We start from the raw sequence: 57,465 nt of genomic DNA, 5'->3' as shown, positions 1-57,465 counted from the left end.
GACATCGGTATTCACCGCGCGGTGCAGGTCACGGGTGTTTTCGACGATTTGTCGACGCAGGGATTCGCGTTGCTGCTCGGTCTGGTCCAGCTGCGCATAGGATTGGCGCACCTGGGAATTGATCAGGCCACCGCTGTAGATCGGGATGTTCAGTTGCAGGCCAACCGAGGTCTGCTCGACGTCGCCCTTGTACGGTTGGCCGAAGGCGCTCGGGTTGCTGAAACCCAGTGCATCGTTGTCGCCTTTCTGGTATTGCGCCACGGCGTCGAGTGTCGGCGCATGGCCGGACTTGCGCTGCTTGACGGTTTGCTCGGCGGCGCTGACGGCGTAGTTGCTGGCCAGCAAATTGAGGTTCTGCCTGGCCGCCGTTTCGACCCAGGCCTTGGCGTCGTTCGGCGCGGGCGGCAGGATCGGCAGGTTGTGGCTGATGCCCTGGATCGAGTTGTACTGACGGTTGGTCAGGGTGACCAAGGCTTCGAAGGCATCATCCACCTGGCGCTGGGCAACGATGCGGTTGGCGCGTGCGGTGTCGTAGCTGGCTTGCGAGTTCAGTACGTCGGTCTTGTCCGAGAGACCGACATCGAAGCGTTCGTTGGACTGGTCGAGCTGACGCTTGAACGCGGCTTCCTCGGCCTTGGTCGAGGCCAGGTTGTCCTGGCTGCGCAACACGTTGAAGTAACTGTCGGCCGTCTGCAGGATCAGGTTCTGCTGGGTCGCGGAAAGCTGCAATGCGGCCTGTTCGTTGACGTCCTTGGCGGCCTGGAACTGGAACCAGCGATCGGCGCGAAACAGCGGTTGCGCCAGGGTCGCCTGGTACGAATGGGCATTACGGTTGGCCGTGGCCGACGGCTGATCGATCGCCGTGCGTACGTTGGCAACATCGGCACCGCCCGACAGATTGGGCAGCAGTCCGGCACGGGCCTGGGGCACGACTTCCTTCTGGGCGCCATATTGGGCGATGGCAGCGGCGAGGTCGGCGTTGTTGTTCACCGCTTCCTGGTAGACGCTGACCAGATCGGTCCTGGTCGATAAGGGCGCTTCTGCTGCCCAGGCCATTCCATTGGACGCACAAGACACGGCAAGGGCCAGTGAGAGTTTGCGCAGCATAGGCGTTCCCTAGTAAAAATATTACACAAGTAATTTGAGCGCCAAGGCTAAGGCGCTGCCTGTGCAACGTCAATGCGCAGCTTGGCGTAGCGAGTGTAGTTGTGCATTGGAGCGGCAACAATCCTGGCGATCGCGCTAATTGCGCCATTCATCACGGTGTTTGCAACGGAGTTGGCGTTCTCTGCCAGTTGTGTCTAGACTGGCCGGGTTCTTGTCGGGGTGCCTTGCTATGAGGCTGAGATCGAATAATTTCGGATCCCGTTGAACCTGATCAGGTTAGCGCCTGCGTAGGGAACAAGATTTCTCGTCACCCGGCGAGTCCTCTTGTGCTTCGTCCGGGATGTTGTTCGACAATCGAACACCCCTCGAGCACTGAGCACAGCACAGCTGGTTTTTCAGCGCCCGTGCGTCCATTCGTTTACAGGTTCGCTCCGACAAAATTCCACTGCCTGGATGCTGTCTGGAGAGCCCGTGATGACTACAAAAGCAAAAATCGCCACCAACCTGAGTGACTCGGCCAAGGTCGATCAACAATCGGTGCAGCCGTTTACCCGCTCGCAAAAAATCTATGTCCAGGGCACTCGCCCGGACATCCTCGTGCCGATGCGCGAAATCAGCCTCGACGTGACGCCAACCGACTTCGGTGGCGAGGTCAACGCGCCGGTCGTGGTCTATGACACATCCGGCCCGTACACCGACCCCAACGTCATCATCGACGTGCGCAAAGGCCTGGCCGATGTGCGCTCGCCCTGGATCGAATCCCGCGGCGACACCGAGCGCCTGAGCGGCCTGAGCTCCAACTTCGGCCAGGAACGCCTCGCCGACCCGGAGCTGACCAAGCTGCGTTTTGCCCACGTGAACAACCCGCGTCGCGCCAAGCCGGGTGCCAACGTCAGCCAGATGCACTACGCGCGCCAGGGCATCATCACCGCCGAGATGGAATACGTCGCCATCCGCGAAAACATGAAGCTGGAAGTGGCCCGCGCCGCCGGCCTGCTGGACCAGCAACACGCCGGCCACAGCTTCGGCGCCAGCGTGCCGAAAATCATCACCCCGGAATTCGTCCGTGACGAAATCGCCCGCGGCCGCGCGATCATTCCGGCCAACATCAACCACACCGAACTGGAACCGATGATCATCGGCCGTAACTTCCTGGTGAAGATCAACGGCAACATCGGCAACAGCGCCCTGGGTTCGTCCATCGAAGAAGAAGTGGCGAAACTGACCTGGGGCATTCGCTGGGGTTCGGACACGGTCATGGACCTGTCCACCGGCAAACACATTCACGAAACCCGCGAGTGGATCATCCGCAACTCGCCGGTGCCGATCGGTACCGTGCCGATCTACCAGGCCCTGGAAAAAGTCGGCGGCGTCGCCGAAGACCTGACCTGGGAGCTGTTCCGCGACACCCTGATCGAGCAGGCCGAGCAGGGCGTCGACTACTTCACCATCCACGCCGGCGTGTTGCTGCGCTACGTGCCAATGACCGCCAAGCGCGTGACCGGCATCGTCTCCCGTGGCGGTTCGATCATGGCCAAGTGGTGCCTGGCGCACCACAAGGAAAACTTCCTCTACACCCATTTCGAAGACATCTGCGAAATCATGAAGGCCTACGACGTCAGCTTCTCGCTGGGTGATGGCCTGCGTCCTGGCTCGATTGCCGATGCCAACGACGAAGCGCAGTTCGGCGAGCTGGAGACCCTCGGCGAGCTGACCAAGATCGCCTGGAAGCACGACGTGCAGTGCATGATCGAAGGCCCCGGCCACGTGCCGATGCAGTTGATCAAGGAGAACATGGACAAGCAGCTGGAATGCTGCGACGAGGCGCCGTTCTACACCCTCGGCCCGCTGACCACCGACATCGCGCCGGGCTACGACCACATCACCTCCGGTATCGGCGCGGCGATGATCGGCTGGTTCGGTTGCGCCATGCTCTGCTACGTCACGCCCAAGGAGCACCTGGGCCTGCCAAACAAGGATGACGTCAAGACCGGGATCATCACCTACAAGATCGCCGCGCATGCCGCCGATCTGGCGAAGGGGCATCCGGGCGCACAGATCCGCGACAATGCCTTGAGCAAGGCGCGTTTCGAATTCCGTTGGGAAGACCAGTTCAACCTGGGCCTTGATCCGGATACCGCCCGTTCGTATCACGATGAGACGCTGCCGAAGGATTCGGCCAAGGTCGCGCACTTCTGCTCCATGTGCGGGCCGAAATTCTGCTCGATGAAAATTACCCAGGAAGTCCGCGAGTATGCGGCCAACCAACGGATCGAGGCGGTCGACGTGGATGTTGCCCAGGGCATGGCCGAACAGGCTGAGCGCTTCAAGCAGGAAGGCAGTCAGCTGTATCAGAAAGTTTGATCTGACCTGAAAGGGTGGGGCCTGCACAGGCCCCATCGCCAGCAGGCTGGCTCCCACATTGGATCTGTGAGTTTCACAAGTCCCCTGTGGGAGCCAGCCTGCTGGCGATAGCGATCAACACAACAACAAATGTCCCTCTGAGATAACACCCTTGAGCATTCAACCGAGTACTTATTCCCCCGACATCGCGGTGCCGACCGACAAACGTGTGTTCGGCGGCCGCGATCTGTTTTCCCTGTGGTTCTCCCTCGGCATCGGCCTGATGGTCCTGCAGACCGGCGCACTGCTCGCGCCAGGCCTGGGCCTGTCCGGCTCGCTGCTGGCGATTTTCCTCGGCACGCTGGTCGGCGTTCTACTGCTGGCTGCCGTCGGCGTGATCGGCAGCGACACCGGCCTGTCATCCATGGCCGCGCTCAAACTCAGCCTCGGCAGCAAAGGCGCCAGCCTGCCGGCGGTGCTGAACCTGCTGCAACTGATCGGTTGGGGCTCGTTCGAGATCATCGTCATGCGCGATGCCGCCAGTCTGTTGGGCGCCAAGGCCTTCAGCGAGGGTAGCGTACTGTCCAATCCAGTGCTGTGGACCCTGTTCTTCGGCGCGCTGGCGACCCTGTTGGCCGTCAGCGGTCCGTTGACCTTCGTGCGCCAGATCCTGCGTAAATGGGGCATCTGGCTGTTGCTGGCAGCGTGCATCTGGCTGACCTGGAACCTGTTCGCCAAAGCCGACCTGGCCGCCTTGTGGGCGCTGGCCGGTGACGGTTCGATGCCGTTCGCGGTGGGCTTCGACATCGCTATCGCGATGCCGCTGTCGTGGCTGCCACTGATTGCCGACTATTCGCGTTTCGGCAAGCGTGCGAAGAATGTCTTCGGCGGGACGGCGATTGGCTTCTTCATCGGTAATTTCTGGCTGATGAGCCTGGGCGTGGCCTACACCCTGGCGTTCGCGCCGAGCGGTGAAGTCAATGCCTTGCTACTGGCATTGGCGGGTGCGGGCCTGGGCATTCCGCTGCTGCTGATCCTGCTCGATGAGTCGGAAAACGCCTTTGCCGACATTCACTCGGCAGCCGTTTCCAGCGGGATCCTGTTGCGCCTGAAAGTCGAGCACCTGGCCCTGGCCATTGGCGTGATCTGCACCCTGATCGCCCTGCTGGCGCCACTGGCCCAGTACCAGAACTTCCTGCTGTTGATCGGATCGGTGTTTGCGCCGCTGTTCGGCGTGGTGCTGGTGGATCACTTCATCCTGCGCAAACGCAGTGGCCAAGTGGCGTCAGCCGCATTGCGCTGGCCGGCGCTGCTCGCCTGGTTGGGCGGGGTGAGCACCTATCACTTGCTGGCCAATCTGTATCCGGACATCGGCGCAACCCTGCCGGCGTTGATCCTGGCAGGGCTGCTGCAACTGGTGCTGGGCCGGGCCTTCAGTTACGGCCGGGAAACAGCTCGGGCTTGATGATGCCATTCAGGCGAGGGTAGGGGATCTTCAGTTCGACATGGCCCAGCGCGTAAGGCGCGATGCTGCTTGTTTCGTACTTGAGGATCACCCCGCCGTAGGTCAGCGCCACGTTCTGGGTTTTCTGGAACGGCCAGCTCTTGACGAACTCCGGTTCCTGATCGAGCTTGGTGCTGATCAACCAGCTGTTATGCGCCACCTGCGCGGCTTTCCAGAACGCCTCTTCCTGCCCGGGCACCAGCATGTCCGACAGTGTCAGCACTTTATGCTGCTGACGCGAGTAGTTGATGAACCCCCGACCCGGCGTGCCATGGGCGCCGCCGGTGTCCAGGTAGCTGGACAACTCGATGATCACCAGTCCGTCATGCTGCTCACGTACCTTGGCCTGCAGGTAAATGCTGTTGCGCGGACCTGCGGTGCGCAAAAACTGTTCGCGATAGGCCGCCAGCGTCGGCGCCACCGGGGCGTCGGGTGAGGTGCGGGTCATTTGCAGCAGGCGTTTTTCGATGATGCCGTCCAGTTCAGGCTCGGCGGGGAAGTGCAGGGTATCGATGTTCACCAGCGGACAGTCCTGGTCCGTACAGCCTGGCTTGAGTTGCTCGGTGGCGTCGCGGGTAGTTTCCAGCGGCGCGCGATAGTTGGGCTGGAACAGGCTCTGGCAAGCGCCCAGGGTCAGGGCGAGAGCGGCCACGGAGGCAATTTTAAAAAGCGACATGGGCGTCCTTCATAAAACAGGGAAAGGCGAAAAGTTACCCGCTTCGACTGTCAACGGAGCAGTCAGTTCGCCACTAAGCTAATTAGAGTGGGTTTCGCCCTCACCGTCCATCTCGATGAAGGTAAAGGGGCTGCATCAAACCTCACGGGCGCGTTAGGATGGCGCGAAGTCGAGGTTGGAGCCTCGGTGTCAGATACGAGGATAGTCATGACTGATTTTGCCAAAGCCATTCCGACCGCCGTGGATATCGTTCGGCGCGAAAAGTGCTTCGAGGGTTTCTACAAGCTCGATCGCGTGCACTTGCGCCACGAACTGTTCGCCGGCGGCATGAGCCGCGAAATCAGCCGTGAACTGTTCGTGCGCCACGATGCGGTGTGCATGCTGCCCTACGACCCACAACGCGACGAAGTGGTGCTGATCGAGCAGTTTCGCGTCGGCGCCCTGGGCAAGATCGACAATCCATGGCTGATCGAACTGGTCGCTGGTCTGATCGACAAGGATGAGCAACCGGAAGAAGTTGCTCACCGCGAAGCGCAGGAGGAAGCTGGGCTTGTCATCGGGGCGCTGTGGCCGATGACCCAATATTTTCCATCGCCGGGCGGCAGCAACGAATTCGTGCATTTGTACCTGGGACGTTGCGATAGTAGTGGGGTAGGCGGCCTGCATGGGCTGGAGGAAGAGGCTGAAGATATCCGCGTCACGGTGTGGGCGTTCGAAGATGCCCTGCAAGCCGTACGCGACGGACGTATTGCCAACGCGGCCAGCATCATTGCCTTGCAATGGCTGGCACTGAACCGCGTTGAAGTGAGGGGGCTATGGTCGTAAACAAGCTGCGCGATCGCTATCGGGTGGACCTCGTGGGGCTACAGGCATCCTGCGAGGCGAACTACGCGCGCCTGATGCGATTGTTGCCGGACATGCGCAGCGAGCCGGCGGCGCGGCGGATCGCCGTGACCCATGGCGACCAGATGCTGGGCGTGCTGGCGCTGGAGGTGCTGCAGGTCTGTCCCTACACCACGACCCTGCAGGTGCGCCAGGAGCACAGTCTGCCCTGGCTGCCGGTGCCGCAACTGGAAGTGCAGGTCTATCACGACGCGTGCATGGCCGAAGTGGTCAGCGCCGAACATGCGCGGCGCTTTCGCGGCATCTATCCTTACCCGAACGCCTCGATGCATCAGCCCGACGAAAAGGCCCAGCTGAACATGTTTCTTGGCGAGTGGTTGAGTCATTGCCTGGCGTTGGGGCACGAGTACGAAGTGGTCCGTTGACGTTCTTGTGAACTGCGTCAGGTTCGCGGATTCCCCTTTTCGATCATCCCCCAGCATAATTGCGCCATCCTCCAACCCCGCGATCACGCCCTGGGAGAACGCCTTGCCGAGCGTATCCAACTTGACCACCGCCGATCCGGCGTTGCTGGTGCAACTCTCCGACAGTCACCTGTTCGCCGAAGCGGACGGGATGCTGCTGGGCATGAATACCCGTGACAGCCTGCAAAAAGTCATCGACTTGGTACGCGAGCAGCAGCCTCGGATCGATCTGATCCTGGCCACCGGCGATTTGTCACAGGACGGCACGCTCGAGTCATACCAGCAGTTTCGCGAGTTGACCCGACAGCTCGACGCGCCGGCGCGCTGGATTCCCGGCAATCACGACGAGCCGCGGATAATGGCCGAGGCCGCGGTGCAGAGCGCCTTGCTGGAGTCGGTGGTGGATGTTGGCAACTGGCGGGTCACCCTGCTCGATTCGGCCGTGCCGGGCTCGGTACCGGGGTATTTGCAGGATGAACAGTTGCAGTTGTTGGCCCGTTCCTTGAGCGAAGCGCCAGAGCGGCACCATCTGGTGTGCCTGCACCATCACCCGGTATCGATCGGCTGTGCGTGGATGGAGCCGATCGGTCTGCGCAATCCTGAAGCGTTTTTTGAAGTCCTGGATCGTTTTCCACAGGTGCGTGCCGTGCTGTGGGGGCATGTGCATCAGGAAATCGATCAATTGAGTAACGGCGTGCGTCTGATCGCCTCGCCATCGACCTGCATTCAGTTCGAACCGGGCAGCGAAGACTTCAAGGTGGGGGAGCAGGCGCCGGGGTATCGCTGGTTGCGGTTGTTGCCGGATGGGCGGCTGGAAACCGGTGTGGAACGCCTGACCGGGTTCGACTTTCAGGTCGATTACGGCTCCAACGGCTACTAACCCATCCCTTGTAGGAGCTGGCTTGCCAGCGAAGAGGCCGTCACGATCAACATCAATGTTGTTTGATAATCCGCTTTCGCTGGCAAGCAAGCTCCTACAGGCATCGCATTTCATCGGCACCCAACGTGCCAAAGTCCCTGTAAACTCCGCCTCTTTACCCGAAGCTCAGGGAGTTCAAATGTCCGGCTCGATCCTTTATATCCACGGTTTCAACAGCGCGCCTGCGTCGAAAAAGGCCACCCAGTTGAGCGAAGTGATGGAACGCCTGGGCTTGAGCGACCAATTGCGCGTGCCGGCCCTGCATCACCACCCCCGCGAGGCCATCGGTCAGCTGGAGCAGGCGATTGAAGCGCTCGGACGGCCACTGCTGGTCGGCAGCTCGCTCGGCGGCTACTATGCGACTCACCTGGCCGAGCGCCATGGCTTGAAAGCCCTGTTGATCAACCCTGCCGTCAGTCCGCACCGGATGTTCGACGGGTTCCTGGGTACACAGAAGAACCTGTATACCGACGAGGCCTGGGAAATGACCCACGACCATGTGACGGCCCTCGCCGAGCTGGAAGTGCCGGCACCCCAGGACCCGCAGCGCTATCAGGTATGGTTGCAGACCGGTGACGAAACACTGGACTATCGCCTCGCCCAACAGTATTACCGGGCCTGTGCCTTGCGCATCCAGGCCGGTGGCGACCATGGTTTCCAGGGTTTTGCCGAGCAGCTTCCGGCCATGCTGAGTTTTGCCGGCATTGGCGCAGATTTGTATCAGGCGATTGATTTCACCGCGCTGTGAAACCTTGCCCCTATTTTCAATGAAAGACTGACGACGAGACCCCATGGCCACTCCCAGCGCTAGCTCTTATAACGCCGACGCCATCGAAGTCCTCTCGGGCCTCGACCCGGTGCGCAAACGCCCCGGCATGTACACCGACACCAGTCGGCCGAACCACCTCGCCCAGGAAGTCATCGACAACAGTGTCGACGAAGCCTTGGCCGGGCATGCCAAATCGGTGCAGGTCATCCTCCACGCCGATCACTCGCTGGAAGTCAGCGATGACGGCCGTGGCATGCCAGTGGACATTCACCCCGAAGAAGGCGTTTCCGGGGTCGAACTGATCCTCACCAAGCTTCACGCGGGTGGCAAGTTTTCCAACAAGAACTACCAGTTCTCCGGCGGTCTGCACGGGGTGGGTATTTCGGTGGTCAACGCCTTGTCGACCGAAGTCCGGGTGCGTGTAAAACGTGACGGCAACGAATACCAGATGACCTTCGCCGACGGTTTCAAGAAAACCGAGCTGGAAATTCTCGGTACGGTCGGCAAACGCAATACCGGCACCAGCGTGTTCTTCGCGCCGGACCCGAAATACTTCGATTCACCGAAATTCTCCATCAGCCGCCTCAAGCACGTGCTCAAGGCCAAAGCCGTCCTGTGCCCGGGGCTGCTGGTCAGTTTTGAAGACAAGGCCAGCGGCGAGAAAGTCGAATGGCATTACGAAGACGGCCTGCGTTCCTATCTGGTCGACGCGGTCAGCGAATTCGAGCGCCTGCCGGACGAGCCGTTCTGCGGCAGCCTGGCCGGTAACAAGGAAGCCGTGGACTGGGCGCTGCTGTGGCTGCCGGAAGGTGGCGACGCGGTGCAGGAAAGCTACGTCAACCTGATCCCGACCGCCCAGGGCGGTACCCACGTCAACGGTTTGCGCCAAGGCCTGCTCGACGCCATGCGCGAGTTCTGCGAATTCCGCAGCCTGTTGCCACGCGGCGTGAAGCTGGCGCCGGAAGACGTCTGGGAACGCATCGCTTTTGTGCTGTCGATGAAAATGCAGGAGCCGCAGTTCTCCGGCCAGACCAAGGAACGCCTGTCTTCCCGTGAAGCGGCGGCGTTCGTCTCCGGTGTAGTCAAGGATGCGTTCAGCCTGTGGCTCAACGCGCACCCGGAAACCGGCCTGGCGCTGGCGGAACTGGCGATCAACAACGCTGGTCGTCGCCTCAAGGCCAGCAAGAAGGTCGAGCGCAAGCGCATCACCCAGGGGCCGGCGTTGCCGGGCAAGCTCGCCGACTGCGCCGGGCAGGACCCGATGCGTTCCGAGCTGTTCCTGGTGGAAGGTGATTCCGCCGGTGGTTCTGCCAAGCAGGCGCGGGACAAAGAGTTCCAGGCGATCCTGCCGTTGCGCGGCAAGATCCTCAATACCTGGGAAGTCGACGGCAGCGAAGTGCTGGCCAGCCAGGAAGTGCACAACATTGCCGTGGCCATCGGTGTCGATCCGGGTGCCGCGGACATGAGCCAGTTGCGCTACGGCAAGATCTGCATCCTCGCTGACGCCGACTCCGACGGCCTGCACATTGCGACCCTGCTCTGCGCGCTGTTCGTCCAGCATTTCCGCCCGCTGGTGGATGCCGGTCACGTCTACGTCGCCATGCCGCCGCTGTACCGCATCGACCTGGGCAAAGAGATCTACTACGCCCTCGACGAAGCCGAGCGCGACGGCATTCTCGATCGCCTGGTGGCCGAGAAGAAGCGCGGCAAGCCGCAGGTCACCCGATTCAAGGGCCTGGGTGAAATGAACCCGCCGCAGCTGCGCGAAACCACCATGGACCCGAACACCCGGCGCCTGGTGCAACTGACCCTGGGCGATAATTTCGACGCGACCTCGGAAATGATGGACATGCTGCTGGCGAAAAAACGCGCTGGCGACCGCAAGACCTGGCTGGAGTCCAAGGGCAACCTGGCGGAGGTGCTGGGCTGATGCGGCTGGGCTTTGCCCTGGCGTGTGCGTTGCTGCTGACCTCGATGACGGTGTCTGCCAAGCCGACACCGCAGCTGCGCCTGTTGTCCGAGCACGCCGTGGACGGCATGCGCGGCGGCAACCTGTCCGGGCTGGCCCAGTGCGGCACGGAGTTGTGGACGGTCTCCGACCGCGACGACGACCAGATCTACCGCCTCGAGACGGGCGCGGGTGTCTGGCGTGCGGAAGCGGTGGGCATCGGCGTGCCGCCCGTGCCGGAAAGCGGCTTGCCCTGGGGCCTGCGTTCGCGGGCCTGGGTGTCGTCGTTCGTGCGTGGCGGTGACCTGGATTTCGAAGGGATCACCTGCGACAGCGTCGGCAATCGCTACGTGGTCAGCGAGTCCCATGCGGCGGTGCTGCAAATTCCGCCAACCGGGCCAACCTTCTGGCTGAAGATTTCGCCGCTCATGGTTCGCGAGGCGCGGGCCAGCGGTCTGTTGCTGCGCTTTAATGCATTGTTCGAAGGCCTGGCGATCAATCCGCAAGGTGACCAGTTGTGGTTGTCCGCCGAGCGCGAGAGCCGCGGGTTGCTGCTGGTCAAGCGCAAGCAGACCGTCTGGGACTGCGATGGCGGCTGTGTGCTGCTGAGCGAAGGCGCAAAGGAGATGCAACCGGCACAATTTCCCAGCGCCAGGCCGATGCCCCGGGATTTTGCCGACCTGTCATGGTTCGACGGCAAGCTGTTTACCCTCGAGCGCAATGCGTACCAGATTTGCCGTCGTGATGCGGTGACAGCCAAGGTCGAGCGCTGCTGGTCGTTTGCCGATGAGGCGTTGCAGGAAAATCGTCGTTATCCCCAGGATTTTGCCCTGACGGAAGCCTTGATCGTGGACGCCGAGGGCGCCTGGATCGGCATCGACAACAACACCGGCGCCCGCGCCGATGGCGAGGTCCGTCCGATCGTCTGGCGCTTTGCTGTACCTGAAGGTGGCTGGAGTGCCAAGTCATGAGCCAGCAAACGCCGGGCAAACGTGCCGGTCGGGTATTGATGGTACTGGCCTGGTGCGCCGCTTTGTTTCTGGCGACGCGGTTTTTCGGCCAGTGGGAAGAGCGTCAGCAAAATCCGAATGTGGTCGTCAGCTCGGAACGCGGCGAGGGTTTCGTCGAGGTGAAACTGGTCAGCAATGGCCAGGGGCATTTCGTTGCCAGCGGCCATATCAATGGCCAGCCGGTGAATTTCATGCTCGATACCGGGGCGACCGATGTGGCGATCCCGGCGCAAATGGCCGAACGGCTGAAACTGGAACAAGGCTTCGGGGTGACCCTGAGCACCGCCAACGGTCGCACCGAGGGTTATCGAACCCGGGTCGACCGGCTGCAACTGGGCGACATTGTGTTGCGTGATGTGCGCGCCATCGTCGTGCCAGGCCTGGATGGCGAGCAAGTGCTGCTCGGTATGAGCGCGCTGAACAAACTTGAATTTACCCAGCGCGGTGGCACCATGCTGCTGCGCCAGACAACGAACCGATGAGGCCCGCATGAGCGACTCCCTTGATCTCAGCCTGGACGGTGTAGAACGCCGGTCACTGGCTGACTTCACCGAAAATGCCTACCTCAACTACTCCATGTACGTGATCATGGACCGTGCCTTGCCGCATATCGGCGACGGCCTGAAACCGGTACAGCGCCGCATCATTTATGCGATGAGCGAGTTGGGGCTGGACGCCGATTCCAAGCACAAGAAATCGGCGCGTACCGTCGGTGACGTGCTCGGTAAATTCCACCCCCACGGCGACTCGGCCTGTTACGAAGCCATGGTCCTGATGGCCCAGCCGTTCAGCTATCGCTATACGCTGGTGGATGGCCAGGGTAACTGGGGTGCGCCGGACGATCCCAAGTCCTTCGCCGCCATGCGTTACACCGAAGCACGGCTGTCGCGCTACTCCGAAGTGCTGCTCAGCGAACTGGGCCAGGGCACGGCGGACTGGGGCCCGAACTTCGACGGCACCCTCGACGAACCGCTGGTGTTGCCGGCACGTTTACCGAATATCCTCCTCAACGGCACCACCGGTATCGCCGTGGGCATGGCCACCGACGTGCCGCCGCACAACCTGCGCGAAGTCGCCAGCGCCTGCGTGCGTTTGCTCGACGAGCCCAAGGCCACGGTCGAACAGCTCTGTGAACACATCCAGGGTCCGGATTACCCGACCGAAGCGGAAATCATCACGCCGCGCGCCGACCTGCTGAAAATCTACGAGACCGGCCGCGGTTCGGTGCGCATGCGCGCCGTTTATCACATTGAAGACGGCGACATCATCGTCACCGCGCTGCCACATCAGGTTTCCGGCGCCAAGGTGTTGGAACAGATCGCGGCGATGATGCAGGCCAAACCCTCGAAAGCTCCGCAAATTGCCGATTTGCGCGACGAGTCGGACCACGAGAACCCGTGCCGGATCGTGATTATTCCGGGCGCCCGGAAAAACTTTGACCACGATGCGTTGATGCAGCACCTGTTCGCCAGCACCGAGCTGGAGTCGAGCTACCGGGTCAACATCAACATCATCGGCCTGGACGGCAAGCCGCAGCTGAAAAACCTGCGGGCCCTGCTGGTCGAGTGGCTGGAATTCCGGGTCCGGACCGTACGCCGCCGCCTGCAATTCCGCCTGGACAAGGTCGAGCGTCGCCTGCACCTGTTGGACGGTTTGTTGATCGCTTACCTCAACCTGGATGAAGTGATCCACATCATCCGTACCGAGGAGCAGCCTAAAGCCGCGCTGATCGAGCGTTTCGCCCTGAGCGAAATCCAGGCCGACTACATCCTCGACACGCGTTTGCGCCAATTGGCGCGGCTGGAAGAAATGAAGCTGCGTTCCGAGCAGGACGAACTGCTCAAGGAACAAGCCAAGCTGCAAGCCCTGCTGAGCAGCGAAGCCAAGCTGAAGAAGCTGGTACGCACCGAGCTGATCAAGGATGCCGAGACCTATGGCGACGACCGTCGCTCACCAATCGTCGAGCGCGCCGAAGCCAAGGCGCTGACCGAGCACGATTTGCTGCCGAACGAGAAAGTCACTGTCGTGCTGTCGGAAAAAGGCTGGGTGCGCTCCGCCAAAGGTCACGACATCGACGCCACCGGTCTCTCCTACAAGGCTGGGGATGGTTTCAAGGCGTTGGCGGCGGGGCGTTCCAACCAGTTTGCGGTGTTCATCGACTCCACCGGGCGCAGTTACTCGGTGGCGGCACACACCTTGCCTTCGGCCCGTGGTCAGGGCGAGCCGCTGACCGGCCGTCTGACGCCGCCGCCAGGGGCGAGTTTCGAATGCGTGCTGATGCCCGAAGACGATGCGCTGTACGTCATCGCCTCGGACGCCGGTTACGGTTTCGTGGTCAAGGGTGAAGACCTGCAGGCCAAGAACAAGGCGGGCAAGGCCCTGCTGAGCCTGCCGAACAACGCCAAGGTGATCCTGCCGCGTCCGGTGGCCGATCGTGAGCATAACTGGTTGGCTTCGGTGACCACCGAAGGTCGCCTGCTGATCTTCAAGATCAGCGATCTGCCACAATTAGGTAAGGGCAAAGGCAACAAGATCATCGGGATTCCCGGTGAGCGTGTGGCCAGTCGCGAAGAATATGTCACGGACATCGCCGTTGTGCCGGAGGGCGCCACTTTGGTGCTGCAGGCCGGAAAACGTACCTTGTCACTGAAAGCGGACGACCTCGAGCACTACAAGGGTGAGCGTGGTCGTCGTGGGAACAAACTGCCACGTGGCTTCCAGCGGGTAGATGCGCTGTTCGTCGAAAACCTCAATTAAGCGTCCTAGAGGCCTCGATCTACGATTTAACGCGTAGATCGACGCTTTGGCGCTGGAGTCGGAACGCATATTCACGGATGATATGGCCTTTCAAGCGCCGGCGTGGCCGAGCGTTCTTCATATTTATTGAGTATTTTCACTGTGATTAGCCTTGTGGCAATCACCTGGATGGGACGATGACTGCTCTGCGCCTTCCTTTTATTTTGATGCTCGCCGGCGTACTTGGCCTGGCGGGTTGCAGCGTTCACCAGCCGGTGTCGCTGTATCAACTGGACAGCGGAAGTCCGGTTCAGCCTGCGCAAAGCGCGGGCATGGCGGTTTTGTTGGGCCCGGTAACCGTGGCGGACTACCTGCAGCGCGAAACCCTGTTGCAGCGTCAGCCCGATGGCAGCCTGCAAGCCTCGGCCGACGGCCGTTGGGCTGGCAGCCTCTCTTCCGACATCGACCAGCTGTTGCTGCGTCAGGTGGCTGGCCACCTGGACAGCCAGCGTGTCGTGCTGGCGCCTGCGACCACAGGCTTCACGCCGGATGTCCAAGTGCTGTTGACCATCACGCGCCTGGATTCGGGGAAGTCGCAACCGGCGATTCTCGATGCGCAATGGCGTTTGATCGATCGTCGTGGCCAGGTGCGTGATAACCGCATCATTCACCTGCAGGAACAGCACGCCGGCAACACGGCGGCTCAGGTCCAGGCACAGGGTGTATTGCTGCAGAAGCTCGCTGAACAGCTCTCGGTAGCGCTCAAGCCACTGGCCAACCAGCCACCGATCGCCGAAGCACCACGCAAGCCGGCCGCCAAGCCTGCAGCACCGGCGGCGGAACAGGAAAAACAGCCGAAGATCCCGATGGCTGCGCCGATTCGTACGGATATGGAAGTGTTTCGCTTCTAAAGCTCGATGGATTGGAAACAAGGCCCGCGTTGATGCGGGCCTTGTTGTTTCTGCCGGTTGGAGATCTCTAGTGCCTGTCCCGGCCTCTTCGCGGGCAAGCCCGCTCCTACAGTGATTGATGTCGTACACAAGACCTGCGTTCGGCATGGAACCCTGTAGGAGCTGGCTTGCCAGCGATAGCGAAAGGACAGGCAACAAAAAAGCCCGCAGACGATCACTCGCCTGCGGGCTTCTTCATGACAGGGCTTTTACGCCCGACGTTCGTGCATCCGCGCCAGCTGTCGTTCCAGCATCGACGGATAAGGCTCCATCAGCCGCTCCACGCAGCAGGCGCCTTCAGGGCTTGCAATCGGGCGGATCCGTGCGCGCTGGCGGATCAACGCGTCGTCACTGATCTTGCGCTCCACCAGCAGCAGGTTGCGGCTGTGTTGCGACAGGGCCAGGGCATCCTGCGCGGCGTCGGTCAGCAACAGGTCGATCTGGCTCAGGCCGAACAACTCCTCGCCCAGAGTCAGGCCCAGCTGCAATTGCAAGGTGATGCCGCTGTCGGCGACTTCGATCTGCAATTGATGCCCCAGCGCTCGCAGCAGCTCACCACAGCAGATGGCGTTGGTCAGGTAATCGTCGCCACTGTCTTCGGCGTGGAACAGCATCAGGGTGCTGCCATCGTTCAGGGTGTGCAGTTCGCTCTGGTAGAGCGAGGCCGCCTGGTCGAGGCAGTCGCGGTAGCGCTTGAGCAGTTCTTCCAGGCGTGTCCGCGGCAGGCGTCGCAGTTGTTCCTGCGAGCCCAGCTGCACGGCCAGCACGGCGCTGTGCTGCGGCACGTTGGAAGCTACGGGTTTGGCCAGCGGTTTCGCCACACTGTCTGGCGCATCGAGCAAGTCTGCGAACGCATCGTCATCGTCATCGTCTTCAACGGTGCTGACGACACGCCGTGGCGCGGCTTTCATCGCGGCCATCGGGCGACTTTCATCGAAACTCGGATCACGCAGGTTGCGCACTTCGAAGCCCGGTTCGCCGTCGTCGTCATCGTCGTATTCGGGTTCCGGCTCGGGTTCCGGTTCGGCCGGTTCCGGCGCGAAGTCGGCATGCAGCTGGCGCGCCAGGTCGCCGATCTCGTCATTACGCTCGGTGGCCGGCGTGTATTCGTCGATGTTGCGCAGCCACACCCGCAATTGCAGCAGTGGTGTGGAGAGGTATCGACCCATGCGCAGGCTCAAGGCCAGGGACAGGGCCAGCAGGATCGCGCTCAAGATGCCCATGCTTTGCAGGCTGATGGTCATCGGCTGCTGGAACTGATCCATGTCCAGGCTGATGCGCAGCTGACCGGCGGTCACATCCTGGAACGTGATCTTGCTCTGGTACATGCCCTCGGCTTCGCCCAACAAACCATGCTTGGGACGCTGGCCGGCTTCGGCGAGGATGCGGTTGTCCACGCTGTAGATGGCGGCGTGGGCCACCAGCTTGTTCTTGGTCAGGTTGTTGAGCAGCACGTTGAGGCTGAGGATGTCGTTGGACACCAGCAGCTCGGTGGCCGAGGTGGCCGTCTGCATGGTCAGGCTTTCACCCAACGCATCCGCCTGCTCGTGCATGGCCTGCTTGAACTGCAAACCCATCACGCAGGCGTAGATCACCAGGGCCAGAGCGACCAGGATCACGTTATGGCTGGCAATGCGCAATGCAATCGGTACACGGCGGTGGCGCAGTGCACGGAAGATCAGCAGGAAGAAGTTATCGGTTTTTACTGGCGTGGGCCGGTTCACTTGAGCTCGGCTCTTTTGTCCGTGAAGTTGACGCGCAGTATAGCGACAGGCCCTAGGCCGTCAAAGCGCTCACGGTGCCCGATGGTCACTGAATGTGGGTAGAATGCGGTTTTTTTCCACCTGCGGGGGTGCGCCTTGCGCGAAATCGTCCTGATAAACATCACGGGAGTCGACCGTCCGGGTCTGACTGCGGCCATTACCGGCGTTCTGGCCCAGGGTGGTGTGAACATTCTCGACATCGGTCAGGCGGTGATCCACGACACCCTGTCGTTCGGCATCCTGGTTGAAATTCCTGATACCGAACAAGGCAAGTCGGTGCTCAAGGACATCCTGTTCAAGGGCTATGAGCTGGATCAACAGGTGCGTTTCACGCCGGTGTCCGAAGAGGATTACCAGCAGTGGGTCGGCAACCAGGGTAAAAAACGCCACATCGTGACCCTGCTGACGCGCAAGGTCACCGCCGGGCAATTGCAGGCCGTGAGTTCGATTACCGCCAAATATGGTCTGAACATCGACCATATCGATCGCCTGTCCGGGCGCATGCCGCTGGACACCCCGGCTGATAAAGGCAAGGGCTGCATCGAGTTTTCCGTGCGTGGCGAGGCGGCTGATCCGCAGGCGCTGCGGGCCGAATTTCTCAGCGTCGCCCAGGAACTGAACGTCGACATCGCCTTCCAGGAAGATTCGCTGTTCCGTCGTAATCGCCGCCTGGCGGTGTTCGACATGGACTCGACCCTGATTGAAGCCGAAGTCATCGACGAGCTGGCCAAGGCGGCCGGTGTGGGCGACAAGGTGTCGGAAATCACCGAGCGGGCGATGGCCGGTGAACTGGACTTCCGCGCCAGCTTCAAGGAACGCCTGGCGTTGCTCAAGGGGCTGGATGTCGGCGTGCTGGACTCGATCGGCGCCTCGCTGCGCCTGACCGAAGGCGCTGAAACCCTGTTCGCCGAACTCAAGCGCCTGGGTTACAAGACCGCCATCCTGTCGGGCGGCTTCACCTACTTCGCCAAGCAATTGCAGGCCAAGCTGGGTATCGACTATGTGTTCGCCAACGAACTGGAAGTGGTCGACGGCAAGGTGACCGGCGTGGCGGTCGAGCCGATTGTCGATGCCCAGCGCAAAGCGGATCTGCTGAAAGAACTGGCACACAAGGAAGGCTTGCGTCTGGAGCAGACCATTGCGGTCGGCGACGGTGCCAATGACTTGCCGATGCTGGCGATTGCCGGGTTGGGCGTGGCGTTCCGGGCCAAGCCGCTGGTCAAGCAGTCGGCGAAACAGGCGATTTCCACCCTTGGGCTGGATGGCGTGCTGTATCTGCTGGGCTTTCGCGATCGCGACGGACAACTCTAACAGCACCGCAAATCCACTGTAGGAGCTGGCTTGCCAGCGATGGGGACCTCAAGGACGCCATCGCCAGCAAGCCGGCTCCTACAGATTTGGGCTGCGCACTTATGCCTTCGGCAGCCCCATACCCTGACCCATCCGCACCGGCGAACCGGCCAGCAACTCTGCATCCCACTGCACTTGATCCGGCCCGAACAGCACGACAGCGGTCGAACCCAGTTTGAAGCGGCCCAGCTCCGCACCTTTTTCCAGGTGGATCGGCGCACGCGCGGTTTCGTCGTAGCGGAAGGTTTTCAGCTCGCGTTTCGGCGGCGTCACCAGCCCGGCCCACACGGTTTCGATCGACGCCACGATCATCGCGCCCACCAGCACCACGGCCATCGGCCCGCGCTCGGTGTCGAAAATGCACGCTACGCGCTCATTGCGGGCAAACAGTTCCGGAACGTTTTCAGCGGTGGTCTGGTTGACCGAGAACAGCCGACCCGGGATGTAGACCATCTCGCGCAGGGTGCCGGCCAGCGGCATGTGCACGCGGTGGTAGTCCTTCGGCGACAGGTAGATGGTCGCGAAATCACCGCCCATGAACGGCGCAGCGTTTGCCGCATCGCCACCCAGCAGTTCCAGCACACTGAAGCTGTGGCCCTTGGCCTGGAACACCCGACCGTGTTCGATCGGGCCGAGCTGGCTGACCGCGCCGTCGGCCGGGCTGAGGATGGCACCCGGAGTCTCGTCCAGCGGACGGGCACCGTCTTTCAATGCGCGGGTGAAAAACGCGTTGAAGTGCTCGTAGGCGGTGAGGTCTTCGACCAGCGCCTCGGACATGTTCACCTGGTAACGCTTGGCGAACCACGCGGTGAACGCATTCTTGAACCAGCGCATGCGGCATTCGGCGATGCAGCCGGCCAGTCGCGAGAGCAGGTTGTGGGGCAGCAGGTATTGGCTGACGATAAACAGACGCTTGTTCATTAACTGTCCTTAAAAACCTTAAATCTCTACGGGCGTGTCGGGGTGGTTGCCCCATTCGCCCCAGGAGCCGGCGTAGCCTTTGACCCGCGGATAACCGAGAGCCTTGGCCACCAGATAGGTGAAGCCAGATCGATGGTGAGTCTGGCAGTGGGTAATCACTTCTTTGTCAGGCGTAATGCCGAGCTGTTCGAGGATCTGCGGCATGTCGCTGCGGATGCGCAGCTGGCGAGACTTGTCCATGCCGGCGGTCCATTCGAAATTGACCGCGCCAGGGATGTGCCCGGCCTTGGCCGCGAGGACTTTCTCGCCGGAATACTCCAGCGGCCCGCGCGCATCCCAGATCGCCAGGTCGGCAGCGCCGAGACGGCTTTGCAGGTACTCGCGGGTGGCGATGGGTTCGTCGTGCAGGGTCAACGCGACCGGGCCGCCTGCAGGAGCGGGGACCTGGATCGACATGGGCATGCCTTCAGCCAGCCAGGCCGTCAGGCCGCCGTCGAGATAGTGGTATTGGCTGTGGCCAATGACATCCAGCAGCCAGATAAAGCGCCCGGCCCAACCGCCGCCTTCGTCGTCATAGACCACATAGACGGCATCGGGGTTGTGTCCCAGCTCACCGAACAATGCTTCGAGCGCCGCTTGCGGCGGCATCAGCCCCGGCGCGGGTGCCTGGCCGAGTTGTGTGCGTTTCGGATCGACAAACCGCGCACCGGGAATATGCCCTTCGGTGTAGCGGGCATGGCTGGTCAGGTCCACCAGGATCAGTTGGCGGGCTTCGAGGCGAGGGAGCAAGTCGCTCGGCTCGATCACCAGCGGCAAGCCAGAGAAGTCAGACATGTGAGGTCTCCAGGGCACAAAAGGGAGGATTGTAGCGCAGCCTTATTGGCCGCGCTGACTAAAGCTGTGCAGCGCTTTTTCGATGCATTGCGCGGTTTTGCCGAAGGCTTGCACGGCGATGTCCGAGAATGGCCCGCCACCCTGATCCGCCACGACGATCATGATCACTCGCCCATTGTTGAGCAGCGAGCGCAGCAACAGGTGCTCGCCGCTGAACTGGCTACGCAGGTTGTTGGGCAGCAAGGCGGAAAATTGCGCGTTGTTGAGCGGCGTCAGGCGTACCTGGGCCTGTTGCGAGAGCAGGCGTTGCAATAGCGCGCTTTGACTGACGTTAAAATTCAGCCCGGCCACTTCATCAGGCAGGCCGGCCGTCTGGTGCACACGCAGATTGGCGTGGGTGCGGTCGGCCATCAGGATCATCACCCGACGCATGCCACTGGCCACCAGCGCGTCGCGGGCAGAGGTGGTCAGGTGGATGGCATTGGTGAAACGACTTGGCTCGTGCAACAGCTCGGCACATTGTTTGCGCCATTTCGCCAGGTCGTCGGCAGTGGGTGCCGGGGCTGGCTGCAAACCGGCATGTACAGGGTTCGTACCCCATGGCCAGATCAGTGCGACAGCGGGATGCCAAAGATCGGGCATGGCGTGATAACGCGCACTGTTGGCGGCTTGCTGGTGCAATTGTTGTTGCACCTCGTCCATCGGTATTTGCAGGTAAAGGCCGGTCAAGTACTGCCAGCGCTCACTGTGCGGACTGTCCCAGGCCTGCTGCGCCGAGAGGGCCAGGCCGTTGGCCAATAACACCGTGTTGGCCGGTTGATTAAGCCAGCGACGCAGGGTCGGGTGGTCATCCAAGCGGTTCTGCTGGCGTAGCGGATGTTCGCTGTCGCGGGCAATGCGCAGCACTTTCACCAGTTCCCGTTGCTCGGTGAGCAGCAGTCGATAGCCCTGTTGCACCCAGATCGGCAGGTGCCAGAGATCCACCAGGGCCTGGCCGATTTCCAGCAGGCGCGCGCCAAACAGTTGCTGTTCGACTGCGCGCGCCGACTCGCCTTTATGAATGACCCGCAGCTCCCAGTCTTCGAGCAGCTGCGGATGCGTCATGGCAAGCGGCCACAGCGGCGACAGGAACAGCAGGCTGCCCCAGTGGATGTCCTGCCACAGGCGCGCCAGGCGGCCGGCAAAAAAACCGTTGGCCTGTTGGCTGGCGTGTTGGCTGATCATCTGCAACTGGCGCAGGGCTTTCGGGATCTCGGCCTGGGGCATTGCGGGCAATCGCGCGAGCAGCTCCTCGGTGCGCTTCAAGCCAAGGCGGTTGATGGCGACCTCAAGGTTTTCCGCAGGCTCGCTCATGGCGCCATGGCTGTGCCGGTTGGCTTCGCGAATCACGCTCAAGGCCAGGGCCGGGCTGCCCTGCATCAAGTCGGCGATGTTGCGCAGCGAGCTGCGACTGTCGCGCATGGCCCGGCACACTTGATCGTGACTGGCCTGCGGAACCGGCAGGCGCACGCCGTCGAGAAGCTTGACCCAGCCTTCGAGCGTGTTCGGTGTTGGCGTCGGGGCGTTCGTTTGTCTAGCCATGTCTGGAGGCGATCATCGTCAACAATACCTGGGCCCGGAGGGGGTCAAATTGGCTTTTCGCCTGAACTGGCTATAGTCTGGCGCAGTTTTGCCGATAAGTAGAAGAAGAGATTTTTTAACTTCCGAATATGACCTTGAACCCGACTCAGTAAGTGCTCTCCTACCTATGGCTAAAATTATCGGCATCATCGTCGTATTCGCGAGCGTGCTCGGCGGATACGTGCTCTCCCATGGCAAGATTGCCGCCCTGATCCAGCCTTTCGAGGTCATGATTATCGGTGGTGCGGCCCTCGGTGCATTCCTGCAGGCCAACCCCGGTTACATGACCATGCACGTGCTCAAGAAGTCCCTGAGCATGTTCGGTTCGCGTTTCAGCCATGCCTTCTATCTTGAAGTGCTGGGCCTGATCTACGAGATTCTCAACAAGAGCCGCCGCGAAGGCATGATGGCCATCGAAGCGGACATCGAAGATGCTGCGGCGAGCCCGATCTTCGCCAAGTACCCGACGGTCCTGAAGGATGAGCGCATGACCGCGTTCATCTGTGATTACCTGCGCATCATGTCCTCCGGCAACATGGCGCCCCATGAGCTGGAGGGCCTGTTCGACATGGAACTCTACAGCCTCAAGGAAGACCTGGAGCACCCGTCCCACGCGGTGAACGGCATCGCCGACGCCATGCCCGGTTTCGGTATCGTCGCGGCGGTCCTGGGTATCGTGGTGACCATGGCCTCGCTGGGCGAGGGCGACCAGAAGTCGATCGGTCTGCACGTCGGTGCGGCACTGGTGGGTACCTTCTTCGGTATTCTCGCCGCCTACGGTTTCTTCGGCCCGCTGGCGCATTCCCTGGCCCACGATGCCAAAGAAGAACTCAACGTCTACGAAGCCATCAAGGCCTCGCTGGTGGCTTCCGCCTCGGGCATGCCGCCATCGCTGGCCGTGGAGTTCGGGCGCAAGGTCCTGTACCCGGCGCACCGGCCAAGCTTCGCCGAGCTGGAACAAGCGGTTCGTGGTCGTTAAGTAATGGAAAATAACCAGCCGATAATCATCAAGCGCGTCAAGCGCATCGCCGGTGGGCATCACGGGGGCGCCTGGAAAATCGCCTTCGCCGACTTCGCCACGGCGATGATGGCGTTCTTCCTGGTGTTGTGGCTGTTGTCCACCGCCACCCCGGAACAGAAAATCGCCATCGCCGGCTACTTCAAGGACCCGATCGGCTTTTCCGAAAGTGGCACACCCTACATCATCGATCTGGGCGGCACGCCGACCATGGCGCCGGAAAATACCCTCAACCCCGAGGTGAAGACCCAGCCGCAGCCGGACAAGCTGACGGTCGACGTCGATCAGGTCGAGGGCATGGCCGAGACGGTGGAGAAGGAGCGTCTGGAACTGCTGCTGCAAGAACTGCAGAACAAGGTCGAAGAGAACCCGCAACTGCAGAAATTCAAAGACCAGATCCTGTTCGAAATCACCCCGGACGGTTTGCGCATCCAGATCGTGGACGCCGAAAACCGGCCGATGTTCGACTCGGGCTCGGCCCGCCTGAAACCGTATTTCGAAGACATCCTGCTGGCCATGGCCGACACCATCAAGGCGGTGCCGAACAAGATCAGCATCAGCGGCCACACCGATGCCACGCCGTACAGCGGCAGCGGCGAATTCGGTAACTGGGAGCTGTCGGCCAACCGTGCCAACGCCGCGCGCCGTGCGCTGGTGGCGGGCAGCTACCCGGAGGCACAGGTGGCGCGTGTGGTTGGTTATGCCTCGTCGGCCCTGTTCGACCGCGAGCATCCGTTCAATCCGGTCAACCGCCGTATCGACATTGTCGTGCTGACCAAGAAGGCCCAGCGTGCCATCGAAGGTTCGCAAGGGGCGGAACCTACTCCTGATGCGCCGCAAGATTCGGCTGCTCCAAATGCCGCACCGGCTGCGCCAGTCGATCCAAACGCGTTGCCAGCGGACAAGGAGCCGCTGCCGGCGCATGAGCTTCGGGAGCGTCTGAACCTGTTTGACGATCCTGCACCAAAACCGGGTGAGCCAGCCAAATCGGCTGAACCAACCAGGCAGTGACCGAAAAAAGCCGACAGCAATGTCGGCTTTTTGTGGGCGTTTCCTGCCTTAAAACCCACGGATGATTCTGGATTTGAGATCCGTGTGGAATCGGTCGGCGTTACTCCTGTTGACGCTGCGTGCCGATTCGCTGCCATTCACGGATTCCAGTGACATCGAACGCTTGAGCGTCGATTCGTTGCGATACGCATCGATAAAGAACTCGATATCTCTGTCGCTGGTCAGCTTCGGCCACTTATCGAGATACAGCGGCAGCTCTGTCGGGCCGGTCTTGAACGAGCAGATACGCCGATTTGTGATGGTCGCCTCGCCGATTTCGAATGGCACCCACCAGGACAGCGCGGTTTTCTCGGATACCACTGCCAGCAGGTGCGTGCATTCGCTGATGTTGCGGGTGATTACCCCGGTAATGTCGTCGGTGGTCTGGGATTCGGCATCCAGTACATCAAGGTAGGTCTTGATGTTGGCCTGCATCAGGCGCGTGTTGATGTTGATCGCATAAGCGCGATCCATGTGGCGGTAGCTGATAAACACTGGCATCAAAAATGTCCCTTGATCGCGAGTTCGCGGTAATAGGCGCCGAGGGCGGTGAGGCGGCAGCCGGTGGCGTGGATGGCGGCGTAGTACATATGTTCGGCGTCCACCGGTTCGATGAGACTGTGGCGGTTGCACTTTTGCAGCTGGGCAAAGACTTCGCCCTGTTCAGGGTTGAACTCGGGTTCGGTGGGTTCAAAGCTGGGGGTGAGGGGGTATATCGACTCTGCTTCGGCAAACCATTCAGGAAGTTTGCGCAGGATTTCCTTGGGGATCAGCGGCGAAACTTCGCGCAGGGAAATGAACTGCGACACGTTGGTCTTGAACACCGGGCGCTGTTCCCAGGCGTCGAGGGCGTTGTCGACAAACGAATAGAGGCTGCCGGGGGTGATCTTGCCCAGGATGTTCGCAGCTCCGCCGTGCAGGGCCTGGAGCAACAGTCCGGTGAACACGCCGTGCTGTGCGCCCTCCATTGCCGGCTCTGCCTTTTTGCAGGCGGTCAGAATGGTCATGCCTTCGCCAATCACGGCACACTCGCTGCGCAAGGCACGCAATTCGCCGGCCGAGCCGCTCTGGCAGCAATCGAGAATGATCACTTTGTTCTTGATCTTGGTGGCCTTGGTTGCCCAGTTGAGGATGTCGCTGAGGCGAATCCCATCCTTGGCGCTCTTGTAATCCTGCGGGATCAACATGCCTTCGTCGGTGTCGGTATCGAAGCTGCCGTGGCCAGCGAAATACAGCAGTGCGACATTGCAGTCCCCGGAAAACAGCTCGCGGATCTGGTCTTCGAGCTTTTCCCTGCCCAGGTAGTCCTCGGCGGAGGTCAGGACGATGTTCTTGAAGTTCGGATCGCCATTGGCGTCGGTCTTCAGCACGGAAGCCATGGCCATGGCGTCATTGCTGCAGCCGCTCAGGCGCGAAACGTGGGTGTAGTCGTTGATGCCGATAAAAAGTCCCTTGCGCATGGTTACACCGCCGTGTGCTGGCGAATGGCGCTGATGATGCTGTTGGTGTTCCACGCACATTCGGTGTGCGACGCGTCACGCACCACCTTGGAAATGCGGTCGGCGCCGAACGGCTTGATCGCAATGATGACCTTGCCCATGCGCCTGGCTATCTCGATTTCCTTGTTGATCCACTTGCTGTAGGTGGAATACATCCCGGCCATGATCAATACCGCCGAGCACGGGCGGATCTTGTCTTCGATGGCCTCCTCGAGTTGTTTGTCGGTTTTCGCGCCCACAATCGGCTTGTCGGGTGGCACCGAAAAGTTCTTGTACTTGAAGTCGGGCCGAGCGTTGAGCAAGCGCACGAGATTGTCGTGGGCGTGGGGGTAATTCCACGAGTGGCTGATAAACAAATGGTAGGTCTGCATGGGTATCCCTCGGTGTCGCTTGAGTGCGAAGAGGGTTTGAACCTAGGCGATTGCAGCGCGGCCACAAGGGATTGGCGCGAAAAGAGAAATGCCCTACAAGCGCGTGTGCACAAGCCTTACAGAAAGGTCTGACGTTTAAATGGAGAAGGGATCCAGCCGCCGGCCGCCCCGCTGTAGTCAGGGCGGCCGGCGCGTCTGTTTAGTAACCGTTTTCCGGCAGGCTGGCGATGATCGAGCGGTAGCTGTTCATCCGTTGCTGTTGCACGCGGCCGTCTTCCAGGGCCTTGAGCAGGGCGCAACCGGGTTCGCGGTCGTGCTTGCAGTCGCGGAAGCGGCAGGTGCCGAGCAGGTCGTTGAACTCGATGAAACCGGCTTCGACGTCGGCGCGGCTGACGTGGCCCAGGCCGAATTCGCGGATGCCCGGGGAGTCGATCAGCTCACCGCCACCGGGGAAGTGGAACAGGCGTGCGGTGGTCGTGGTGTGGGTGCCCTGGCCGGACAGCTCGGACAACGGGCCGACGCGGGTTTCGACCTCTGGCAGCAAACTGTTGACCAGCGACGACTTGCCGACGCCGGACTGGCCGACGAACACGCTGATGCGCCCGTCCAGTTGCTTCTGAAGCTGTTCCATGCCGTTGCCGTGGTGGGCCGATACTTCCAGCACCGGGTAACCCAGGGTGCGGTAGACCGCGAGCAAGGCGTTCAGGGCCGGGGCGTTGTGCTCGTCGATCAGGTCGAACTTGTTCAGCAGCAACAGCGGCTTGATGCCCGCATGTTCGGCGGCGACGAGGTAGCGGTCGATCAGGTTGGCATGGGGCTCAGGCAGCGGCGCAAACACGATGACAATCATGTCGACGTTCGCGGCTACCGGTTTGAGCTGGCCACGACTGTCCGGGCGGCAGAGTTCGGTATTGCGCGGCAATTGCGCCACGATCACGCCGATGCCCTGGTTGCCGGCACGCCAGACCACCTGGTCGCCGGTCACCAATGCGGGCAGGTTCGCCCGCAGGTGGCAACGAAACACCTGGCCGGCCAGCTCGCCATCACGGGCTTCGACTTCGACCTGCACACCGAAGTGGGCGATCACCAGGCCGTGTTGTTCCGGGCCCAGGTCGCCACCCTCTAGTGCCTCGACAGCCGAGGACTCGCGTTTGGCGGCGCGGGCAGCGCGTTCGCCCTGAATCTTTTCGATGCGCCAGTTTTGACGACGATTGAGTTGGCGTTTGGCCATGGGTGTTCCGTATCAAGAATGCAGCGATTAGGTAAAACGGCCGCGAGTTTAGCACGCCCGGCCACCGGCCTAGGCTAAACTGCGCAGCATTGCCTAGGAGCCGACTCATGCAAAACCCGCAGAACCTGATCTGGATCGACCTGGAAATGACCGGTCTGAACCCGGATACCGACGTCATCATCGAAATGGCCACTATTGTCACCGACAGCGACCTCAATACCCTGGCTGAAGGTCCGGTGATCGCCATTCACCACAGCGACGAAATCCTTGCCGGCATGGACGAGTGGAACACCCGTCAACACGGCGGTTCGGGCCTGACCCAGCGCGTGCGCGACAGTCGCATCAGCATGGCTGAAGCCGAAGCCCAGACCATCGCCTTCCTGGAAAAGTGGGTGCCGAAGGGCAAATCGCCGATCTGCGGCAACAGCATCTGCCAGGATCGTCGCTTCCTTTATACCCACATGAAATCCCTGGAAAGCTATTTCCACTACCGCAACCTCGACGTGTCCACACTCAAAGAGCTGGCTGCGCGCTGGGCACCGGACGTGCGTGACAGCTTCAAGAAGGGCAGCACCCACCTGGCGCTGGACGACATCCGCGAGTCGATCGCCGAGCTGCAGCACTACCGCCAGCACTTCATCAAGGCCTGATTGTGTAGCGTCTGTTATGGCCCTTTCGCTGGCAAGCCAGCTCCTACAGGTTTGCGCGGTTCTGTAGGAGCTGGCTTGCCAGCGAAGGGGGCTTTGAAGACGCTATCGCCAGCGAGCCGGCCCCTACAGATGGCGGCGCCCTCTTTTGGTGCCTCGGCGAAGTGCGTAGACTGCGCGCCTTTTTGCAAGGATCGCCACCATGTTGCTGATGCTCTACCTGATCGCCATCACCGCCGAGGCCATGACCGGTGCGCTGTCTGCCGGTCGTCGCGGCATGGACTGGTTCGGCGTGGTGCTGATCGCGTGCGTCACGGCGCTGGGCGGTGGTTCGGTGCGCGATGTGTTGCTTGGCCACTATCCGCTGACCTGGGTGAAACACCCGGAATACCTGGTGCTGACCACTATCGCGGCGATGATCACGGTATTCACCGCGCGCTGGATGCGCCATCTGCGTTCATTGTTCCTGGTGCTCGACGCCGTCGGTCTGGTGGCGTTCACCCTGATCGGCTGCATGACCGCTCTGGAAATGGGGCATGGCATGTTGGTCGCGTCGGTCAGCGGGGTGATCACCGGCGTTTTCGGTGGCATCCTGCGGGACATCTTCTGCAATGATATTCCGCTGATCTTCCGGCGCGAGCTGTACGCCAGCGTGTCGTTCGCGGCGGCGTGGTGCTACATGTTTTGCCTATACCTGAACTTGCCGGGAGAGCAGGCGATCTTGATCACCCTGTTCGGCGGTTTCCTGCTGCGCTTGCTGGCGATCCGCTTCCATTGGGAAATGCCCAAATTCGTCTACAACGACGAGGCCTGACGCTCGGCGTGCTGCTGCAACGCCCACTCGACATGCTCGCGGACCAATTCGGACGGATGTTCACGCCTGGCCTTCAACGCTTCCAGCACCGGAATGGTTGAAGGCGCATTGCCGAGACCGACGGCCAGGTTGCGCAGCCAGTTCTCGTACCCTGTCCGGCGTAGCGGCGAGCCTTCGGTGCTGCTCAGGAATTTATCCTCGTCCCACATGAACAGCTCGGCCAGTTCGGCGTTGTCCAGGTTGTGCCGCGGCTTGAAGTCGCTTTCCCCGGACGGGCGGGCAAAGCGGTTCCACGGGCAGACGATCTGGCAATCATCGCAACCGAACACCCGATTGCCGATCAGCGGCCGCAGTTCCTGCGGAATCGCACCTTTGAGTTCGATGGTCAGGTAGGAAATACAGCGCCGGGCGTCCAGCACATAGGGCCCGACGAAGGCATTGGTCGGGCAGATGTCGAGGCAGGCGCTGCAGCGGCCGCAGTGTTCGGTGGCATGGGGCGGGTCCACTGGCAGCGGCAGGTCGACGAACAGTTCGGCGAGGAAGAAGTAACTGCCGGCCTTGCGATTCAAGACCAGGGTGTTTTTACCGATCCAGCCCAGGCCTGCCTGTTCGGCGATGGCTTTTTCCAGCACCGGGGCACTGTCGACAAAAGCCCGGAAACCAAACGGGCCGATTTCTGCCTGAATCTTGTCCGCCAGTTGTTGTACGCGTTTACGGATCAATTTGTGGTAATCGCGGCCCAAGGCATAACGCGAGACGTAGGCTTTTTCCGGCTGGGCGAGCAGATGCGCCATTCTGGTATCGCCCGACAGGTAGTCCATGCGCAGCGACACCACGCGCAAAGTGCCCGGCACCAGTTCTTCGGGGTGCGAGCGTTTGCTGCCGTGGGCGCCCATGTACTCCATTTCGCCGTGGTAGCCGGCGGCGAGCCAGCGTTCCAGGTGCTGCTCATGCTCGGCGAGGTCGAGGCCGCTGATGCCGACTTGCTGAAAGCCCAGCTCGCGGCCCCAGTCCTTGATGGATTGGGCGAGGGCGGGCAAATCTGTGGTAATAGCGGGCATGAGGCGAGAGAAACCGGAGCTGAGGTGCGTATAATTCTGCCAGACATCGGAGCCCATAGACGCATGCCGCACGCTAAAGATGATTTACCCGACGCGCTGTACAGCGCCGCGCAGGTCCGCGGGCTCGATGCGAGCCTGATCGCGGCCGGCACACCGGGCTTCGAACTGATGCAGCGCGCCGCACGGGCCACCTGGCGGGCGCTGGTCCGGCAATGGCCGACGGTAAGCGAACTGACGGTGGTTACCGGTCACGGCAATAACGCGGGCGACGGTTATCTGGTCGCCGTGCTGGCCAAGCGTGCCGGGTGGACGGTACGGGTGCTGGCGGCGGGCGATCCGCAGCAACTGCGAGGTGATGCGGCTTCGGCCCATGCCGAAGCGGTAGCGGAGAAGGTTGTGATCGATGCATGGAGTGCGCAATCGGACTTGCGTGGAATCACTCTGGACGCATTGCTGGGTACCGGCCTCACTGGCGAGGTGCGCGAGCCGTACGCCAGTGTCATCGCCGCGATCAACGCCAGCGGCCTTCCCGTGGCGGCAGTGGATATCCCCTCGGGGCTTTGCGCTGATACCGGTCGCGTCCTCGGTTGCGCGGTGCGCGCCAATCTGACGGTGACCTTTATCGGGCTGAAACTGGGGTTGTTCACCGGTGACGCGGCGGATGTCGTGGGTGAGCTGGTTTTCAACGACCTGCACTCTGATCCGCAGCTGCTTGAGGGGGCGCCGACTACTGCCCGTCTCCTCATGGCTGGCAATCTGGCGCGCCTGGCCCCTCGGACTCCGGCTTCCCATAAAGGCAGATTTGGCCATGTCCTGCTGATCGGTGGCGATCGCGGGCTGGGCGGGGCGATCCTGTTGAGCGCGCAAAGTGCACTGCGCAGCGGCGCGGGCATGGTGTCGGTGGCGACCCGCCCCGAGCATGTGCCCGCTGCGCTGGCGCGGATCCCTGAGGCGATGGTGTTAGGCACAACGTCGGCCAATCAATTGATGGATTTGCTTCAAAAGGTGTCCGTGTTGGTGGTTGGCCCTGGACTGGGGCAGGGCGCCTGGGGACGAAGCCTGTTATCGGCGGCCGCCAACGCACCCCTGCCGCAAGTCTGGGACGCCGATGCGTTGAACCTGCTGGCCGAGGGCCGGGTCAGCTTGCCCAAGGGCTGTGTGATCACGCCGCACCCGGGGGAAGCCGCGCGGTTGCTGGGGCTCAGCACTGCCGAGGTTCAGGCGGATCGCCCGGCGGCGGTCCATGCACTGAGCAAAAAATACAACGCCGTGGTCGTGCTCAAGGGCGCCGGCAGTCTGATCGCCTGCCCTGACGGGCGGCTGGCCCTTTGTCATCAGGGCCATCCGGCGATGGCCACCGCGGGGCTGGGCGATGTGATGGCCGGTCTGGTCGGTGCACTGCTTGCACAGGGCATGGCGGCGTTTGACGCGACTTGCCTGGCGGTCTGGCTGCACGCCAACGCCGGTGAGCAACAAGGAAAATTCGGCCGTGGGCTGGCGGCCAGTGATCTGATACCAGCCATTCGTCAGTTGTTGGAGGAGCAAGCACCGTGTCTGAAGTAACCCTGTACCTGGCCGATGAGCAGGCCATGAGCGACTTTGGCGCACGCATCGCCCGTATCACCGAGGGGCATGGCCTGATCTTCCTTGAAGGTAATCTTGGCATGGGCAAAACCACCTTATCCCGGGGTATCATCCGGGGCCTGGGGCATGTCGGCGCGGTCAAGAGCCCGACCTTCACCCTGGTCGAGCCCTACGAGATCGGCGACATTCGCGCCTTCCATTTCGACCTGTATCGCCTGGTCGATCCGGAGGAGCTGGAGTTTCTCGGCATCCGCGACTATTTCGAAGACGATGCCCTGTGCCTGATCGAGTGGCCCGATAAAGGTGCAGGCTTTTTGCCAAAGCCCGACCTGACCATTACCATTAGCCCGCAAGACAGCGGGCGTTCGCTGAAAATTTTATCCCAGGGCTCGCGTGGCGAGGCCTGGTGTGCCGCATTGGCATTGGAATCCAAATAGATGATGGGGTTAGGTATGCGCTTTCGCGCGTTGGTGGCTGCCGTAGGGGTGTTGTTTCTGGCGGTGACCGTCGACGCTGTGGCCGAGACGAAGGTCAACAGTGTTCGCCTGTGGCGGGCGCCGGATAACACGCGACTGGTGTTTGACCTGACCGGCCCCGTGCAGCACAGCGTCTTTACGCTGACGTCCCCGGATCGCCTGGTCATCGACATCAATGGCGCGAGCCTCGGTGCGCCGTTGAACGTCAACAGCGCGAACACCCCGATCACCGCCATGCGCTCGGCACAGCGTACGCCGACCGACCTGCGGGTGGTCATCGACCTGAAAAAGGCCGTGACGCCAAAAAGCTTCTCCCTGGCGCCCAACGCCCAGTATGGCAATCGACTGGTGGTCGATCTGTTCGACAACCCGGCCGACGCCGCGCCGCCGCCAGCGCCGACCCCATCGGTCGCCACAGTGCCGGCCGTGCCGGTCACGCCCTCGGAGCCGGCCATCAAGTTGCCGCCAGCACCGGCTGGCAAGCGCGACATCATTGTGGTGATCGACGCCGGTCACGGTGGCGAAGACCCGGGCGCCTCCGGCTCCCGCGGTCAGCGCGAGAAAGACGTGGTATTGGCCATCGCTCGCGAACTGCAGCGCCAGGTCAATGGCATGAAGGGTTTCCGTGCCGAGCTGACCCGCACCGGCGACTACTTCATTCCTCTGCGTGGCCGTACGGAAATCGCCCGCAAGAAAGGCGCCGACCTGTTCGTCTCGATTCACGCCGACGCCGCACCCTCTACCGCGGCCTTCGGTGCCTCGGTGTTCGCCCTGTCCGATCGCGGCGCCACTTCGGAAACCGCGCGCTGGCTGGCCGACAGTGAAAACCGTTCCGACCTGATCGGTGGTGCCGGCAACGTCAGCCTCGACGACAAGGACCGCATGCTGGCCGGTGTGTTGCTCGATCTGTCGATGACTGCGTCCCTGACCTCCAGCCTGAACGTCGGCCAGAAAGTCCTGAGCAACATCGGCCGGGTCACGCCGTTGCACAAGCAACGGGTCGAGCAGGCTGGGTTCATGGTGCTGAAGTCGCCGGACATCCCGTCGATCCTGGTCGAAACCGGGTTTATCTCCAACGCCAACGAGGCCTCGAAACTGGCTGCCGCGAGCCACCAGCAGGCGCTGGCACGTTCCATCAGCAGCGGCGTGCGCCAGTTCTTCCAGCAGAATCCGCCACCGGGCACCTACGTTGCCTGGCTGCGTGACTCCGGGAAGATCGCCCAAGGCCCCCGTGACCATCGGGTCAACCCGGGCGAGACGCTGGCGATGATCGCCGTGCGTTATCAAGTGTCTCCAGCCGCTGTGCGCAATGCGAACAACCTGTCGAGCGATGAGCTGAAGGTTGGTCAGCACCTGACCATCCCGGGTAATGATCTGGCGGCCAAAGAATGAATCAGGTCGTGAACAACGGCGCTCGCATCGAGCTGCTCAGCCCGCGACTGGCGAACCAGATTGCTGCGGGTGAGGTGGTCGAGCGCCCGGCTTCGGTGATCAAGGAGCTGCTGGAAAACAGCCTTGACTCCGGTGCCAGGCGCATCGATGTCGACGTGGAGCAGGGCGGCGTCAAGTTGCTGCGGGTGCGCGACGATGGCAGCGGCATTTCCGCCGATGACCTGCCGCTGGCCCTGGCGCGCCACGCCACCAGCAAGATCCGTAACCTGGAAGACCTTGAACAGGTCATGAGCCTGGGTTTTCGTGGTGAGGCCCTGGCATCGATCAGTTCGGTGGCGCGCCTGACCCTGACGTCGCGCACCCGTGATGCCGACCAGGCCTGGCAAGTGGAAACCGAAGGCCGTGACATGGCGCCCCGGGTGCAACCTGCGGCCCATCCGGTGGGCACCTCGGTCGAGGTGCGCGACCTGTTCTTCAATACTCCGGCGCGCCGCAAGTTTCTCAAGACCGAGAAAACCGAATTCGATCACCTGCAGGAAGTCATCCGGCGCCTGGCGCTGGCGCGGTTCGACGTGGCCTTTCATCTGCGTCATAACGGCAAGACCATCCTCAGCCTGCACGAAGCCCACGACGACGCGGCTCGCGCCCGGCGCGTGGCGGCAATCTGCGGGCCGGGTTTCCTGGAGCAGGCGCTGCCGATCGAAATCGAACGCAATGGCCTGCACCTGTGGGGCTGGGTCGGGTTGCCGACCTTCAACCGCAGCCAGGCGGATTTGCAGTATTTCTTCGTCAATGGCCGTGCCGTGCGCGACAAACTGGTGGCCCACGCCGTGCGCCAGGCTTATCGCGACGTGCTGTTCAATGGCCGGCATCCGACGTTCGTGCTGTTTTTCGAGGTCGATCCAACGGGCGTCGACGTCAACGTGCACCCCACCAAGCACGAAGTGCGCTTCCGTGAAGGGCGCATGGTCCATGATTTCCTCTATGGCACCTTGCACCGTGCCTTGGGCGATGTGCGCCCGGATGATCAGCTGGCGGCGCCGGTTACCACGGCCATTGTCCGGCCTACCGGCCTCGAAGCCGGTGAGTTCGGCCCTCAAGGCGAAATGCGCCTGGCCGCCAATGCGCTGCTGGAGCAACCCCAGGCCCAGCCGTCGTTCAATACGCCAGCCGGTTCAGGCTCTGGCGCCGGATATCAGTATCAATACACTCCGCGACCGCAGTCAGCGGTTCCGGCTGCAGAAGCGCAGGCGGCCTATCGCGAGTTCTTCGCGCCGTTGCCCGAGGCCAACGCGGTTGCGCTGCCAGCCGGACAGGACGACATCCCGCCGCTGGGCTATGCGCTGGCCCAGCTCAAGGGCATCTACATCCTCTCGGAAAACGCCCAGGGGCTGGTGCTGGTGGACATGCATGCCGCTCATGAGCGGATCATGTACGAACGCCTGAAAGTCGCCATGGCCAGCGAGGGCTTGAGCGGGCAACCGCTGCTGGTGCCCGAATCCCTGGCGGTCAGCCAGCGTGAAGCCGATTGCGCCGAAGAACATATCACCTGGTTCCAGCGCCTGGGCTTCGAGCTGCAGCGTCTCGGCCCGGAAACCCTGGCCATTCGGCAGATACCGGCCTTGCTCAAACAGGCTGAGGCCAATCGCCTGGTGGGTGACGTGTTGGCCGACCTGATGGAATATGGCACCAGCGACCGGATCCAGGCGCACCTGAACGAACTGCTCGGGACCATGGCCTGCCACGGTGCGGTCCGGGCCAATCGGCGTCTGGCCCTGCCGGAAATGAACGGTCTGCTGCGTGACATGGAAAACACCGAGCGCAGCGGTCAATGCAACCATGGCCGACCGACCTGGACCCAGCTGGGCCTGGACGATCTGGACAAACTGTTCTTGCGCGGTCGTTGATGAGCCAGCTCCCTCCTGCGATTTTCCTGATGGGCCCGACCGCCGCCGGCAAGACCGACCTGGCCATCGAACTCACCAAGGTCCTGCCTTGCGAGCTGATCAGCGTCGATTCGGCGCTGGTCTACCGCGGAATGGACATCGGCACCGCCAAGCCATCAAAAGAGCTGTTGGCGGAGTTTCCGCACCGTTTGATCGATATTCTCGATCCGGCCGAGGCTTATTCGGCGGCGGATTTCCGTCGCGATGCCCTGCAAGCCATGGCCGAGATCACCGCGCGGGGTAAAATTCCGCTGTTGGTGGGCGGCACGATGCTCTATTACAAGGCCTTGGTCGAAGGGCTCGCGGATATGCCGGCCGCCGATCCGGATGTCCGCGCACAGATCGAGGAAGAGGCCGCCCGCCTTGGCTGGCAGGCGTTGCACGATCAGTTGGCGATCATTGACCCGGTTTCCGCGGCGCGTATTCATCCGAACGATCCCCAGCGTCTGAGTCGAGCACTGGAAGTTTTTCGTGTTAGCGGTCAGAGCATGACCGAGCTACGCTTGCAACAATCTGCGCAAAGTACTGAAGCAGCCGCTTCGGGACGGCAACAATTGCCCTATACTGTCGCGAACTTGGCCATTGCTCCGGCGAATCGCCTGGTACTGCACGAACGAATTAAACAAAGATTCACCTTAATGTTGGAACAGGGGTTCATTGACGAGGTCGTAGCCCTGCGTAATAGAAGTGACCTGCATACCGGGTTGCCGTCTATACGTGCGGTAGGCTATCGCCAAGTCTGGGATTACCTGGATGGCAAGCTGACGTCAGCCGAGATGCAGGAGCGTGGAATCATTGCCACGCGCCAATTGGCGAAGCGCCAGTTCACCTGGCTTCGCAGTTGGGCTGATTTACACTGGCTGGACAGCCTCGATTGCGACAATCTGCCGCGCGCCTTGAAATACCTGGGGACCATCTCCATATTGAGCTGAGTCCTTGCAATTGCCGTCTATCCTTGGGGGTGGGGCGGCCGAAGCCATCTGTTTACCTATTTTTTTATTTTGAATCCTTAAAGGAGTGCGGCACATGTCAAAAGGGCATTCGCTACAAGACCCTTACTTGAATACTTTACGTAAAGAGAAAGTTGGGGTGTCCATCTACCTGGTCAACGGTATCAAACTGCAAGGTACGATCGAGTCTTTCGACCAGTTCGTTATCCTGCTGAAAAACACCGTCAGCCAAATGGTCTACAAACACGCTATCTCTACAGTAGTGCCGGTTCGTCCAATTCGTCTGCCTAGCGCAACCGAATCGGAAGCGGGTGATGCTGAGCCAGGTAACGCCTGATAGGAGTCTCCTTTGTTCTTTGAGCGCCACGGTGGTGGTGAGCGAGTCATACTCGTTCACTTGGATGGACAGGACCCTGAGGCGCGCGAAGACCCGCAGGAGTTTCAGGAATTGGCTAATTCGGCCGGCGCCGAGACCGTTGCGTTTTTTAACGTGCCGCGTCATCGGCCAACCGCCAAATTCCTGATTGGCAGCGGCAAGGTCGAGGAACTGCGCGACCTGGTCAAGGCCGAAGAAGCCGATCTGGTGATTTTCAATCACGTCCTCACGCCCAGTCAGGAACGTAACCTCGAACGTGTTTTCGAGTGTCGCGTGATCGACCGTACCGGTCTGATTCTCGATATTTTCGCCCAGCGCGCCCGTACCCATGAAGGCAAGCTCCAGGTAGAACTGGCCCAGCTTGACCACATGAGCACCCGGCTGGTTCGCGGATGGACTCACCTTGAGCGCCAGGGTGGCGGTATCGGCATGCGTGGCCCGGGTGAAACCCAACTGGAAACCGACCGCCGCTTGCTGCGGGTTCGCCTGCGCCAGATCAAGGGCCGGCTGGAGAAGGTGCGCAGCCAGCGCGAACAGTCGCGCCGTGGTCGTTCGCGTGCGGATATCCCTACCGTGTCGCTGGTGGGCTATACCAACGCCGGTAAGTCCACGCTGTTCAACAATGTGACGAAATCCGACGTCTACGCGGCTGACCAATTGTTCGCCACGCTGGACCCGACCCTGCGTCGTCTGGAACTGGACGATCTGGGGCCGATTGTCCTGGCGGACACGGTAGGTTTCATTCGCCACTTGCCCCACAAGCTGGTCGAGGCATTTCGGTCTACCCTCGAAGAATCGAGCAACTCCGACCTGTTGTTGCACGTGATCGATGCGGCGGAACCGGATCGCATGTTGCAGATCGAGCAGGTGATGGTGGTGCTGGGCGAGATTGGTGCCCAGGACTTGCCGATCCTCGAGGTCTATAACAAACTCGATTTGCTTGAAGGCGTTGAGCCACAAATCCAGCGCGACGAAAATGGCAAACCCCAGCGGGTCTGGCTGTCGGCGCGTGATGGCACTGGTCTGGAATTGCTTGAGCAAGCCATTGCCGAATTGCTTGGCAGTGATTTGTTTATCGGTACCCTGCGCTTGCCGCAACGATTCGCCCGACTGCGTGCGCAGTTTTTCGAACTCGGTGCGGTGCAAAAAGAAGAGCACGACGAAGAAGGCATCAGTTTGCTGGCCGTTCGTTTGCCCCGGGTCGAGTTGAATCGACTGGTAAGCCGCGAAGGATTGCAGCCGATGGAATTCATCGAGCAACACACTTTGCAATAAAAGCCTGAGAAAGCGGTTGTGCCGTGGTGACAGGCATTCTGTAGCATTGGTCGGCGCGCCGTGGGTGCGTCTTTGCTTTATCAGATGGAGAGCGCTATGGCTTGGAATGAGCCGGGTGGCAACTCGAATAATCAGGATCCTTGGGGTGGCAAGCGCCGCAATAACGGCGACCGCAAGGGACCACCAGATCTCGACGAGGCCTTCCGAAAGCTGCAGGAAAGCCTGAACGGGTTGTTCGGTGGTGGCAAGAAACGCGGGGATGATGGGGGCGGTTCGGGCAAGAGCGGCGGCTTCGGCGGCCTGCTGGGCATCGGCCTGGTCGTGTTGGCGGCCGTTTGGCTGTACAGCGCGGTCTATGTCGTCGACGAGCAGGAGCAAGCTGTGGTGCTGCGCTTCGGCAAGTACTACGAAACCGTCGGTCCCGGCCTGAATATCTACTTCCCGCCGATCGACAAGAAGTACATGGAAAACGTCACGCGTGAGCGGGCGTACACCAAGCAGGGTCAAATGCTGACTGAAGACGAGAACATCGTCGAAGTGCCGCTGACCGTGCAGTACAAGATCAGCAACCTGCAGGACTTCGTGCTGAGCGTCGATCAGCCGGAAATCAGCCTGCAGCACGCGACCGACAGCGCCCTGCGCCATGTGGTGGGTTCCACCGCGATGGACCAGGTGCTGACCGAAGGTCGTGAGTTGATGGCCAGCGAAATCAAGGAGCGCCTGCAACGCTTCATGGATACCTATCGCACCGGTATCACCGTCACCCAGGTCAACGTACAGAGCGCAGCGGCACCGCGTGAAGTGCAGGAAGCCTTCGATGACGTGATCCGCGCCCGTGAAGACGAGCAGCGTTCGCGCAACCAGGCTGAAACCTATGCCAACGGCGTCGTGCCGGAAGCCCGTGGTCAGGCCCAGCGCATCCTTGAAGATGCCAATGGCTACCGTGACGAAACCGTCTCGCGCGCCAAGGGTGAGGCCGATCGCTTCACCAAACTGGTCGCCGAGTACCGCAAGGCACCTGAAGTCACCCGCCAGCGTCTGTACCTGGACACCATGCAGGAAGTCTTCAGCAACACCAGCAAGGTTCTCGTGACCGGCAACAAAAATGGCCAGAGCAACCTGCTGTACCTGCCTCTGGACAAGATGGTCGAAAGTGGTCGCAGCACCAGCACCCAGGTGACCGGCGCGGCAGCCAGCAGCAATGAAGCGAATGCGCGTGCGGCAGCTGATCTGCAGCAACAGCAAGCACGTACCAGGGAGAGTCGCTGATGAGCAATAAATCGCTGATCGCCCTTATTGTCGGCGTCGTCGTGGCGATCGCTGCCTGGAACTGCTTCTACATCGTGGCTCAGACCGAGCGTGCGGTGTTGCTGCAGTTCGGTCGCGTGGTCCAGACCGATGTTCAGCCAGGCCTGCATGTGAAAGTGCCCTACGTTAACCAGGTGCGTAAATTTGACGCACGCCTGATGACGCTGGATGCACCGACGCAACGCTTCCTGACGCTGGAAAAGAAAGCCGTGATGGTCGATGCCTACGCCAAGTGGCGGGTGAAGGACGCCGAGCGTTTCTACACCGCGACTTCCGGTCTGAAGCAGATTGCCGACGAGCGTCTGTCCCGTCGTCTCGAGTCGGGCCTGCGTGACCAGTTCGGTAAGCGCACCTTGCACGAAGTGGTGTCCGGTGAGCGTGATGCGCTGATGGCGGATATCACCGCTTCGCTGAATAAGATGGCCGAAAAAGAGCTGGGCATCGAGGTTGTCGATGTTCGGGTCAAGACCATCGACCTGCCGAAGGAAGTGAACCGCAGCGTGTTCGAACGTATGAGCACCGAGCGTGAGCGTGAAGCTCGCGAGCACCGCGCCAAGGGTAACGAGCTGGCTGAAGGCATCCGTGCCGACGCCGATCGTCAACGCCGCGTGCTGCTGGCCGAAGCCTATCGTGAATCCGAAGAGATTCGCGGTGACGGTGACGCCCAGGCCGCTTCGATCTATTCCAAGGCCTACGGTCAGGATCAGGAGTTCTACGCGTTCTACCGTAGCCTGCGCGCCTACCGTGAAAGCTTCGCGAACAAATCCGACGTCATGGTCCTGGACCCAAGCAGTGACTTCTTCCACTACCTGGAAAAAGCCAAGCCTTGATACGACGTTGACCTGATTCATCCCGCCGGGCGGCTAAAACCTCTGGCGGGGTGATCCTTTGGGAAAACGTGTGTATGATGCGGCAGCCGGGAAATTCCCGGCTTTTTTGCGTCTGCACGTTTGATTGCTGTTTTGTGCAGGTGCCCGAGCTGAATGCTCGACAGGTTTTTCGAGGAAAGTGATTGGCGAAGCCGGTAGCAGGCGTTTCGCTTCGTTGCTCCTGCGTCCGATTTATGACCATGGGCTGATCATTTTCTGCTTCACTCAAGGCTCGGCCAAAGGCTGACCGCCCGGATACAGGGGAAGGCGTAATGGCAACGGTAGACCGCTGGCTTCTGCCAGATGGCATCGAAGAAGTACTGCCACCTGAAGCGGCGCGCATTGAAGTTGCGCGTCGTCAGGTGTTGGATCTGTTCCAGAGCTGGGGTTACGAGTTTGTCGTGACTCCCCATATCGAGTACCTGGAATCCCTGCTGACCGGCGCGGGCCAGGACCTGGACCTGCGGACCTTCAAGGTCATCGACCCGCAATCGGGCCGGCAGATGGGTTTCCGTGCCGACATCACGCCGCAAGTGGCGCGCATCGATGCGCACACCCTGCGTCGCGAAGGTCCGAGCCGCCTGTGTTACGCCGGCAGCGTGCTGCATGCCCAGCCGCGTGCCTTGTCGTCCTCGCGCAGCCCGATCCAGTTGGGCGCCGAGTTGTATGGCGATGCCAGCCCGAGCAGCGACGTGGAAGTCATCAGCCTGATGCTTGCCATGCTGCAACTGGCCGATGTGCCGGATGTGCACATGGACCTGGGGCATGTCGGTATCTACCGCGGCCTGGCCCGCGCCGCCGGTCTGTCCGGCGAAGTTGAACAACAGTTGTTCGATGCGTTGCAACGCAAGGCCATCGACGAGGTCATTACCTTGACCGAAGGCTTGCCGGCTGATCTATCGGGCATGCTGCGTGCGTTGGTCGATCTGTGTGGCGGCCGTGAAGTGCTGGCGGCCGCGCGTGAGCGACTGGCCAAGGCCCCGGCCCCGGTGCTGGCGGCACTGGATGACTTGCTGGCGATTGCCGAGCGTTTGTCCGTGCGTTTCCCGGAGTTGCCGCTGTACTTCGACCTGGGCGAGTTGCGCGGTTACCACTACCACACCGGTGTGGTGTTCGCGGTGTTCGTGCCGGGTGTTGGCCAGTCCATCGCCCAGGGCGGTCGCTACGACGACATCGGCGCCGACTTCGGTCGTGCCCGTCCGGCCACCGGCTTCTCTACCGATTTGAAAACCCTGGTGACCCTGGGGCGTGCTGAGATCGAGCTACCGTCTGGCGGTATCTGGATGCCTGACAGTACGGATGCGGCACTCTGGCAGCAGGTTTGCCAGTTGCGCAGTGAGGGTCAGCGTGTCGTCCAGGCGTTGCCTGGGCAGCCATTGGCCGCCGCCCGTGAAGCGGACTGCGACCGGCAATTGATTCAGCAGAACGGGCTTTGGCAAGTATCGCCACTGGCTTCTTGAGTTTTCCTGCCGGCTGCCGCCGGCACCAAGTTTGCGCGAATGAGGACAAGTGTTATGGGTAAGAATGTCGTAGTCCTGGGCACCCAATGGGGTGATGAGGGCAAAGGCAAGATCGTTGATCTGCTGACCGAACATGCTGCCGCCGTAGTGCGCTACCAGGGTGGCCACAACGCAGGTCACACTCTGGTGATCGATGGCGAAAAAACTGTCTTGCACCTGATCCCGTCGGGCGTACTGCGCGAAGGCGTGCAGTGCCTGATCGGCAACGGCGTGGTGGTTGCACCTGACGCCCTGCTGCGCGAGATCACCAAGCTGGAAGAAAAAGGCGTACCGGTGCGCGAGCGCCTGCGTATCAGCCCGTCCTGCCCACTGATCCTGTCCTTCCACGTAGCGCTGGACCAGGCCCGTGAAAAGGCCCGCGGCGAGCTGAAGATCGGCACCACCGGTCGCGGCATCGGCCCGGCCTACGAAGACAAGGTTGCACGTCGTGGCCTGCGTGTGGGCGACCTGCTCAACATGCCGCGCTTTGAAGACAAACTGCGTGAACTGGTGGATTACCACAACTTCATGCTGGTGGGTTACTACAAAGAGCCAGCCATCGAATTCGAAAAGACCCTGGCCGAATGCAAAGAATACGCGGAGCTGCTCAAGCCGCTGATGCTGGACGTGACTGCCGAGCTGCACGACCTGCGTCGCGCTGGCAAAGACATCATGTTCGAAGGCGCCCAAGGCTCCCTGCTGGACATCGACCACGGTACCTACCCGTACGTGACCAGCTCTAACACCACCGCTGGCGGCGTAGCGACCGGTTCGGGTGTTGGCCCCATGTTCCTGGACTACATCCTGGGCATCACCAAGGCTTACACCACGCGTGTAGGTTCGGGTCCATTCCCGACTGAGTTGTTCGACGAAGTCGGTGCGCATCTGGCTAAACAAGGTCACGAGTTCGGCGCAACTACCGGCCGTGCCCGTCGTTGTGGCTGGTTCGACGCCGTTATCCTGCGTCGCGCTATCGACGTGAACAGCATCTCGGGCATCTGCCTGACCAAGCTGGACGTGCTCGACGGTCTGGAAACCATCAACATCTGCGTCGGCTATAAAGATGCAGAAGGCAACGCCGTTGCCCCGACTGATGCTGACAGCTACGTGGGCCTGCAGCCTGTGTACGAAGAAGTGCCGGGCTGGACCGAGTCGACCGTGGGTGCCAAAACCCTGGAAGAGCTGCCAGCTAACGCCCGTGCTTACATCAAACGCGTCGAAGAGCTGATCGGCGCGCCGATCGACATTATTTCGACGGGTCCGGACCGCAACGAAACCATCGTTCTGCGCCATCCGTTCGCTTGATAAGCTGTTGATGTAAAACACAAAGGCCCCTCAATAGGGGCCTTTGTCGTATATGCCTGTCGAACGGCATGACCTTTGCTATTAGCTTTGCCTAAAGCGTCACTTTCGGGCGTGCCATCAATTTAATGGCGCTAATGCAGAGGGATTTCAAGTGTCGGCCGTTCTCTCATTGTTACAAAGCCGTTTGTTGCGGCCCGTATTCGTTACCCTTGGTATCGCCCTTTTGGTGCAGGTACTGGTGGCGGTCGCGCTGACCCGGAGCACTGTGACGGCGCTTGAAGCCGATCTCGGTCAGCGCCTTGGCGCGGACAGTCAAAAACTTTCCGGTGAGCTCGAGCAGGCGGGACGTGAAGTCACGTCGAGCCTCGACAGCCTGTCTGCCAGTACCCGTCAGCGCCTCACGGCTGGCTTGTCTACACGGCTGAAGGACGAGCAGGCGCAGTTGCGTGCGACCCTGGAAAAAGACCTGAAGGATTCCGCCAGCGACATGGCGCAGCTTCTGGCCTCGGTGGCTCCTCGTGCCATGTGGGACAACGACGTTCCGACCTTGTCCGAGTTCGCCCGTCGGGCTCAGCGCAACCCCAACGTGCTGTTCGTGGTGTATGACGACGCCACCGGCCAGCACCTGACGCGTTACCTCAACCGGGAAAACCCGATCAACAAGGCCCTTTTGGAAAAAGGCCAGGGCGAGCGTGCGCTGGACAAGGTGCTGGATGCGGCGAAGAACGATCCGTCAGTGTTCTACATCGAGGCCTCGATCAACCCGAACGGCGTGGAAATCGGCAAGGTCCTGATGGGCGTCTCGACGGCCTCGGTGGAGGCTGATCTGGCAGCCCTGGACAAGCGCTTCTCGGCCTTGATCGCCAGCGGCGACCAACTGGTGGGCGACAGCCTCAAAGGCGCGGCGGCCGACAGCGCAGCCGCCATGCGTGCGCGTCTGCAATCGGCCCAGTCCACGGCCGCTGAAATGAAAGCCAACACCACCAGCACCGTGCAGGAGGCCGCGGCAACCTTGCGCTGGCGTATCGGTGTGAGTCTGGCGGTGGTGGGCTTTGGTGTCCTGCTGTTGCTGGCGGTGGTGCTCGGCCGTCGAGTGGTCAATCGCCTGAAGATGCTGATTGTCGCCATGGATGACCTGGCGGCGGGTGAGGGCGATCTGACCAAGCGCGTGCAGATCAGCAGCAAGGACGAAATCGGTGATATGGCTTCGGCGGTCAATCGCTTTGTGGATAAATTGCAGCCGATCGTGCGCGAGGCGGGTGATGTCGCACAGCGTACCGGTGTGGAAATCGGTGCCATGACGTTGCGTAACGCCGGGGCCGATGCGGCGGCAGGCATGCAGCGCGATGAGGTGGCGGAAAGCCTGCGGGCCCTGTCGCGAATGGCGGATGAAGCACAGTCTGAAAGTCATGCCATGCAAGCGGCGTTGAAGCAGGTGGTGGATATTCGCCAGGCCACCGACGAAAACACCCGGACCTCGGCCAAAGTCGGCAACCTGATCGAAGCGTTGGCAGGCCAGGTCGAAACCGGCGCGCAAGTGATCGAGCGCCTGGCGCAGCAGAGCGAGCAGATCGAGGTGGTGCTGACGGTGATCCACGGGATTGCCGAGCAGACCAACCTGCTGGCGCTGAACGCGGCCATTGAAGCGGCGCGCGCTGGCGAAACCGGGCGCGGGTTTGCGGTGGTGGCGGATGAGGTGCGCGCATTGGCGAGCAAGACGCAAAGCTCCACCGGCGATATCCAGGCGCACATCGTGGCGTTGCAGCAAGGCGCACGCGAAGCCGTGGCGGCCATCGGCCAGGCCGGGCGTCAGGCCAGCGAGGGCCTGCTGGTCCTGCGTGACAGCGCGCGGTTGCAGCAATCGGTGCAGGCTTCGGTCGAGCAGGTGCACACGGCGATCGGCCTGGCGACCCAGGCCGCCGAGCACCAGGCCCGTGGGGCTCAGGCGGTGCGTGGTCGGGTCGAGACTATTCATGTGCAGGCAGAGAAGGCGGCCCAGGCGGTGGTGGAAACCACGGCCAGCGGCAAGGTGCTCGATGGCCTGGCGGCGCAGCTGAAAGCGAGCCTGGGGCAGTTCAGGGCTTGATGCCTTAAAGATCAAAAGATCGCAGCCTGCGGCAGCTCCTACAAGGGAATACGCGTTTCCCTGTAGGAGCTGCCGCAGGCTGCGATCTTTTGCTTTATCAGCGGCTCAAATACATCCGGGTCGTTAACAGGTACACGGGCAACCCCGACACCAATATCAACAATGCCGCATAAGGCGCCGCCGCCGCAAACTCCACGTTCGCGGTATGCGCCCAGACCTCGGTAGCCAGGGTATTAAGCCCGGTCGGGCTCAACAGCAAGGTCGCCGTCAGCTCCTTCATCGCATCCAGGAACACCAGCGCAAACGCCGCCCCCAACGCCGGGAAAATGATCGGCAACGTCACCCGGCAAAACGCGCTGAACGAAGACGCGCCCAATGTGCGCGCAGCCTCTTCCAGTTGCGGCGCCGCCTTGTTCAACGCCGTACGAATAGGCGCCTGGGCCAGCGGCAAGAACAGCAGCGCGTAAGCGATCAGCAGCAGCGCCGACGTCTGGTACAGCACTGGCACATAGTGCAACGCGAAATACACCAGGGTCAGCGCAATCACCAATCCTGGCAGCGCGTGCAGCAGATACGGCAAGCGTTCAGCCCAGATCGCCAGTTGGCCTTTATAGCGCACCACCAGCAATCCCACCGGCACCGCCAGGACAAGGCATAGCGCCGCGCCGCCCAATGACAGCGCCAGGGATGAAAGCAGCGCCTCACCGATGGCCGCCACCGGAAATGCCGCCGACGAGCCCACAGCCAGCCAGTAGACCAGCATCCCCAACGGGATGCCGCTGCCGATGATCGCCAGCAACAGGCAGTAAAGCTGCCCGGCCACCATCCAACGGCCCAATCGGACCTGTTCTGCCTGTCGCGCCGCACCCTGGCCGGTGCGCACGTGCCGGCCCTTACCGCGAACTCGCAGTTCCAGCCACAGCAACATCAGGCACAGCGCCAGCAGCACCGCCGAGAGCATCGCGGCGTTGGCGTTGCTGAACTCCAGCTCGAACTGCTGATAGATCGCGGTGGTGAAGGTTTGCAGGCCGATGATCGACAGCGCGCCGAATTCCACCAGCATGTGCAGGGCAATCAGCAGCGACCCCGCCAGCAGCGAAGGCCAGAGCAGGGGCAGGGTGACGCGGAAAAATACCCCCCAGCGATTCTGCCCCAGGGTGCGGGCAGACTCTTCCAGCGAGGGGTCGAGATTGCGCAGGGTGGCCGCCACCGGCAAAAAGATCAGCGGGTATTTGGACAGGCTCATTACCAAAATCGCCCCGCCGAGCCCTTCGAAATGCGCGCTCAGCGATACCCAGGTAAAACTGCTGACAAACGCTGGCACGGCGAACGGCAAGCACAGGATCACGCCCCACAAGCGCCGCCCCGGCAGATTGCTGCGCTCCAGCAGCCAGGCCAGCGACAGGCCAATCACGCCGCAGGCCAGCGTAACGCCGATCATCAGCGCCAGGGTATTGCGCAACAGGCCAAACACATAAGGCCGCCACAGCAAGTGCAGCGCCTCGGCCCAACCCGCTTGCCAGGCCTTCAGGCCGACGTAAGCCAAGGGCAGCAAGCTGAGCACCACCAGGAGCAGAACCGGCAGTACCAGCCAGATGGAAGGCCGCTTGCGCCCTGGCACGTACCGCCCATGAGTGGCGGAGGCGGATAGCGAGGCGCTCATCAGTTCAGGCCAACCTCGCGTTCAAGTTCCAGGGCTTCTTCGGCATTGCCCAGGTCGGCGGGCGTGACGTTCGGCGCTTGCAGCTCGCTGAAAGGCTTGAGGCCGCGATCCGATTGCATGCCTTTGTGCAGCGGGTATTCGGCGGTGGTCTGGGTGATCACGCGCTGGCCTTCTTCGCTGGCCATGTAGGCGAGCAATTGCTGGGCTTCTTTTGGATGTTTGCTGGATTTCAGCACGGCCGCACTCGATACGGTAATCAGGCCGCCAACGTCGCCGCCGGTGAAGTAATGCAGTTTCGAATCGAGCTGGCCTTTTTCACGCTGCAAGGCGAACCAGTAGTAGTTGTTCACCAGTACCGTCGCCACTTCGCCGTTTTCAACGGCTTTGAGGGCGACCATGTTGTTGCTGTAGGTCTTGCCGAAGGCGCGCAGGCCGGTCAGCCATTCTTCGGCTGCTTCCATGCCATGCACCTTGATGATCGCCACGGCTTGTTCCTGGAACGCGCCGCTGGTGGGTACGAAGCCGACCTTGCCCTGCCATTTTGGATCGGAGAACTCCATCACCGATTTCGGCAGGTCTTTTTCGTCGATCAGTTTCGGGTTGAACGCGACGACGCGCACCCGGGCAGTGACGCCAATCCAGGTGCTGTCAGCGGCGACATAGTCCTTGGGCAGGACCGCCAGCGTGGCGTCGTCGGCCTTGGCCAGCAGGCCTTGCTCGCCAAGCTTGTTCAGGGGCGGCGACTCTTCGGTGTAGATCACGTCGGCGGGGGAGCGATCACCTTCTTCGACGACCTGGCTGGCGAGCTGGTTGCTGCTGCCTTTGCGCACATTGACGTGAATGCCAGTCTTGGCTTCGAAGGCTTTGGCGACCGCGTCGCCGACTTCCTTGTGTTGGCCGTTATAGAGGGTCAGGGAAACGGGGTCGGCAGCCTGGGTGAGGGGAGTGGCGAGTGCCAGGCCGAGCAGGGTGGTGGTCAGGCCGCGGCGCAGGGTATTTCGAAACATCATTCGCAGGGTTCCTCACTGTCGCATTGCAAAAACTTGCAACAATGATAAACGATATTGTTTCTCAAATGGGCCTTGCGAGGCGCTTTGACCTTGTAGGAGCTGCCGCAGGCTGCGATCTTTTGATCTTAAAAACCAAAATCAAAAGATCGCAGCCTGCGGCAGCTCCTACAGGGGGCGTATGCTTTTCAAAGGCCAGAAACGCAAAAACCCGCTTTCGCGGGTTTCTGTGAAATCCAAGGCCGTAACCTTGAATTTGAATTGGTGCCCAGAAGAAGACTCGAACTTCCACGACCTTGCGGTCACCAGCACCTGAAGCTGGCGTGTCTACCAATTTCACCATCTGGGCATTTCGTCTTCAGCGTTGCCGCTGTTGATGTGGCGCACTATACGGAGCGCAATTTGATCTGTAAACCCCTGATTTAAAATTATTAAATCAGATCTCAAAAATGCTTGAACCAGATCTCGAAAATGCAAAAACCCGCTTTCGCGGGTTTTTGTATGAGCCTTGAAATTGAACTAATCTCAAGCTCGAAATTGGTGCCCAGAAGAAGACTCGAACTTCCACGACCTTGCGGTCACCAGCACCTGAAGCTGGCGTGTCTACCAATTTCACCATCTGGGCAGTATCGGCAACGTTGTCCGTCGTCGATGGCGCGCACTATACGGAGCGTCTTTTTAACTGTAAACCCCCGACACCAAAAAAACCTGAAAAATTTCACCAGTGGTATTCAAATCAACATTCTGGTGTCGATACAGGGCTTTAGATGGGGCGTCTTAGCCTGAAATTTCCCGTTTCATTACGCCTATGCCAAACTAACCCGTATATAGACAAGGTGAAAACTCTCTAATGGCCGATTGGCAGTCCCTCGATCCCGAGGCCGCTCGTGAAGCGGAAAAATATGAAAACCCCATTCCTAGCCGCGAACTGATCCTTCAGCACCTTGCTGATCGGGGTTCGCCTGCTAACCGCGAGCAACTGGTCGAAGAGTTTGGTCTGACCACGGAAGACCAGATCGAAGCCCTGCGCCGCCGCCTGCGCGCCATGGAGCGCGATGCTCAGCTCATCTATACCCGTCGCGGCACCTATGCGCCGGTGGACAAGCTCGACCTGATCCTGGGCCGCATCAGCGGTCACCGTGACGGCTTCGGTTTCCTGGTGCCGGACGACGGCAGCGACGACCTGTTCATGAGCCCGGCGCAAATGCGCCTGGTGTTCGACGGCGACCGTGCACTGGCGCGTGTTTCCGGGCTGGACCGTCGCGGGCGCCGCGAAGGCATGATCGTCGAAGTGGTGTCCCGTGCCCACGAGACCATCGTCGGTCGCTATTTCGAAGAAGGTGGTATCGGTTTCGTTGTCGCGGATAACCCGAAGATCCAGCAGGAAGTGCTGGTGACGCCGGGCCGTAACGCCAACGCGCAGATCGGTCAGTTCGTTGAAGTGAAGATCACTCACTGGCCGACGCCACGCTTCCAGCCGCAAGGCGACGTGGTCGAAGTCGTGGGCAACTACATGGCGCCGGGCATGGAAATCGACGTTGCCCTGCGCACCTACGATATTCCTCACGTCTGGCCTGACGCCGTGCTCAAGGAAGCCGGCAAGCTCAAGCCGGAAGTCGAAGAGAAAGACAAAGAGAAACGCATCGACCTGCGTCACCTGCCGTTCGTCACCATCGACGGCGAAGATGCCCGCGACTTCGATGACGCGGTCTACTGCGAAGCCCGTCCGGGCAAGCTGCGCCTGTTCTCCGGCGGCTGGAAGTTGTACGTGGCGATTGCCGACGTATCCAGCTACGTGAAGCTCGGTTCGGCGCTGGATGCCGAGGCGCAGGTTCGCGGCAACTCGGTGTACTTCCCCGAGCGCGTGATTCCGATGCTGCCTGAGCAGTTGTCCAACGGCTTGTGCTCGCTGAACCCGCAGGTCGATCGCCTGGCCATGGTTTGCGAGATGACCATCTCCAAATCCGGCGAGATGACCGACTACTGCTTCTATGAAGCGGTGATCCACTCCCACGCCCGCCTGACCTACAACAAGGTCAGCGCGATGCTGGAAACGCCGAAAGCCACCGAGGCGCGCAAGCTGCGTGGCGAATACACCGATGTGGTGCCACACCTCAAACAGCTGTATTCGCTGTACAAGGTGTTGCTGGCCGCTCGTCATGTACGTGGCGCGATCGATTTTGAAACCCAGGAAACCCGGATTATCTTCGGTTCCGAGCGCAAGATCGCGGAAATCCGTCCGACCATCCGCAACGACGCGCACAAGCTGATCGAGGAATGCATGCTGGCGGCCAACGTGGCCACCGCCGAATTCCTCAAGAAGCACGAGATTCCTGCGTTGTACCGCGTGCACGACGGCCCGCCACCGGAGCGCCTGGAAAAACTGCGCGCCTTCCTCGGCGAGCTCGGCCTGTCCCTGCACAAAGGCAAGGACGGCCCGTCGCCGAAGGATTACCAGGCGTTGCTGGCCGGCATCAAGGATCGTCCGGATTTCCACCTGATCCAGACCGTGATGCTGCGTTCGCTGAGCCAGGCGGTGTACAGCGCCGATAACCAGGGCCACTTCGGTCTGAATTACGAGGCGTACACCCACTTTACTTCGCCGATCCGCCGCTACCCGGACTTGCTCACGCACCGGGCGATCCGCAGCGTGATCCATTCGAAGCAGGACACTCCGCACGTTCGCCGTGCCGGTGCGATGACCATTCCGAAGGCGCGCATCTATCCGTACGATGAGGCGGCCCTGGAGCAGCTCGGCGAGCAGTGCTCGATGAGCGAGCGCCGTGCCGACGAAGCGACCCGCGATGTGGTGAACTGGCTCAAGTGCGAGTTCATGAAAGATCGCGTGGGCGAGTCGTTCCCGGGGGTGATCACTGCCGTCACCGGCTTTGGTCTGTTCGTCGAGCTGACCGACATCTACGTCGAAGGCCTGGTGCACGTCACTGCGCTGCCGGGCGACTACTACCACTTCGACCCTGTGCACCACCGCCTGGCCGGTGAGCGTACCGGTCGCAGTTTCCGCCTGGGCGACACCGTTGAAGTGCGGGTCATGCGCGTCGACCTCGACGAGCGCAAGATCGACTTCGAGATGGCTGAAAAAACCATCAGCGCGCCGATCGGCCGCAAAAAGCGTGGCACCGAAACCGCAGCGCCTGCAGCGAAAGCCGAAGCAGAGCCGGCCCCGGCGAAAACCGGTCGTCGTCCTGCCAAGGAAAAGGCAGTCGAGGCTTATCGCCCGAGTGATGCGGCGGCGAAAAACGCTGAAGTGCGCAAGAGCCGTGAAATGAAGCAGGCGTTGCTCGCCGGCGCGAAAAGCGGCGGTAAAGCGGCGTCTGCGGGAAAGACCGGACGGTCGGCGCCTGAAAAGGCTGCCGGCGGCAAGCCAGCCAAACCGAGCAAACATCGTAAAGGCCCGCCAAAAGCGGGCTCGGCTCCAGCCAAGAGTGGCGGGGCGCGTAAACCTAAGGCCAAGCCATGAGTCAGTTGGAAAAAATCTATGGCGTGCATGCTGTAGAAGCGTTGTTGCGTCATCACCCGAAACGCGTCAAGCAGATCTGGCTGGCCGAAGGTCGCAATGACCCTCGGGTCCAGACGCTGATTGAGCTGGCCAACGAAAACCGCGTCCAGGTCGGCCAGGCCGAGCGCCGCGAAATGGACGCCTGGGTTGAAGGCGTGCACCAGGGCGTGGTCGCGGACGTGAGTCCGAGCCAGGTCTGGGGCGAGGCGATGCTCGACGAGTTGCTCGATCGCACCGACGGCGCGCCGTTGTTGCTGGTGCTCGACGGTGTGACCGATCCGCACAACCTTGGCGCCTGCCTGCGTTCCGCCGATGCGGCGGGCGCGCTGGCCGTGATCGTGCCGAAGGATAAGTCGGCGACCCTGACGCCGGTTGTACGAAAAATCGCCTGCGGTGCCGCAGAAGTGATTCCGTTGGTGGCCGTGACCAACCTGGCGCGCACCCTGGAAAAACTCCAGCAGCGTGGTTTGTGGGTTGTCGGTACGGCCGGGGAAGCCGAGGTCAGCCTGTATGACCAGGACCTGACCGGCCCGACCATCCTGATCATGGGCGCCGAAGGCAAAGGCATGCGTCGCCTGACCCGCGAGCATTGCGACTACCTGGTGAACCTGCCGATGGCCGGTAGCGTCAGCAGTCTCAACGTGTCCGTGGCGACGGGCGTGTGCCTGTTCGAAGCGCAGCGTCAGCGCAGCGTCAAGGCCAAGGCTGCCGCCAAAAAATCCTGAGCTGAACGCACATCCGTTGTAGGAGCTGGCTTGCCAGCGAAAGCGGAGCAACATTCAGCAACGATGCTGGATTGAATGCCGCTTTCGCGGGCAAGCCCGCTCCTACAGTGTTTTGTGGTGTGGCATGAATTGGGGGTTGTTCAAATAATCACCAATTCCCTTGCGCCTCCCACGCCCCTTCTCTACAATTGCGCCCCTTGCTGTGATGGCAGGCACCCACGTGTCTAGCGTCCTCAAGTCCATAAGTGTCATTCACTCCTTGTCTGACCGCTTTTGAGCGGCAGGCTACAACCCGTAAGGAGCATTCATGCGTCATTACGAAATCATCTTTTTGGTCCACCCGGATCAAAGCGAGCAAGTCGGCGGCATGGTTGAGCGTTACACCAAGCTGATCGAAGAAGACGGCGGCAAAATCCACCGTCTGGAAGATTGGGGCCGTCGTCAACTGGCCTACGCAATCAACAATGTTCACAAGGCTCACTACGTGATGCTGAACGTTGAGTGCACTGGCAAGGCCCTGGCCGAGCTGGAAGACAACTTCCGCTACAACGATGCAGTGATCCGTAACCTGGTCATCCGTCGCGAAGAAGCCGTTACCGGCCAATCCGAGATGCTCAAGGCTGAAGAAAACCGCAGTGAGCGCCGTGAGCGTCGCGACCGTCCTGAGCACGAAGGCGCTGAAAGCGCTGACAGTGATGACAGCGACAACAGCGATAACGCTGACGAGTAATCCACGGACCTTTTAAGGAGCCTATCAAATGGCACGTTTCTTCCGTCGTCGTAAATTCTGCCGCTTCACCGCTGAAGACGTGAAAGAGATCGATTACAAAGATCTCAACACTCTGAAAGCCTACGTATCCGAGACCGGCAAAATCGTTCCAAGCCGCATCACCGGTACCAAAGCACGTTATCAGCGTCAGCTGGCCACCGCTATCAAGCGCGCCCGCTTCCTGGCCCTGCTGGCCTACACCGACAGCCACGGCCGCTGAGACCGGGCAGTCGACACGTAGCAAAGGATTGAATGTATGCGTGCCTTAGCTGAGTTCATCATGCGGGGCCGTATGCAGGCCACTCTCGTAGTGGCTGGATGCGCGGCATTGCCGTTGTTGTATTGGTTGGGTGCTGCCGCCGGATGCCTTGTGCTCCTGCGGCGCGGATTGAAGGACGCCCTCGGCGTTCTTGCTCTGGGACTGCTGCCGGCATTGATCTGGTGGCTTTACTCCGACGACCCACGGGCACTTCTGGTGCTGCTGGGGTCTGCGAGCCTTGCGTTGGTTTTGCGCGCAAGCGAGTCCTGGAACCGCGTGCTGCTGGTCAGCATAGCGATGGGAGTGGTGTTTTCAGTGGTGCTGGGGATGGCTTTTGGTCCCCAGATCGAGATGCTGGCGCAGGCTTTGATAAAAGTCATGCCGTCGCTACTCGGTGATGTCTACCAGCAGATGTCGGTAGACGAGCAAGCGCGTTTCGCGTCCCTGATTACACCGATCCTGACCGGCCTGATTGCGGCCCTGTTGCAAATCGTCAGTGTGCTGAGCCTGATTGTCGGGCGCTACTGGCAGGCGTTGTTGTACAACCCCGGTGGTTTTGGTCGCGAGTTTCGCGCCGTCCGAATCCCGCTGGGTCCCGCGATGTTGCTGCTGGCGGGCATGGTTGTGTCACCGAATCTCGGTGTCCAGATGTCCATGCTTGTACCGTTGTGCAGCGTACCGCTGGTTTTCGCCGGGCTGGCCCTGATTCACGGGCTGGTGGCGCAAAAGCGACTGGCCAAATTCTGGCTGGTGGGGTTGTACGTCACGCTGTTGCTGTTCATGCAGCTGATCTATCCGTTGCTGGTGGTCCTGGCCATCGTCGACAGCCTGATTGATTTTCGCGGTCGTCTGGCGCCGAAAGACGCCGATGATGCGAACGGTGAAGGTTAAAAGTTAAGAGGATTTTCACATGCAACTGATCCTTCTGGAAAAAGTCACCAACCTGGGCAACCTGGGTGACAAAGTGAACGTTAAGGCTGGTTACGGTCGTAACTACCTGCTGCCTTACGGCAAAGCTACCGCTGCGACCCCAGCCAACCTGGCTGCGTTCGAAGAGCGTCGTGCCGAGCTGGAAAAAGCCGCAGCAGATCGTAAATCGTCGGCTGAAAGCCGCGCTGCCCAACTGGCCGAGCTGGAAGTGACCATCACTGCCACCGCTGGCGACGAAGGCAAGCTGTTCGGTTCGATCGGTACTCACGACATCGCTGACGCACTGACCGCCTCCGGCGTTGAAGTAGCGAAAAGCGAAGTTCGTCTGCCGAACGGCACTATCCGTAACGTAGGTGAATTCGACGTAGCCGTGCACCTGCACGCCGAAGTTGAAGCCACCGTACGCGTTGTCGTGGTAGCAGCTTAAGCAGCACTTGTCGGCTGGCACCCTCGGGTGCTTGCCGGTAACATCGGGCACGATCCTGTTCACAGGTCGTGCCCTTTGTCTTTCTGGTAACACCTGTTTTCAAACCCCTGCTTTTCCTTAACAAACCAAGTGGCCATGAACGAAATTTCCGCTCCTGAGCAATACGATCTGCAAACCGCCGCGCTGAAGGTGCCGCCGCATTCCATCGAAGCCGAACAGGCTGTACTCGGTGGTCTGATGCTGGACAACAACGCTTGGGAGCGCGTGCTCGATCAAGTCTCCGACGGCGATTTCTATCGACATGACCACCGCCTGATCTTCCGTGCGATCGCCAAGCTGGCCGATCAAAACATGCCGATCGACGTCGTGACCCTGTCCGAGCAACTGGACAAGGAAGGCCAGACGTCCCAGGTCGGCGGCCTTGGTTACCTGGGCGAACTGGCGAAAAACACGCCATCGGTCGCCAACATCAAGGCCTATGCGCAGATCGTTCGTGAGCGGGCCACCTTGCGCCAGCTGATCGGCATCAGCACCGAAATCGCCGATAGCGCGTTCAACCCGGAAGGCCGTACCGCCGCCGAGATTCTCGACGAGGCCGAGCGGCAGATCTTCCAGATCGCCGAGGCCCGGCCGAAAACCGGTGGCCCGGTGGGTGTGAATGACCTGTTGACCAAGGCCATCGACCGCATCGACACCCTGTTCAACACCGACAACGCCATCACCGGCCTGTCCACTGGCTATACCGACCTCGACGAGAAGACCAGCGGCCTGCAGCCGGCCGACTTGATCATCGTCGCCGGCCGTCCGTCCATGGGTAAGACCACCTTTGCCATGAACCTGGTGGAAAACGCCGTGTTGCGCAGCGAGAAGGCGGTTCTGGTTTACTCGCTGGAGATGCCAGGCGAATCGCTGATCATGCGTATGCTGTCGTCCCTGGGGCGTATCGACCAGACCAAGGTCCGTTCCGGTCAGCTGGAAGACGACGATTGGCCACGCCTGACCTCAGCGGTCAACCTGCTCAACGATCGCAAGCTGTTCATCGACGATACCGCGGGCATCAGTCCGTCGGAAATGCGCGCCCGCACCCGCCGCCTGGTGCGTGAGCATGGCGAAGTCGGCCTGATCATGATCGACTACCTGCAGCTGATGCAGATCCCGGGTTCCAGCGGTGACAACCGAACCAACGAGATTTCCGAGATCTCCCGGTCCCTGAAAGCCCTGGCCAAGGAATTCAACTGCCCGGTGGTGGCACTGTCCCAGCTCAACCGTTCCCTGGAACAACGCCCGAACAAGCGCCCGGTGAACTCCGACTTGCGCGAATCCGGAGCGATCGAGCAGGACGCCGACGTGATCATGTTCGTGTATCGCGACGAGGTGTATCACCCCGAGACCGAGCACAAGGGCATTGCCGAAATCATCATCGGCAAGCAGCGGAACGGGCCGATCGGCTTTATTCGCCTGGCCTTTATCGGCAAGTACACGCGGTTCGAGAACCTGGCGCCGGGTAGCTATAACTTCGACGACGACGAATAAGTTATATGGCGTCCTGAAGGGCCCCATCGCTGGCAAGCCAGCGCCTGCAGGGGGCGCGTCGTACCTGTAGGAGCAAGCTTGCTCGCGATAGGGGCGACGCAATTTCCGACCACAGCCGTCGGAATTGGTCAAAATTTGTGCTATATTCCGCGCCCGCGAAATTCAATGAAAGCCAACACCGGTTATCGACATGCAAGCAGCCAAGCCGTTATTTGACTATCCCAAGTACTGGGCCGAATGTTTCGGGCCAGCGCCATTCCTGCCCATGAGCAGGGAGGAGATGGATCAGCTTGGCTGGGATTCCTGCGACATCATCATCGTCACCGGTGATGCGTACGTCGATCACCCGTCGTTCGGCATGGCGATCATCGGCCGGCTGCTGGAGTCCCAGGGCTTCCGCGTCGGCATCATTGCCCAGCCGAACTGGCAGTCCAAAGACGACTTCATGAAGCTCGGCGAGCCGAACCTGTTCTTCGGTGTCGCGGCCGGCAACATGGACTCGATGATCAACCGCTACACCGCCGACAAGAAAATCCGTTCCGATGACGCCTACACCCCAGGTGGCATGGCGGGCAAACGTCCGGACCGCGCGAGCCTGGTGTACAGCCAGCGCTGCAAGGAAGCTTACAAAAACGTGCCGATCGTTCTTGGCGGCATCGAAGCGTCCCTGCGCCGCATCGCCCACTACGATTACTGGCAGGACCGGGTACGCAACTCGATCCTGATCGACGCCTGCGCCGACATCCTGCTCTACGGCAACGCCGAGCGTGCGATCGTCGAAGTCGCCCAGCGCTTGTCCTACGGTCACAAGATCGAAGACATCACCGACGTGCGCGGCACCGCGTTCATCCGTCGTGACACGCCAAAAGACTGGTACGAAGTCGACTCCACGCGCATCGACCGTCCGGGCAAGATCGACAAGATCATCAACCCGTACGTCAACACCCAGGACACCCAGGCCTGCGCCATCGAGCAGGAAAAGGGTCCGGTTGAAGACCCGCAGGAAGCCAAGGTCGTGCAGATCCTGGCAAGCCCGAAGATGACCCGCGACAAGACGGTGATCCGCCTGCCTTCGGTAGAAAAGGTCCGCAACGACGCGGTGCTCTACGCCCACGCCAACCGCGTGCTGCACCTGGAAACCAACCCGGGTAACGCCCGTGCCCTGGTCCAGAAGCACGGCGAAGTCGATGTCTGGTTCAACCCGCCACCGATTCCGATGACCACTGAAGAAATGGACTACGTGTTCGGCATGCCTTACGCCCGTATTCCGCACCCGGCGTACGGCAAGGAGAAAATCCCGGCCTACGACATGATCCGTTTCTCGGTGAACATCATGCGTGGCTGCTTCGGTGGCTGCACCTTCTGCTCGATCACCGAGCACGAAGGCCGGATCATCCAGAACCGTTCCCACGAATCGATCATTCGCGAGATCGAAGAAATTCGCGACAAGGTCCCCGGTTTTACCGGCGTGATTTCCGACCTGGGTGGCCCGACCGCGAACATGTATCGCATCGCCTGCAAGACCCCGGAAATCGAATCCGCGTGCCGCAAGCCATCGTGCGTGTTCCCTGGCATCTGCCCGAACCTGAACACAGACCACTCTGCCCTGATCAAGCTGTACCGCAGCGCCCGTGAATTGCCGGGTGTGAAGAAGATCCTGATTGCCTCCGGCCTGCGCTATGACCTCGCGGTCGAGTCGCCGGAATACGTTAAAGAGCTGGTGACCCACCACGTCGGTGGTTACCTGAAGATCGCCCCGGAACACACCGAGGAAGGTCCGCTCAACCAGATGATGAAACCGGGCATCGGCAGCTATGACAAGTTCAAGCGCATGTTCGAGAAGTACTCCAAGGAAGCAGGCAAGGAGCAGTACCTGATTCCGTACTTCATCGCTGCCCACCCGGGCACCACCGACGAAGACATGATGAACCTGGCGCTGTGGCTCAAGGGCAACGGTTTCCGTGCCGACCAGGTGCAGGCGTTCTATCCGTCGCCGATGGCCACCGCCACCGCGATGTACCACTCGGGCAAGAACCCGCTGCGCAAGGTCACCTACAAGAGCGACGCGGTGACCATCGTCAAGAGCGAAGAGCAGCGCCGTCTGCACAAGGCGTTCCTGCG

At 61.1% G+C, this 57,465-nt stretch carries 49 protein-coding genes, 2 tRNA genes and 1 riboswitch (2 of these 52 only partly in view); of the genes, 36 read left to right on the top strand and 15 right to left on the bottom strand.

The window, feature by feature from the left end; translation table 11 throughout:
- A protein-coding gene (locus ACM6I6_RS21195; protein WP_274076014.1) for a TolC family outer membrane protein crosses the window boundary here: on the bottom strand, positions 1-1,107 show its 5' portion. 327 nt of this gene lie to the left of the window's left edge; 1,107 of the gene's 1,434 nt are visible here — the first part of the coding sequence; it begins with the start codon at positions 1,105-1,107; the stop codon falls past the left edge of the window.
- A 205-nt stretch (positions 1,108-1,312) separates the two neighbouring features.
- Positions 1,313-1,418: riboswitch (TPP riboswitch) on the top strand.
- Positions 1,419-1,581: 163 nt separating this feature from the next.
- Between ACM6I6_RS21195 and thiC the strand changes: the two genes are divergently transcribed.
- Together thiC and cytX are read left to right on the top strand one after the other, a co-directional pair.
- The gene (gene thiC / locus ACM6I6_RS21190) at positions 1,582-3,471 is read left to right on the top strand and encodes a phosphomethylpyrimidine synthase ThiC (RefSeq protein WP_034148712.1); all 1,890 of its coding nucleotides are present in this window, start codon (positions 1,582-1,584) and stop codon (positions 3,469-3,471) included.
- Between the two features lie 151 nt (positions 3,472-3,622).
- Positions 3,623-4,915 carry a putative hydroxymethylpyrimidine transporter CytX gene (gene cytX / locus ACM6I6_RS21185; protein WP_414920665.1) on the top strand — a complete coding sequence of 431 codons (1,293 nt, stop codon included), beginning with the start codon at positions 3,623-3,625 and terminating at the stop codon, positions 4,913-4,915.
- On the opposite strand, the gene ACM6I6_RS21180 is transcribed toward cytX, so the two are convergent.
- On the bottom strand, positions 4,884-5,630 hold the full coding sequence (locus tag ACM6I6_RS21180) for an RsiV family protein (protein WP_323608915.1): 747 nt from the start codon (positions 5,628-5,630) through the stop codon (positions 4,884-4,886). The two genes, cytX and ACM6I6_RS21180, sit on opposite strands and share 32 nt — an antisense overlap.
- Before the next feature lie 207 nt (positions 5,631-5,837).
- Between ACM6I6_RS21180 and ACM6I6_RS21175 the strand changes: the two genes are divergently transcribed.
- From ACM6I6_RS21175 to ACM6I6_RS21135, 9 genes are all read left to right on the top strand, one after another.
- Entirely contained in the window at positions 5,838-6,455 is a 618-nt protein-coding gene (locus tag ACM6I6_RS21175) for an NUDIX domain-containing protein (RefSeq protein ID WP_274076011.1), read from the top strand.
- Positions 6,446-6,898, top strand: a complete 453-nt coding sequence (locus tag ACM6I6_RS21170; protein WP_008063540.1) for a DUF1249 domain-containing protein — start codon at positions 6,446-6,448, stop codon at positions 6,896-6,898. The genes ACM6I6_RS21175 and ACM6I6_RS21170 overlap by 10 nt, the downstream gene beginning before the upstream one ends.
- 103 nt (positions 6,899-7,001) lie before the next feature.
- A complete protein-coding gene (gene cpdA, locus ACM6I6_RS21165; RefSeq protein WP_323608913.1) occupies positions 7,002-7,817 on the top strand; it encodes a 3',5'-cyclic-AMP phosphodiesterase in 816 nt (271 codons plus the stop codon).
- A 178-nt stretch (positions 7,818-7,995) separates the two neighbouring features.
- Positions 7,996-8,604, top strand: a complete 609-nt coding sequence (locus ACM6I6_RS21160; RefSeq protein ID WP_274076779.1) for a YqiA/YcfP family alpha/beta fold hydrolase — start codon at positions 7,996-7,998, stop codon at positions 8,602-8,604.
- A 43-nt stretch (positions 8,605-8,647) separates the two neighbouring features.
- Complete coding sequence (gene parE, locus ACM6I6_RS21155) at positions 8,648-10,555, top strand: DNA topoisomerase IV subunit B (protein ID WP_274076780.1); 1,908 nt, start codon at positions 8,648-8,650, stop codon at positions 10,553-10,555.
- Complete coding sequence (locus ACM6I6_RS21150; RefSeq protein ID WP_414920664.1) at positions 10,555-11,544, top strand: esterase-like activity of phytase family protein; 990 nt, start codon at positions 10,555-10,557, stop codon at positions 11,542-11,544. The genes parE and ACM6I6_RS21150 overlap by 1 nt, the downstream gene beginning before the upstream one ends.
- On the top strand, positions 11,541-12,065 hold the full coding sequence (locus ACM6I6_RS21145; protein WP_046819858.1) for a TIGR02281 family clan AA aspartic protease: 525 nt from the start codon (positions 11,541-11,543) through the stop codon (positions 12,063-12,065). Before ACM6I6_RS21150 ends, ACM6I6_RS21145 begins: the two co-directional genes overlap by 4 nt.
- 7 nt (positions 12,066-12,072) lie before the next feature.
- Positions 12,073-14,340: a DNA topoisomerase IV subunit A gene (gene parC, locus ACM6I6_RS21140; protein ID WP_274076782.1), complete on the top strand. Its 2,268-nt coding sequence runs from the start codon at positions 12,073-12,075 to the stop codon at positions 14,338-14,340.
- Between the two features lie 176 nt (positions 14,341-14,516).
- Positions 14,517-15,230 carry a membrane integrity-associated transporter subunit PqiC gene (locus tag ACM6I6_RS21135; RefSeq protein WP_274076783.1) on the top strand — a complete coding sequence of 238 codons (714 nt, stop codon included), beginning with the start codon at positions 14,517-14,519 and terminating at the stop codon, positions 15,228-15,230.
- A 248-nt stretch (positions 15,231-15,478) separates the two neighbouring features.
- Here ACM6I6_RS21135 and ACM6I6_RS21130 read toward each other — a convergent pair whose 3' ends face one another.
- The gene (locus tag ACM6I6_RS21130; protein ID WP_323607466.1) at positions 15,479-16,993 is read right to left on the bottom strand and encodes an AhpA/YtjB family protein; all 1,515 of its coding nucleotides are present in this window, start codon (positions 16,991-16,993) and stop codon (positions 15,479-15,481) included.
- Positions 16,994-17,128: 135 nt separating this feature from the next.
- Between ACM6I6_RS21130 and serB the strand changes: the two genes are divergently transcribed.
- Positions 17,129-18,343, top strand: coding sequence for a phosphoserine phosphatase SerB (serB, locus tag ACM6I6_RS21125; RefSeq protein WP_095192149.1), 1,215 nt, complete (start codon positions 17,129-17,131; stop codon positions 18,341-18,343).
- Positions 18,344-18,442: 99 nt separating this feature from the next.
- Here serB and asd read toward each other — a convergent pair whose 3' ends face one another.
- Genes asd through ACM6I6_RS21110 form a run of 3 tightly spaced genes read right to left on the bottom strand, consistent with a single transcriptional unit; the run spans position 18,443 to position 21,718 of the window.
- Positions 18,443-19,303, bottom strand: a complete 861-nt coding sequence (gene asd, locus ACM6I6_RS21120) for an archaetidylserine decarboxylase (RefSeq protein ID WP_323607465.1) — start codon at positions 19,301-19,303, stop codon at positions 18,443-18,445.
- Positions 19,304-19,321: 18 nt separating this feature from the next.
- Positions 19,322-20,137, bottom strand: a complete 816-nt coding sequence (rhdA, locus tag ACM6I6_RS21115; protein WP_323607464.1) for a thiosulfate sulfurtransferase — start codon at positions 20,135-20,137, stop codon at positions 19,322-19,324.
- A gap of 42 nt (positions 20,138-20,179) precedes the next feature.
- On the bottom strand, positions 20,180-21,718 hold the full coding sequence (locus ACM6I6_RS21110) for an HDOD domain-containing protein (RefSeq protein ID WP_274076787.1): 1,539 nt from the start codon (positions 21,716-21,718) through the stop codon (positions 20,180-20,182).
- A gap of 166 nt (positions 21,719-21,884) precedes the next feature.
- On the opposite strand from ACM6I6_RS21110, the gene motA reads away from it, so the two are divergent.
- Both motA and motB read left to right on the top strand, forming a co-directional pair.
- Positions 21,885-22,736: a flagellar motor stator protein MotA gene (motA, locus tag ACM6I6_RS21105; RefSeq protein ID WP_008063575.1), complete on the top strand. Its 852-nt coding sequence runs from the start codon at positions 21,885-21,887 to the stop codon at positions 22,734-22,736.
- Positions 22,737-22,739: 3 nt separating this feature from the next.
- Positions 22,740-23,786, top strand: coding sequence for a flagellar motor protein MotB (gene motB, locus ACM6I6_RS21100; protein ID WP_274076788.1), 1,047 nt, complete (start codon positions 22,740-22,742; stop codon positions 23,784-23,786).
- A 48-nt stretch (positions 23,787-23,834) separates the two neighbouring features.
- Here the strand turns inward: motB and ACM6I6_RS21095 are convergent, their stop codons facing one another.
- The 4 genes from ACM6I6_RS21095 to rsgA form a co-directional block, all read right to left on the bottom strand.
- Entirely contained in the window at positions 23,835-24,326 is a 492-nt protein-coding gene (locus tag ACM6I6_RS21095) for a toll/interleukin-1 receptor domain-containing protein (RefSeq protein ID WP_274076791.1), read from the bottom strand.
- Positions 24,326-25,285, bottom strand: coding sequence for a caspase family protein (locus ACM6I6_RS21090; protein WP_323607463.1), 960 nt, complete (start codon positions 25,283-25,285; stop codon positions 24,326-24,328). The genes ACM6I6_RS21095 and ACM6I6_RS21090 overlap by 1 nt, the downstream gene beginning before the upstream one ends.
- 2 nt (positions 25,286-25,287) lie before the next feature.
- Complete coding sequence (locus tag ACM6I6_RS21085; RefSeq protein ID WP_274076793.1) at positions 25,288-25,695, bottom strand: TIR domain-containing protein; 408 nt, start codon at positions 25,693-25,695, stop codon at positions 25,288-25,290.
- A 199-nt stretch (positions 25,696-25,894) separates the two neighbouring features.
- The gene (gene rsgA, locus ACM6I6_RS21080; RefSeq protein ID WP_008064125.1) at positions 25,895-26,926 is read right to left on the bottom strand and encodes a small ribosomal subunit biogenesis GTPase RsgA; all 1,032 of its coding nucleotides are present in this window, start codon (positions 26,924-26,926) and stop codon (positions 25,895-25,897) included.
- Positions 26,927-27,033: 107 nt separating this feature from the next.
- On the opposite strand from rsgA, the gene orn reads away from it, so the two are divergent.
- Both orn and ACM6I6_RS21070 read left to right on the top strand, forming a co-directional pair.
- The gene (gene orn / locus ACM6I6_RS21075) at positions 27,034-27,576 is read left to right on the top strand and encodes an oligoribonuclease (RefSeq protein WP_179057346.1); all 543 of its coding nucleotides are present in this window, start codon (positions 27,034-27,036) and stop codon (positions 27,574-27,576) included.
- Positions 27,577-27,775: 199 nt separating this feature from the next.
- Positions 27,776-28,387, top strand: a complete 612-nt coding sequence (locus tag ACM6I6_RS21070; RefSeq protein WP_274076794.1) for a trimeric intracellular cation channel family protein — start codon at positions 27,776-27,778, stop codon at positions 28,385-28,387.
- Here the strand turns inward: ACM6I6_RS21070 and queG are convergent.
- The gene (gene queG, locus ACM6I6_RS21065; protein WP_323607462.1) at positions 28,369-29,448 is read right to left on the bottom strand and encodes a tRNA epoxyqueuosine(34) reductase QueG; all 1,080 of its coding nucleotides are present in this window, start codon (positions 29,446-29,448) and stop codon (positions 28,369-28,371) included. The two genes, ACM6I6_RS21070 and queG, sit on opposite strands and share 19 nt — an antisense overlap.
- A 63-nt stretch (positions 29,449-29,511) precedes the next feature.
- On the opposite strand from queG, the gene ACM6I6_RS21060 reads away from it, so the two are divergent.
- The 12 genes from ACM6I6_RS21060 (at position 29,512) to ACM6I6_RS21005 (ending at position 44,514) form a co-directional block, all read left to right on the top strand.
- Positions 29,512-31,011, top strand: coding sequence for an NAD(P)H-hydrate dehydratase (locus tag ACM6I6_RS21060; RefSeq protein ID WP_323607461.1), 1,500 nt, complete (start codon positions 29,512-29,514; stop codon positions 31,009-31,011).
- The gene (tsaE, locus tag ACM6I6_RS21055) at positions 30,999-31,469 is read left to right on the top strand and encodes a tRNA (adenosine(37)-N6)-threonylcarbamoyltransferase complex ATPase subunit type 1 TsaE (protein WP_274076797.1); all 471 of its coding nucleotides are present in this window, start codon (positions 30,999-31,001) and stop codon (positions 31,467-31,469) included. Before ACM6I6_RS21060 ends, tsaE begins: the two co-directional genes overlap by 13 nt.
- Complete coding sequence (locus ACM6I6_RS21050; protein ID WP_323607460.1) at positions 31,470-32,900, top strand: N-acetylmuramoyl-L-alanine amidase; 1,431 nt, start codon at positions 31,470-31,472, stop codon at positions 32,898-32,900.
- Positions 32,897-34,807 (top strand): DNA mismatch repair endonuclease MutL, encoded by a 1,911-nt coding sequence (mutL, locus tag ACM6I6_RS21045; RefSeq protein ID WP_414920663.1) that lies wholly within the window; start codon positions 32,897-32,899, stop codon positions 34,805-34,807. Before ACM6I6_RS21050 ends, mutL begins: the two co-directional genes overlap by 4 nt.
- Positions 34,807-35,778 carry a tRNA (adenosine(37)-N6)-dimethylallyltransferase MiaA gene (gene miaA / locus ACM6I6_RS21040; protein ID WP_274076799.1) on the top strand — a complete coding sequence of 324 codons (972 nt, stop codon included), beginning with the start codon at positions 34,807-34,809 and terminating at the stop codon, positions 35,776-35,778. The genes mutL and miaA overlap by 1 nt, the downstream gene beginning before the upstream one ends.
- Positions 35,779-35,872: 94 nt before the next feature.
- Positions 35,873-36,133, top strand: a complete 261-nt coding sequence (gene hfq, locus ACM6I6_RS21035; protein ID WP_007902656.1) for an RNA chaperone Hfq — start codon at positions 35,873-35,875, stop codon at positions 36,131-36,133.
- A 12-nt stretch (positions 36,134-36,145) separates the two neighbouring features.
- Positions 36,146-37,447, top strand: coding sequence for a ribosome rescue GTPase HflX (hflX, locus tag ACM6I6_RS21030; protein WP_274076800.1), 1,302 nt, complete (start codon positions 36,146-36,148; stop codon positions 37,445-37,447).
- Between the two features lie 96 nt (positions 37,448-37,543).
- The gene (hflK, locus tag ACM6I6_RS21025) at positions 37,544-38,716 is read left to right on the top strand and encodes an FtsH protease activity modulator HflK (RefSeq protein WP_323607459.1); all 1,173 of its coding nucleotides are present in this window, start codon (positions 37,544-37,546) and stop codon (positions 38,714-38,716) included.
- The gene (gene hflC, locus ACM6I6_RS21020) at positions 38,716-39,585 is read left to right on the top strand and encodes a protease modulator HflC (RefSeq protein ID WP_008064109.1); all 870 of its coding nucleotides are present in this window, start codon (positions 38,716-38,718) and stop codon (positions 39,583-39,585) included. Before hflK ends, hflC begins: the two co-directional genes overlap by 1 nt.
- Before the next feature lie 311 nt (positions 39,586-39,896).
- Positions 39,897-41,084: an ATP phosphoribosyltransferase regulatory subunit gene (locus tag ACM6I6_RS21015; RefSeq protein ID WP_090328525.1), complete on the top strand. Its 1,188-nt coding sequence runs from the start codon at positions 39,897-39,899 to the stop codon at positions 41,082-41,084.
- Between the two features lie 54 nt (positions 41,085-41,138).
- Entirely contained in the window at positions 41,139-42,428 is a 1,290-nt protein-coding gene (locus tag ACM6I6_RS21010; protein ID WP_016984782.1) for an adenylosuccinate synthase, read from the top strand.
- Between the two features lie 151 nt (positions 42,429-42,579).
- On the top strand, positions 42,580-44,514 hold the full coding sequence (locus ACM6I6_RS21005; RefSeq protein WP_274076803.1) for a methyl-accepting chemotaxis protein: 1,935 nt from the start codon (positions 42,580-42,582) through the stop codon (positions 44,512-44,514).
- A 97-nt stretch (positions 44,515-44,611) separates the two neighbouring features.
- Here the strand turns inward: ACM6I6_RS21005 and ACM6I6_RS21000 are convergent, their stop codons facing one another.
- The 4 genes from ACM6I6_RS21000 to ACM6I6_RS20985 all read right to left on the bottom strand — a co-directional run bounded on the left by ACM6I6_RS21000 (position 44,612) and on the right by ACM6I6_RS20985 (position 47,809).
- Positions 44,612-46,177, bottom strand: a complete 1,566-nt coding sequence (locus ACM6I6_RS21000) for an iron ABC transporter permease (protein WP_323607458.1) — start codon at positions 46,175-46,177, stop codon at positions 44,612-44,614.
- Entirely contained in the window at positions 46,177-47,187 is a 1,011-nt protein-coding gene (locus ACM6I6_RS20995) for an extracellular solute-binding protein (RefSeq protein ID WP_274076805.1), read from the bottom strand. Before ACM6I6_RS20995 ends, ACM6I6_RS21000 begins: the two co-directional genes overlap by 1 nt.
- 259 nt (positions 47,188-47,446) lie before the next feature.
- Positions 47,447-47,533, bottom strand: a tRNA-Leu gene (locus ACM6I6_RS20990).
- Positions 47,534-47,722: 189 nt separating this feature from the next.
- Positions 47,723-47,809, bottom strand: a tRNA-Leu gene (locus tag ACM6I6_RS20985).
- Positions 47,810-48,034: 225 nt separating this feature from the next.
- Here ACM6I6_RS20985 and rnr point away from each other — a divergent pair.
- The 8 genes from rnr to ACM6I6_RS20945 form a co-directional block, all read left to right on the top strand.
- Positions 48,035-50,662 carry a ribonuclease R gene (rnr, locus tag ACM6I6_RS20980; RefSeq protein WP_274076806.1) on the top strand — a complete coding sequence of 876 codons (2,628 nt, stop codon included), beginning with the start codon at positions 48,035-48,037 and terminating at the stop codon, positions 50,660-50,662.
- Positions 50,659-51,426, top strand: coding sequence for a 23S rRNA (guanosine(2251)-2'-O)-methyltransferase RlmB (gene rlmB / locus ACM6I6_RS20975; protein WP_007973273.1), 768 nt, complete (start codon positions 50,659-50,661; stop codon positions 51,424-51,426). The genes rnr and rlmB overlap by 4 nt, the downstream gene beginning before the upstream one ends.
- A gap of 307 nt (positions 51,427-51,733) precedes the next feature.
- The gene (rpsF, locus tag ACM6I6_RS20970) at positions 51,734-52,156 is read left to right on the top strand and encodes a 30S ribosomal protein S6 (RefSeq protein WP_003217491.1); all 423 of its coding nucleotides are present in this window, start codon (positions 51,734-51,736) and stop codon (positions 52,154-52,156) included.
- Between the two features lie 28 nt (positions 52,157-52,184).
- A complete protein-coding gene (gene rpsR, locus ACM6I6_RS20965) occupies positions 52,185-52,415 on the top strand; it encodes a 30S ribosomal protein S18 (RefSeq protein WP_002551829.1) in 231 nt (76 codons plus the stop codon).
- A gap of 36 nt (positions 52,416-52,451) precedes the next feature.
- Positions 52,452-53,345 carry a hypothetical protein gene (locus ACM6I6_RS20960; protein WP_046819829.1) on the top strand — a complete coding sequence of 298 codons (894 nt, stop codon included), beginning with the start codon at positions 52,452-52,454 and terminating at the stop codon, positions 53,343-53,345.
- A 19-nt stretch (positions 53,346-53,364) separates the two neighbouring features.
- Positions 53,365-53,811 (top strand): 50S ribosomal protein L9, encoded by a 447-nt coding sequence (gene rplI / locus ACM6I6_RS20955; protein WP_008058981.1) that lies wholly within the window; start codon positions 53,365-53,367, stop codon positions 53,809-53,811.
- Between the two features lie 135 nt (positions 53,812-53,946).
- Positions 53,947-55,344 carry a replicative DNA helicase gene (gene dnaB, locus ACM6I6_RS20950; RefSeq protein WP_008058980.1) on the top strand — a complete coding sequence of 466 codons (1,398 nt, stop codon included), beginning with the start codon at positions 53,947-53,949 and terminating at the stop codon, positions 55,342-55,344.
- Between the two features lie 190 nt (positions 55,345-55,534).
- Positions 55,535-57,465 carry the 5' portion of a YgiQ family radical SAM protein gene (locus ACM6I6_RS20945; RefSeq protein WP_274076807.1) on the top strand. 373 nt of this gene lie beyond the right edge of the window, so 1,931 of the gene's 2,304 nt are visible here — the first part of the coding sequence; the start codon lies at positions 55,535-55,537; its stop codon lies off the right edge, out of view.

Origin of the sequence: Pseudomonas sp. IT-P218, assembly GCF_949767605.1 — a bacterium.
Classification (GTDB): Bacteria; Pseudomonadota; Gammaproteobacteria; order Pseudomonadales; family Pseudomonadaceae; genus Aquipseudomonas; species Aquipseudomonas putida_AE.
Note: the sequence above shows the minus strand (reverse complement) of the source record. Positions and strands in the feature narration are given on the sequence as shown.

Excerpts from the sequence above, each read along its gene's own strand:
- thiC (WP_034148712.1), top strand. The coding sequence starts at position 1,582 with ATGACTACAAAAGCAAAAATCGCCACCAACCTGAGTGACTCGGCCAAG.
- ACM6I6_RS21010 (WP_016984782.1), top strand. The coding sequence starts at position 41,139 with ATGGGTAAGAATGTCGTAGTCCTGGGCACCCAATGGGGTGATGAGGGC.
- ACM6I6_RS21070 (WP_274076794.1), top strand. The coding sequence starts at position 27,776 with ATGTTGCTGATGCTCTACCTGATCGCCATCACCGCCGAGGCCATGACC.
- queG (WP_323607462.1), bottom strand. The coding sequence starts at position 29,448 with ATGCCCGCTATTACCACAGATTTGCCCGCCCTCGCCCAATCCATCAAG.
- ACM6I6_RS21015 (WP_090328525.1), top strand. The coding sequence starts at position 39,897 with ATGGCAACGGTAGACCGCTGGCTTCTGCCAGATGGCATCGAAGAAGTA.
- motA (WP_008063575.1), top strand. The coding sequence starts at position 21,885 with ATGGCTAAAATTATCGGCATCATCGTCGTATTCGCGAGCGTGCTCGGC.
- dnaB (WP_008058980.1), top strand. The coding sequence starts at position 53,947 with ATGAACGAAATTTCCGCTCCTGAGCAATACGATCTGCAAACCGCCGCG.
- ACM6I6_RS21150 (WP_414920664.1), top strand. The coding sequence starts at position 10,555 with ATGCGGCTGGGCTTTGCCCTGGCGTGTGCGTTGCTGCTGACCTCGATG.
- miaA (WP_274076799.1), top strand. The coding sequence starts at position 34,807 with ATGAGCCAGCTCCCTCCTGCGATTTTCCTGATGGGCCCGACCGCCGCC.
- asd (WP_323607465.1), bottom strand. The coding sequence starts at position 19,303 with ATGAACAAGCGTCTGTTTATCGTCAGCCAATACCTGCTGCCCCACAAC.
- ACM6I6_RS21180 (WP_323608915.1), bottom strand. The coding sequence starts at position 5,630 with ATGTCGCTTTTTAAAATTGCCTCCGTGGCCGCTCTCGCCCTGACCCTG.
- ACM6I6_RS20995 (WP_274076805.1), bottom strand. The coding sequence starts at position 47,187 with ATGATGTTTCGAAATACCCTGCGCCGCGGCCTGACCACCACCCTGCTC.
- parE (WP_274076780.1), top strand. The coding sequence starts at position 8,648 with ATGGCCACTCCCAGCGCTAGCTCTTATAACGCCGACGCCATCGAAGTC.
- rsgA (WP_008064125.1), bottom strand. The coding sequence starts at position 26,926 with ATGGCCAAACGCCAACTCAATCGTCGTCAAAACTGGCGCATCGAAAAG.
- mutL (WP_414920663.1), top strand. The coding sequence starts at position 32,897 with ATGAATCAGGTCGTGAACAACGGCGCTCGCATCGAGCTGCTCAGCCCG.
- rlmB (WP_007973273.1), top strand. The coding sequence starts at position 50,659 with ATGAGTCAGTTGGAAAAAATCTATGGCGTGCATGCTGTAGAAGCGTTG.
- ACM6I6_RS21170 (WP_008063540.1), top strand. The coding sequence starts at position 6,446 with ATGGTCGTAAACAAGCTGCGCGATCGCTATCGGGTGGACCTCGTGGGG.
- hflK (WP_323607459.1), top strand. The coding sequence starts at position 37,544 with ATGGCTTGGAATGAGCCGGGTGGCAACTCGAATAATCAGGATCCTTGG.
- ACM6I6_RS21090 (WP_323607463.1), bottom strand. The coding sequence starts at position 25,285 with ATGCGCAAGGGACTTTTTATCGGCATCAACGACTACACCCACGTTTCG.
- ACM6I6_RS21085 (WP_274076793.1), bottom strand. The coding sequence starts at position 25,695 with ATGCAGACCTACCATTTGTTTATCAGCCACTCGTGGAATTACCCCCAC.
- rnr (WP_274076806.1), top strand. The coding sequence starts at position 48,035 with ATGGCCGATTGGCAGTCCCTCGATCCCGAGGCCGCTCGTGAAGCGGAA.
- rpsR (WP_002551829.1), top strand. The coding sequence starts at position 52,185 with ATGGCACGTTTCTTCCGTCGTCGTAAATTCTGCCGCTTCACCGCTGAA.
- hflC (WP_008064109.1), top strand. The coding sequence starts at position 38,716 with ATGAGCAATAAATCGCTGATCGCCCTTATTGTCGGCGTCGTCGTGGCG.
- ACM6I6_RS21135 (WP_274076783.1), top strand. The coding sequence starts at position 14,517 with ATGACTGCTCTGCGCCTTCCTTTTATTTTGATGCTCGCCGGCGTACTT.
- ACM6I6_RS21095 (WP_274076791.1), bottom strand. The coding sequence starts at position 24,326 with ATGCCAGTGTTTATCAGCTACCGCCACATGGATCGCGCTTATGCGATC.
- ACM6I6_RS21110 (WP_274076787.1), bottom strand. The coding sequence starts at position 21,718 with ATGGCTAGACAAACGAACGCCCCGACGCCAACACCGAACACGCTCGAA.
- rplI (WP_008058981.1), top strand. The coding sequence starts at position 53,365 with ATGCAACTGATCCTTCTGGAAAAAGTCACCAACCTGGGCAACCTGGGT.
- ACM6I6_RS21050 (WP_323607460.1), top strand. The coding sequence starts at position 31,470 with ATGATGGGGTTAGGTATGCGCTTTCGCGCGTTGGTGGCTGCCGTAGGG.
- ACM6I6_RS20960 (WP_046819829.1), top strand. The coding sequence starts at position 52,452 with ATGCGTGCCTTAGCTGAGTTCATCATGCGGGGCCGTATGCAGGCCACT.
- hfq (WP_007902656.1), top strand. The coding sequence starts at position 35,873 with ATGTCAAAAGGGCATTCGCTACAAGACCCTTACTTGAATACTTTACGT.
- ACM6I6_RS21160 (WP_274076779.1), top strand. The coding sequence starts at position 7,996 with ATGTCCGGCTCGATCCTTTATATCCACGGTTTCAACAGCGCGCCTGCG.
- ACM6I6_RS21000 (WP_323607458.1), bottom strand. The coding sequence starts at position 46,177 with ATGAGCGCCTCGCTATCCGCCTCCGCCACTCATGGGCGGTACGTGCCA.
- parC (WP_274076782.1), top strand. The coding sequence starts at position 12,073 with ATGAGCGACTCCCTTGATCTCAGCCTGGACGGTGTAGAACGCCGGTCA.
- rhdA (WP_323607464.1), bottom strand. The coding sequence starts at position 20,137 with ATGTCTGACTTCTCTGGCTTGCCGCTGGTGATCGAGCCGAGCGACTTG.
- rpsF (WP_003217491.1), top strand. The coding sequence starts at position 51,734 with ATGCGTCATTACGAAATCATCTTTTTGGTCCACCCGGATCAAAGCGAG.
- ACM6I6_RS21175 (WP_274076011.1), top strand. The coding sequence starts at position 5,838 with ATGACTGATTTTGCCAAAGCCATTCCGACCGCCGTGGATATCGTTCGG.
- ACM6I6_RS21060 (WP_323607461.1), top strand. The coding sequence starts at position 29,512 with ATGCCGCACGCTAAAGATGATTTACCCGACGCGCTGTACAGCGCCGCG.
- motB (WP_274076788.1), top strand. The coding sequence starts at position 22,740 with ATGGAAAATAACCAGCCGATAATCATCAAGCGCGTCAAGCGCATCGCC.
- orn (WP_179057346.1), top strand. The coding sequence starts at position 27,034 with ATGCAAAACCCGCAGAACCTGATCTGGATCGACCTGGAAATGACCGGT.
- ACM6I6_RS21145 (WP_046819858.1), top strand. The coding sequence starts at position 11,541 with ATGAGCCAGCAAACGCCGGGCAAACGTGCCGGTCGGGTATTGATGGTA.